The sequence below is a fragment of the Actinomadura kijaniata NBRC 14229 genome, assembly GCF_001552175.1.
GTDB classification, from domain to species: Bacteria; Actinomycetota; Actinomycetes; order Streptosporangiales; family Streptosporangiaceae; genus Spirillospora; species Spirillospora kijaniata.
The window spans coordinates 1-54,113 of sequence record NZ_BCQR01000042.1; the positions used below are offsets into that span (position 1 = coordinate 1).

The window sequence follows — 54,113 nt, forward strand, 5'->3', positions numbered from 1 at the left end:
GACCCCGGCAGGGCTCTGCACCCACACCCCCGCGGGGCTCTGCCGCACACCCCTCGGCAGGGGCGCCGCCGCCACACCCCCGGCAAGGGTCCTGCCCCACACCCCTGGTGGGAGCTCCGTCCTCTACTGCGACCGCCAGCGATAACTGTCACCTGCCAGCGGTATCTGTCACTGAGGGCAACCTGTGAATCCCCGTCGTGCTGAGCCGGCAGGCATGGGGCCTTCGTCAAAAGTACACGAATGTTTGCTTGAAGGGCGCCTCCCGGTTTCGATGATGATCTAGCGAGCATCAGTCCATTCATCGGAGCAGCCGCGCGGTCCGCAATCGGGACCACGGCCGGTATCCGCCAGAGAAGGGAGAGCCTGGCGCCGCTGCTCGGTCGACACCCCTGCTCGGTCGACACCCCAAACGCACCAAGAAGAGGGGATCGAATGAGAAGACTCTCCGCTCTATCGGCCAGTCTGCTGGCGCTGACCGGACTCACCGTGCCGATGGCGCCCGCCGCGCAGGCGGCCTCGTGCGAGGGCACATACACGATCGCGGTCGGCGGCACCTGGGACAACGACTCCAGAATCTGGACGGGCAACGTCACCCAACGGGTCGGCTACAACGCCACTCCGGCCCCCGCCTCCCCACCCACCGGCTACAACGTCCGGGAGGGCACCAACGAGCTGAACCGGCTCATCCGCAACCAGCGCAACGCGTGCCCGGGCCAGCACATCAAGGCGCTCGGCTACTCGCTGGGCGCCGCGGTGGTCCACACCTGGGTCACGGAGAACTGGCCGACCATCGACAACGTGAACGCGGTCCTGGTCGCCGACCCCAAGCGCCCGGCGGGCCCGGGTAACGCGGGGGCCGCGGCCCACCCGCTCGTCGCCCCCTTCGTCGGGTTCCCGCTCGCCCACGCCGACGATTTCTACGGCGACATCCCCACCGTGTCGATCTGCACCAACGACCTCATCTGCGACATCAGCGCGTCCTCGGGCCTGCCCGGCTACCTGTGGGGAGGGAACCACGGGGCCTACAGCTTCAACGTCGACGACTACTCCAACGACGGCAACGGCACGTGGTACAACGGCCGGTTCTTCCCCCGGTAAGGAACTGCCAACCCAACGATGCGACTGGCCCTGCATCGGCAGACCTTGAGAACCCGCAGCTCCGTCAGTGCGCGGGCTCAACCCTGCCATCACCTCGGATCCCCATCACGACCCGGGTGATCGTCGAGCCTGGTTCGAATCTGCCGATGTAGGGCCGCATCAAAGGGCCGCTGGTGGTCAACCGCGCTTGTGCCGAGACCGCGATACAGGCGGATGCGGACACAGCCGAGATCGCCACCGATCCTGACGAACGCAGCAACCCCGATCTTGGGGCGGACACCGGTGTCCGCTTCGCCACGCCGAAGCTGATCCCAGATGACAGGCATCCCTTGCAGCCCGCAGCTTGTGACACCTATCCCTTGCGAGAAGTGACAACCAACGCTGGTGGCTCAACTATCGCTCCAGGTCATCAAGGGCGTCTGGTGACAGGTATCGCTGGCGGTCACATCTACACCCCCGGTGGGGGCGCTGCCTCTACAGCCCGGTGGGGGTGCTGTCCCTACAACCCCGGCGGGGGCTCTGCTCCCACACCCCTCGACAGGGGCGCCGCCACGCCCTCGGCAGGGGTCCTGCCCCACATCCCTGGCGGGGCCTCCGCCCCCTACACCCCCGGCGGGGGCGCTGTCCCTACAACCCCTTGTGGGGCTTCGCCCCCACAGCCCCGGCAGGGACGCCGCCCGCACAACCCCGGCAGGGCTTCGCCGCACGCCCCTCGCCGGGCTTCGGCCCTACGGGTCCCGGCTCACTGTCCCCTCGATCGTGAGTGGGGGGCGGGGCTTGCGGCATTGTCTAGGAGACCAGGTTCAGGTCCTCGACGGCCCTTGCCAGTGGGGCCAGTTCGGGGTCTTCGGTGGCCTGGTCGAGGGCCTCGCGCAGTGCCCGCTCGTTCGTGGGGCGGGCCTCGGCCAGCAGTTTCGCTCCGGCCTCGGTCACGTCGGTGTAGATGCCGCGTCGGTCGGTCGGGCACAGGTAGCGCTGGAGCAGTCCACGGTCCTCCAGCCGCGTCACCAGGCGGGTGGTGGCGCTCTTGCTCAGTGCGACGGCGTGTGCGACCTGGTGCATCTGCAGGTGGCCGCCCTCGCCGTCGTGCTGGCGGCTGAGCACCTCCAGCAGGGAGTACTCGCGCACGCTCAGGGCGTGCCCGGCCTGGAGGGCGCGTTCGATGTGCGACTCGATCCGGTCGTGCAGCAGGGACAGCGCGCTCCAACCCTGCGCGAGCGCGGTCATCGCGGGATCTGTGGCGGTCACGGCCGGTCCTCTCCTCGGTGCGTCCCCAGGATACTCGTCGCCTGAAATATAGCGCGCTTGCAATCATCGTCGTATGCAACTATTGTCGACGCTTGTTATCGCTGCACGCAACACCTGAGGGGGACGCTCCCATGCCGCTGGCACTGCTGGCCCTGGCGATCGGGGCCTTCGGCATCGGCACCACCGAATTCGTGATCATGGGGCTGCTGCCCGAGGTCGCCGCCGACTTCGGCGTCTCGATCCCCACCGCCGGATGGCTGGTCTCCGGCTACGCCCTCGGCGTGGTGGCGGGAGCGCCGCTCATGACGGTCCTGGGCACCAGGATCACCCGCAAGCGCATGCTGATGCTGCTGATGGGCCTGTTCATCGCGGGCAACGCGCTGTCGGCCGTCGCCCCGACGTTCGAGGTCATGCTCGCCGGGCGGATCGTCGCCTCGTTCAACCACGGCGCGTTCTTCGGGATCGGCGCGGTCGTGGCCGCAGACCTGGTCGCCCCGCACCGCCGGGCCGCCGCGATCTCGCTCATGTTCACCGGGCTGACCGTCGCCAACGTGGTCGGCGTCCCGTTCGGCACCCTGGTCGGGCAGAACGCCGGATGGCGCGTCACGTTCGCGATCGTCGCGGGCCTCGGCGTGCTCGGCCTGCTCGGCGTCGCCAGGCTGGTGCCCGCGCAGCCGCGCGACACCAGCGTGCGGATCCGGCACGAGCTGGCCGCGTTCGGCAACGTCCAGGTCCTGCTCGCCCTCGGCATGACCGTGCTCGGCTTCGGCGGCGTGTTCGCCGCGATCACCTACATCGCGCCGATGCTGACCGAGGTCACCGGGTTCGCGCCCGGCGCGGTGTCCTGGATGCTGGTCCTGCTCGGCCTCGGCATGGTCGCCGGGAACCTGGTCGGCGGCCGCTACGCCGACCGCCACCTGATGCCGTTCCTGATCGCCACGCTCGGCGGCGTGACCGTGGCACTGGGCCTGTTCACGTTCACCGCGCACGACAAGGTCGCCGCCGCCGTGACGCTGTTCCTGGTCGGCGCGCTGGGCTTCGCGACCGTCCCGCCGCTGCAGAAGCGCATCCTGGACCAGGCGTCGGCCGCGCCCACCATGGCCTCGGCCGTGAACATCGGCGCGTTCAACCTCGGCAACGCCCTGGCGGCCTGGCTCGGCGGCGTCACCATCGCCGCGAACCTCGGCTACACCTCCCCCAACTGGGTCGGCGCGCTGCTGTCGGGATCGGCCCTGCTGCTGGCGCTGCTGGCGGCCGTCCTCGACCGCCGTCCCGCCGCGTCCCGGGCGGCCGCCCCGGAACGCGAGCCGGCCGAGGTCGGCTGAGCCTTCCGCGTCGGTCCGCCGTTCTCCGGATGATCCACCTCAGCCGGTGAGGACGCGGGCGAACGCGTCCAGGCGCGCGGTCCGGTTGGCGGGGAGCCAGACCAGCGTGAGCGACGACGGCGGCAGGCCCTCCACCGGGACGGCCGTCAGGTCCGCGCGCCGGTGGTGGCGGGCCGTGGCGGCGCACATGAGCATGGCGCCGCGGCCGACCGCCGCCATCGTCAGGCCCTCCTGCAACGTCGCCACCACCGGCCCGCGCGGGATCGGGCGGCCGTCCGGCGTCGCGGCGGGGGACTGCGCCTCCCGCCAGTAACGCGGGGCGGGGTCGGCGAGGCCGATCACCGGGCAGCCGGCCAGGTCCTCCGCCCGCACCGCGGCCCGCGCCGCGAACGGGTGCCGCGCCGACACCACCAGCGTCACCGGCTCCACCGAGAACACCGGGCCCGCCGCCAGGTCCGGCTCCTCGACGGGCGTCAGCACGATCGCCGCGTCCACCTCGGCCCGCCGCACCGCCCCGAACGGGTCCGACAGCGGCAGCTCCGTCACCTCGACCTCGCATCCGGGGTGCTCGTCCCGGAACGCCGCGACCGCGTCCAGCAGGCGTTCGCTCAACGTCCCGGCGAACCCCAGCCGCAGCACCCCGTCGACCCCGCGCGCGTCGGCCCGCGCCCGCTCGAACGCCTCGCGCAGCGCGTCGTAGGCCGGGCGCAGGTCCGCCAGGAAGCGTTCGCCCAGCGGCGTCAGCCGTACCCGCCGGCTCGTGCGCTCCACCAGCCGCCCCCCGACCCGGCTCTCCAGCGACCGCAGGAGCTGGCTCACCCGGCTCTGCGACACGTAGAGCCGGTCGGCGGCGCGGCCGAAGTGCAGCTCCTCGCTCAGCGCGAGGAAGCACTCCAGTTCGCGGATCTCCACAGCGGTCCCCTCCTGCATCGATGAGCCCAGCTGATCCAAGGATGCGGGGTTCGCCGTTGTTCCGGCGGCGCGGCCCCCGCACGCTCGGTGACCATGAAGGTGACGACGATGACCGAACGCCCGTCCTGGCCCGCCGTCGGCGCGGTGGCGACCGGGACGTTCACGGTGGTGACGACCGAGATGGTGCCGGTGGGCCTGCTGCCGGCCGTGGAGCGGGGCTTCTCCGTCTCGGCGGGCACGGCGGGGCTCACCATGACCGTTCCGGGCCTGGTCGCGGCGGTGGCCGCCCCCGCCCTGACGGTCGCCGCCGGACGCCGCGACCGCCGCACGGTGCTGCTGGCCCTGGTCGCGCTGCTCACCGCCGCCAACCTGCTGTCGGCGGTCGCGCCCGCGTTCTGGGTGCTGCTGACCGCCCGCGTGCTGGTCGGCGTCGCGATCGGCGGCGTGTGGGCGATCGCCGCCGGGGTCGCCGTCCGGCTGGTCCCCGAGCGCTCCGCCGGGACCGCCACCTCCCTGGTGTTCGGCGGCATCGCGGTCGCGTCGGTCCTCGGCGTCCCGGCGGGCACGCTGGTCGGGGAGGCGGCGGGCTGGCGGGCGGCGTTCGGGACGCTGGCCGTGCTGTCCCTGCTGGTGCTGCTGGCGTCGGCGGCGCTGCTGCCGTCGCTTCCGGCGACGCGGGGCGTGCGGCCCGGCGAGGTCCCGGCGCTGCTGCGGGAACGCGGCGTCCGCGCCGGGCTGGCCGTGACGGTCCTGCTGGTCGTCGCGCACTTCGCGGCGTTCACCTACGTGCGCCCGGCGCTGGAGGACGTCGCGCACGTCGCCCCGCACCTGGTCAGCGCCCTGCTGCTGGCCTACGGCGTCGCGGGGGTGCTCGGCAACTTCGCGGGCGGGGCGGGCGCGGCCCGCGACCCGCGCCGCACCGCCCTGGTGCTCGGGCTGGCGGTCGCCGCGTCGGTGGCGCTGCTGCCGGTCGGCGGCGTCGGTGCGCTGATCGCCTGGGGGCTGGCCTACGGCGGCGTGTCGGTGACGCTCCAGACCTGGATGACGCGGGCCGTGCCGTGGGCCCCCGAGGCGGGGGCGGCGCTGTTCGTCGCCGCGTTCAACGTCGCCATCTCCCTGGGCGCGCTGGTCGGCGGGCGCGTCGTGGACGGCGCGGGCGTCACCGCCGTGCTGTGGACCGCCGCGGCCCTGGCCGCCGGCGCGGCGGTGGCCGCCGGGATCGCGCGCAACGCCCTACGTTGACGGTGTTTACGCTCCCGCCCGGCTGAGAAGTTCTCAGATCGCAGGCGACGGAGAGAGCGGGTCATGCAGATCACTCTGGTGCAGGGCGACATCACCGAGCAGGACGTGGACGCGGTCGTCAACGCGGCCAACTCCTCGCTGTTGGGCGGGGGCGGCGTCGACGGCGCGATCCACCGCAGGGGCGGTCCGGCGATCCTGGAGGAGTGCCGCAAGCTGCGGGCCTCGCACTACGGCGGCGGGCTGCCGACCGGGCAGGCGGTGGCCACGACCGGCGGTGACCTGCGCGCCCGCTGGGTGATCCACACCGTCGGTCCGGTCTACTCCGTCACCGAGGACCGCTCGGCGCTGCTGGCGTCCTGCTACCGCGAGTCGCTGCGGGTGGCCGACGACCTGGGGCTGCGGTCGGTCGCGTTCCCGGCGGTGTCGGCGGGCATCTACGGCTGGCCGATGGACGACGCCGCGCGCATCGCCGTCATCACGGTGCGGAGCACCGCGACCCGCGTGGAGGACGTGCGGTTCGTGCTGTTCACGCCCGACGCGTACCGGGCGTTCGAGCGCGTCCTGAACGGCTAGTCCGCGGGGGGAACGATCAGGACCGGCCGCCCGGTGTGGTGCAGCACGCGCGTGGACACGCTGCCGAGCAGCACCGATCTGGCCCCCGACAGCCCCCGCGACCCGGTGACGATCAGCGTGGCGCCCAGCTCGTCGGCGACGTTCACGATGGCCGACCAGGCGGGGCCGTCGCAGCGTTCGGCGCGGGCGGTGACGTCGGTGAACCCGGCGGCGCGGGCCCGCGCGGCGCCGTCCTCGGCGACCTTGGCGGCGTGCTCCTGCTCGGTCCACTCCTCCCCGGCGGGGTCGACGGCGGGGATCGGCCCGCCCGCGGCCAGCGGGGCCCAGGCGAGCTGGCTGAGCATCGGCTCCCAGACGGTCAGCACGGTGACCGGCTCGGGCCGCAGGTGACGGGCGGCGAACTCGACGGCGGCGCGGGCGTCGTCGGAGCCGTCGTAGGCGATCATGATGGTCATACCTGCGACCTATCCAGGATCGGCGGGAGGGAACCCGGACCGGGCGAACAGTGCGCGAACTCTCACCGGTCCGGGTCCCGCCGGTCAGACGCCGACCGGCACGGGGTCCCCGCCGGGCGGACCGGCGAACGCCTGCGCCACGTCCAGCCAGCGGTCGGCGTCCTCTCCGACCGCGGTGACCGACAGGTCGGCGCGGTGCCGCCGCCGCGTGACCAGCAGGCAGAAGTCCAGCGCCGGGCCGCTCACCGACTGCGCGGCGCCCTCGGGCCCCCACGTCCACGCCTCGCCGCCGGGCGCGGTCAGCTCGATCCGGAACGGCTCGGCGGGCGGCTCCAGCCCCCGGTTGCGGAACGCGAAGTCGCGCGTCCGGACGCCCAGGTGCGCCACGTGCCGCAGGCGGCGCGTGGGGGTCCGGTCCACGCCGAGCGCGTCGGCGACGTCCTGCGCGTGCGCCCAGGTCTCCATGATCCGCGCGGTCGCCATCGACGCGGTGCCCATCGGCGGCCCGAACCAGGGCAGCTCGGCGCCGAGCGGCGCGGCGGCCAGCGCCTCGATCACCTGGCGGCGGCAGGCCCGCCAGCGGTCCAGCAGCTTGTCGGGGTGGTCCCGCGCGCCCTCGGCCGCGCCCTCGTCGACCGCTTCGGCGAGCTCGGCCTTGGCGCGTTCCACGAAGGCGGCGAACGCGGCCGGGTCGGTGGCCGCCAGGATGGCCTGGCGGTCGGTCCAGGCGAGGTGGGAGATCTGGTGGGCGATCGTCCAGCCCGCCGCGGGCGTCGGCGTGGCCCAGCCCTCGGCGGGCAGCGGGGAGACCAGCGCGTCCAGGGCGTCGCCCTCGGCCGCCAGGTCGGAGAGCAGCGTGCGTAGATCCGGCATTCCGTCAGAATCGCGTGTGCGGGGCGTTCCGTACAGACCCGGACGGGTGGGATTTCGGCGGCGCTCTAGGGTGGTCCCGTGATCCAGGACGGGAGGTCAGGGGTGGGACGAACGGAACGGCGCGCGGAACGGCGGCCGCTGAGCGTCGCGGTGGCGCAGCCGAGGTGCGTGGCCCATGACGTGGCGGCCAACGCGGTCGCCCACGCGGAGGCGGTGCGGGCGGCGGACGCGCGGGTGGTGGTGTTCCCCGAGCTGTCGCTGACCGGGTACGAGCTGGACGCCGTCCCGGTCGACCCGGGCGACGAGCGGCTGGCCCCGATCGTCGCGGCGTGCGCCGAGACCGGGACGCTCGCCCTGGTCGGCGCGCCGGTGCCGGGCCCGTACATCGGCGTCCTGGCGGTGGACGGCGAGGGCGCGCGCGTCGTCTACGGCAAGACGTACCTGCACGGCAGCGAGGCCGACCGGTTCAAGGCCGGCGAGCCCGCCGTGATCGAGGTGGACGGCTGGCGGCTGGGCCTGGCCGTGTGCCGCGACACCGGCGTCCCCGAGCACGCCGAGCGCACCGCGGCGCTCGGCATCGACGGCTACGTCGCCGGGGTCGTGCACGCCGACCACGAGGCCGGGGTCCACGGTGAACGCGCCCGCCGCGTCGTCGCCGACCACGGCGTGTGGGCCGCGACGGCGGCGTTCGCGGGCCCGACCGGCGGCGGTTTCGACCGCACCTCCGGCCGGTCGGGGATCTGGTCGGCCGAGGGCGCGCTGCTCGCCGAGGCGGGCGAGGCCCCGGACGAGGTCGTGCGGGCGGTGTTCACGCCCTAGCGGCGTCCCCGGCGACCAGCGCGCGGGCCCTGGCGTAGTCGGCCTTGCCGTTGGGCAGCCGCAGGCTCTCGCCGGTCCGCGCGAACGCCTTGGGGATCTTGTAGCGGGCCAGGTGGGCGGCGCAGCCCGCGCGCAGCTCGGCGTCGGTCGGCGCGGGCTCCGCCACCCGCAGCACCGCCACGATCTCGGTGCCCCAGCGTTCGCTGGGGCGCCCCACCACCAGCGCGTCGGCGACGCCCGGCAGGTTCCGCAGCACCGCCTCGACCTCCTCGGCGAACACCTTCTCGCCGCCGGTGTTGATCGTGGTGGCCTCCCGGCCGTGCACCTCCACGGTCCCGTCGGCCAGCAGGCGCGCCCGGTCCCCGGCGACGACGAGCCGCTCCCCGTCCACGGTCAGGAACGTCGCGGCCGTCTTGCCCGGGTCGTTCAGGTAGCCCAGCGGCAGCGCGTCCCCGCCCTTGGCGAGCCACCCCAGCTCGTCCTCGCCCGGCGCCAGCCGCCGCGTCCGGTCGGCGCTGAGCACGGCCGCCCCCGGCGCGGGCGTGAACGTCCGCCCCGCCCCGCCCCGCGTCACCGCGAACCCGCTCTCCGACGACCCGAGCACGTCGGTGATCCGCGCGTGCGGGAGGTGCTCCAGCAGCCGCGCACCGACCTCGGGGCTGATCGCGGCGGCCGAGTTCAGCAGGGTCCGCAGCGCCGGCAGATCGTGGGAGCCCCGGTCCAGCTCCGCCAGGATCGGCCGCGCGAACGCGTCCCCGACCAGCGGCATCCGGGTGACCCGCTCGCGTTCGGCGGTGCGCAGCAGGTCGGCGGCGTCCAGCCCGTCGACGCGGTCGGGGAAGACCACGCAGGCCCCGCCGCACCAGCCGCCGAGCGCCGACCAGGTGCCCGCCCCGTGCATCAGCGGCGGCCCGACCAGCACCCGGTGCCGTCCGCGCACGGCGCGCTCGACGGCCTCGTCCAGGTCGGTGATCGCGGTGCCGTCGCGCCGCCGCAGCCCGAGGGGGCCGACCATCAGGTCGCCGATCCGCCACAGCACGCCCTTGGGCAGCCCCGTCGTGCCGCCGGTGTAGAGGATGTGCAGGTCACCGGCGTCGGGCCGGACGTCCAGCGGTGCGTCCGACGCCCCGGCGAGCGCGGCCTCGTAGTCGAGCGCCCCCGGCAGCGGGTCCGCGCCGGACCCGTCGGCGACCTGGAGCAGCAGCGGGGCGCGCTCCAGCTTCGGCACGACCCGGCCGATCGCCGCCGCGAACCGCGCGTGGTACACGATCGCCGCCGGGCGCGCGTCCGCGAACAGCCGCACCAGCTCGTCGTCGACGTAGCGGTAGTTGACGTTGAATGGCGCGACCCGCGCCCGGTGCGCGCCGAGCAGCCCCTCCAGGTACTCGGGGCCGTTGTGCAGGTAGAGCGCCAGGTGGTCGTGCGGCGACTCCCAGGGCTCGACGGCCCCGCCGTGCCGCCCCAGCCCGGCGTCGTGCAGGACGCGGGCCAGGCGGCGGCCGCGTTCGGACACCTCGCGCCAGGTCATCCGGCGGTCCCGCCAGACCAGGCACTCGCGTTCGGGAACGGCCGCCGCTATGGCCTCGTGCAGGGTCGCCAGGTCGAGCTGGGGCATCGCCTCTCCTCCCAGAAGTACCGCCGGAGAGCACCGTAACCGAACCCTTACCGAATCCGGTTCGGCGGGGTGGTCCCGGCCGTTCCCGCCGGGGCGGGACAATGGCGGGATGGCCCGCACGACCAGGCCCCGGGGGGAGGTGACCCGGGGCACCACCAACCCCAACCGGCTCCGCCGCATGGACCGCTGGATCGCCGCCACCCGGGCCGGGGCGCTGCGCGCCGGGGACCGTCCCCTGGCCGTCGACCTCGGGTACGGCGCGTCGCCGATCACCGCCGTCGAGCTGTACACGCGGCTGCGCGCGGTCTCGCCCCGGCTGGAGGTCGCCGGGATCGAGATCGAGCCCGACCGGGTCGCCGCCGGGCTGGCGTTCCTGCGCGCCCACCCCGGCCACGACGGCCTGTCGTTCCTGCGCGGCGGCTTCGAGCTGCCCGTGGACCGGCCCCCGAACCTGGTCCGCGCCGCCAACGTCCTGCGCCAGTACGAGGAGCCCGCCGCCTGGCGCGCCTGGGACGACCTGTGCTCCCGGCTCGCCCCCGGCGGCGTCCTGGTCGAGGGCACCTGCGACGAGCTCGGCCGCCGCCATGTCTGGGTCGCCCTGGAACGCGGCGCGCCCACCGGACGCGGCGCCGTCCGCGCCGCACCGCGGACGATCACGTTCGCGGCGCATCTGCCGACCCTGGGCACCCCTTCCGACCTGGCCGAACGCCTTCCCAAGACGCTGATCCACCGCAACGTCCCCGGCGAACGCGTGCACGCCCTGCTCGCCGAGTTCGACCGCTGCTGGGCGGTGGCCGCGCCGCAGTCGGTGTTCGGGCCCCGCGCCCGCTGGGTCGCCGCCGTGGAACTGCTGGCCCGCTCCTACCCGGTCCTGACCCGCCCGCCGTTCGGGGGACGGGCCCGGTGGCGGCTGGGCGAGGTCACGGTGCCGTGGTCAGCGGTCGATCCACGGGCGTGACCAGCCGCACCAGCCCCCGCGCCGCGTCCAGCCGGACCCGGTCGCCGGTCCGCAGCAGCGTCGTGGCCGACTCCGCCCCGACCACGGCCGGAACGCCCAGCTCCCGCGCCACCACGGCGGCCTCGGAGAAGGGCGCCCCCACGTTCGTCACCACGGCCGCCGCGCGCGGGAACAGCGGCGTCCAGCCGACGTTCGCGACCGGCGCCACCAGGATCTCCCCGGGCCGCAGCGCGTCGCCCTCCTCGACCGCGTGCAGCACCCGCACCACGCCCTCGGCCGTCCCGCCGGTGCCCGTCGCACTCATGATCACCATGCCGTCCGCCCGGACGTTCGCGCCCTGCGGGTCCGGCGTCATCCGGTAGCGCTCGTACGCCCGCCGCCGCCCGGTCCCGCGCCGCAGCGCCGTCCCGTCGCCGCCGAGCACCTCCACGATCTCCTCGGCGGTCAGGAAGAACACCGCGTCGCCGAGCGCGGTCACCTCCCCGGCCCGCAGCACGAACGCCCGCAGCACCCCGAACACCCGCGCCACCTCCGACCGCACCGCCGCCCGCAGGTGGAACCCCTCGGCCCACGCGCCGATCCCGCGCCGCAGGGCCGTCACCCGGTGGGGATGCCGCGCCCGCAGCAGCAGCCACGCCTCCCGGACCGCCGCCCGCCGCTCCGCGAGCAGGTCGAGCGCGTCCGGCCCGGGCGCCCCCGACCACCGGGCGACCCAGCCGGGCTCCTCGGCCGGACGCGGCATCGCCACCTCGAACTCGTGCGCCGACCGGTGCCCCCACCGGCGCAGGTAGCCGTCCTCGGCCAGGTCGCCGCGCGCCGCCCGCGCCAGCCCCGTCACCGGCCCGAACACCGCGAACGGGTCCTTCCCGGCCGCCCGCAGCCCGGCGAACACCGCGTTGGCGTCGTCCGTCCCGACCAGCCGCTCCAGCCTGCGGAACACGTCCGGGGCCTCGCCGTCGTCGAGCCCGGCGGCGGCCGCGACCCGGCACGCCTCCAGGAAGTAGGGGCGGATCTCCCGGTTCCACAGCCGGACCAGCTTGCGGGGCTCCCCGGCCGCGCGGACGCGCCGCCGGAGATTGTCGCAGTGGTCCGGCGCGCTCGCCAGGAAGCCGGGGATCCGCCGCCGGTCCAGCCGCGCCCGGGCCGCGCCGACCAGGTGCGCCGGTGCGCGCGGCTCCGGGTCGAGGCTCGTGTAGAGGTGGCCGCCGAGGTTCCCGTACCGCCGCCCGGACGCCGCGCCGACCGTGTCCAGCAGCGTCCGCACCAGCGACCACGTGCACGGCGTCATCACGTCCGGAACGGCCTCCCCGATCCCGCCCCGGCTCCACGCCCGGTCGCCGGGGCGGCCGTCGCCGTCCCCGGCGGCCCGGTGCTCGTCCATCGGCCGCGCCCTGATCAGGTACGGGTGGTCGTCGGCCCAGGCCCACTCCACCCGCATCGGCCGCCCCGCCGCCTGCTCCACGCGGTCCCCGAACCGGGCCAGCTCGGCGGCCTGCCCGGGGGTCAGGACCGGCCGGGTCCGCAGCTCGGCGGGCTGCGGCCCGAACGTCCCGTCCGGCAGCGCCCGCACCGACTTGGCCGCGACCCGCCGCGCGACGATCCGCCGCGACCGCCGGTCCAGCACCAGCACGTCGGGGATGGTCCTACGCTCGACCACGGCCGCGCCCCCGCCCCACACCGCGTGCACCACCGCGTGCGCGGCGTCGCCGGGGGCGGAGGTGCACAGCGTCCCGCCCGCCTCGGCGGCCACCATCGACTGCACCACCACGCCCACCGCCGCGAACTCGTGGTCGATCCGCCGGTGGTTGCGGAAGTCGATCGCCCGCGCCGACCACAGCGACGCCCACGCGTCGCGGACCGCCGCCAGCACCGCCGCCTCGCCCCGCACGTCCAGGAGCGTCGCCAGCCGCCCGCCCTGCAGCGCCTCGGGCCGCTCGATCGGCGCGCCGCCCAGGTCCCACGCCGACGCCGCGCGCACCGCGACCGCATGGTCCTGGGCGCCCAGGTCCGCGTACGCCCAGCGGATCTGCCCGGCCAGGTCGTCCGGCAGGTCGTGCGCGGCGAACAGCGCGGCGATCCGGCGTTCGGCCTCCTCCGGATCCAGCGCGGCCACCGCCCGCAGGATCCGCGGCTGGAGCTCCGCGCCGTCGACGTACCGCCAGTACGCGCCCGAGGTCACCAGGAACCCCGTCGGCACGGGCAGCCCCGCCTCCGTCAGCCGTTCCAGCGACGCCCCCGTGGCCCCCGCCACGTCGGGCCGCACCCGTGCGCCGCCGAGCGGCACCACCCATTCCCCGGCCATGACCGTCCCCCCGAGTCAGGCTTTTACCGGGGGGGATACCCGGACGTGCCGGAGCCGACCCGCCTAGACGCGGTGCAGCTTGTACGGGGCGGCCTGGACGCGCGGCTGCACGTCGATCCGGTCGATGTTCACGTGCGACGGCCGCGTCACCGCCCACGCCACACAGTCGGCGACGTCCTCGGCCACCAGCGGCTCGGGAACGCCCTCGTACGGCTTGGCGGCCCGCTCGGCGTCGCCCTTGAACCGCACCAGCGCGAACTCGTCGGTCCGCACCAGCCCCGGCGCGATCTCGGTGACCCGGACCGGCTCGGCGACCAGCTCCAGCCGCAGCACCTCGTTCACCGCGTAGGCGGCGTGCTTGGCGGCGTTGTACCCGGCCCCGCCCTCGTAGGGGACGTGCGCGGCCAGCGAGGTGATGTTGACGATGTGGCCGTCGCCGCCCGCGACCAGCTTGGGCAGCAGCGCCTTGGTCACCCGCAGCAGGCCCAGCACGTTCGTGTCGTACATCGCCTGCCAGTCGGCCGGGTCGGCGTCGGCGACCGGCTCCAGGCCGAGCGCGCCACCCGCGTTGTTGACCAGCACGTGGACCGCGTCCAGGGACCCGGCCAGCGCGTCCACCGACTCCTGGTCGGTGACGTCCAGCACGACCGGCGCGACCTTGCCCGCGCCCGGCACGCCCTCCGCGATCTCCTTGGCCAGCGCGTCCAGCCGGTCGCGCCGCCGGGCCGCCAGCACGACGTTGAACCCCTCGGCCGCCAGGCGCCGCGCCGTGGCCGCGCCGATCCCACTGCTCGCTCCGGTAACCACCGCCGTCTTCCGCATGCGCACAGCTTTCCAGAACCGCGCGAACGGCCCGCGCACCGGGGTCAACCGCAGGTCATCGCGGGGTCAACGGGCGTGATGACCGTCACGCCCGGCCACCGCGACGGTTGATCGCCCACGTGCGGGAACACCTGACACCCTGGATAGGTTGCACTACCGGAGGTGGTGTCCGGTGTCGCGTCGTATCAGCCGGGTTGCGACGATCAGTGTTCATACTTCGCCCCTCGACCAACCGGGCACGGGCGACGCGGGCGGGATGAACGTCTACGTCGTCGAGGTCGCCAAGCGCCTCGCCGACCGGGGCGTCGAGGTCGACATCTTCACCCGGGCCACCTCGCGGGCCCTGCCGCCGGTCGTCGAGCTGGTCCCCGGCGTGCTCGTCCGCAACGTCGTGGCGGGCCCGTTCGAGGAGCTCGACAAGGCCGAGCTGCCGCGCCAGCTGTGCGGGTTCACCTCCGAGGTCCTGCGCACCGAGGCCGCCCACGACCCCGGCCACTACGACCTGCTGCACACCCACTACTGGCTCTCCGGCCAGGCGGGCTGGGCCGCCAAGCAGCGCTGGGGCGTCCCGCTCGTGCACTCCATGCACACCATGGCCAAGGTCAAGAACGCCGCGCTGGCCGAGGGCGACAGGCCCGAGCCCGCCGAACGCGTCCTCGGCGAGGAGCAGGTCGTCGAGTCCGCCGACCGGCTGGTCGCCAACACCGCCAAGGAGGCCCGCGAGCTGATCGGGCTGTACGGCGCCGACCCCGCCCGCGTCGCGACCGTCAGCCCCGGCGCGGACCTCTCGCTGTTCCAGCCCGAGTCCCTGATCGCCCGCAGCACCGGCCTGCTCCCGCACCGCACCGCCCCCGCGCGCCGCCGCCTCGGCCTGCCCCGCGACGCCTACGTCCTGCTGTTCGTGGGCCGCATCCAGCCGCTCAAGGCCCCCGACGTCCTCCTGCACGCCGCCGCCCGCATGCTGCGGGCCGACCCGTCGCTGCGGTCCCGGCTGGTCGTCGCCGTGGTCGGCGGTCCGTCCGGCTCCGGCCGCGAACGCCCCGAGGGCCTGCAACGCCTGGCCGCCGAGCTGGGCATCGCCGACGTCGTCCGCTTCGAGCCGCCCTGTCCCCAGCGCGAGCTGGCCGACTGGTACCGCGCCGCCGACGTGACGGTCGTCCCGTCGCACAACGAGTCGTTCGGCCTGGTCGCCGTGGAGTCCCAGGCGTGCGGCACCCCGGTCGTCGCGGCGGCCGTGGGCGGCCTGTGCACCGCCGTCAACGACGGCGAGTCCGGCCTGCTGATCAAGGGCCACGACCCGGCCGACTACGCCGCCGCCCTGCGCCGCCTGCACGACGAGCCCGGCCTGCACGCCCGCCTGGCCCGCGGCGCGGTCCGCCACGGCCGCGCGTTCGGCTGGGACGCCACCGTGGACCGCCTGCTGGAGGTGTATACCGGGGCGATGGACGAGAGGACCTCCCGCGTCATGGAGATATCCGCGTGAGTGCGCCGGCGGGGCGGAACGATCACAGTGATGGGGGAAGGCGGCGCCCTGGGGCGCCTCGGAGGCGTGCGGGAGGCACTGCGTGAGTGAGTACGGCGAGATCATCGAGGCGGCCCTGAAGTCCGCCGAGCTCGAATACGACGAGCCGCGTCCGGGCGCGTTCTTCGTCAAGCTGCCCGGTCAGCACAAGCTCGCCACCATGACGTGGCTGATCGTGGGCGACCACAGCCTGCACGTGGAGGCGTTCTTCTGCCGCCAGCCCGACGAGAACCACGCGGAGTTCTACCGCTTCCTCCTCGAACGCAACGGCCGGATGTACGGCGTCTCGTTCGCCCTGGACGAGACCGGCGACGTCTACCTGGTCGGCAGGCTGCCCCTCGCCGCCATCACCGCCGACGAGATCGACCGCGTCCTCGGCTGCGTGCTGACCTACTCCGACGAGAACTTCGACAAGGCCCTGGAGCGCGGCTTCAAGACCTCCATCCAGAAGGAGTGGGACTGGCGGGTGAAGCGCGGCGAGAGCCTGGCGAACCTCCAGGCGTTCGCGTCGTTCGCGGACCCGGCCAACCGCTGACCGGGGACCGGGGCCGGGACCGATAAGCTCTGGGCCATGGCGACCCTGGTATTGCTCCGGCATGGCGAAAGCGTGTGGAACGCGGAGGGCCTGTTCACCGGCTGGGTGGACGTCGACCTGTCCGCCAAGGGGGAGAGTGAGGCGACCAAGGGCGGCGACCTGCTGCTCGACGCCGACATCACTCCCGACGTGGTGCACACCTCGCTGCTGAAGCGGGCGATCCGCACCGCCAACATCGCGCTCGACGTGGCCGACCTGCTCTGGATCCCGGTCCGGCGCTCCTGGCGGCTCAACGAGCGCCACTACGGCGCGCTGCAGGGCAAGAACAAGGCCCAGACGCGCGAGGAGTTCGGCGAGGAGCAGTTCATGGTCTGGCGCCGCTCCTACGACACCCCGCCGCCGCCGATCAAGGACGACGACCCGCTGTCCCAGGTCAACGACCTGCGTTACGCGTCGCTGCCGTCCGAGCTGATCCCGCGCACCGAGTGCCTGGCCGACGTCGTGGACCGTCTGCTGCCGTACTGGTACGACTCGATCGTCCCCGACCTGGCCGCGAACAAGACCGTCCTGGTCGCCGCCCACGGCAACTCCCTGCGCGCCATGGTCAAGCACCTGGACAACGTCTCCGACGAGGACATCGTGGGCCTGAACATCCCCACGGGCATCCCGCTGGTGTACGAGCTGGACGACGACTTCGCCCCGCTGAAGCGCGGCGGCGAGTACCTCGACCCGGTCGCCGCGAAGGCCGCCATCGAGGCGGTCAAGAACCAGGGCGCCAAGAAGAAGTGACCCACCGACCGTGACCGGACGGCCCCGCACCGAGAGGCGCGGGGCCGTCCGCGTTCAGGGCCGTCGGTCGGACGCCCCGGCGGCTTCGGCGAGGGTCCGCGCCACGGCTTCGGGCGCGGTCAGGTGCGGGCAGTGGCCGCCCCCGGGAACGGTGACGAGCCGGACGTTCCCACCGGGCGGGGGAGCGGCGGAGCCGTCGGTGACGACGGCCACCGGGAGATCCAGCGCCGCGAGGGCCCGGCGGGACGTCTCGGGGGCGCGGTTCGCGGCGCGGACGGCCGCCGTCGCCCGGCGGAACGCGCCGGGGCGGCGCAGCAGCGCGGCGGCGGTCTCCACGGCCTCGTCGCGGGGGACGCCCAGGGCGGCGGCGAGGCGTTCGGGGGTGGCCCGGCGCGGGACGGCGGGCGCGCGGGTGAGGAACGGCGGGGCGACCAGCACCAGGCCGCCGATCCGTTCCGGACGGCGCCGCGCGTAACGCAGCGCCGGCGCGCAGGCGGAGGCGTGCGCCGTCAGGACCGGCCGGTCCAGCGGGGCCAGCAGCGCGTCCAGCCAGGCGTCCACGGACGTGTCGGCCGCGCCGGAACGCCCCAGGCCGGGCAGGTCCGCCGTCAGGGAGGCGCCCTCCAGGCGGCGTGTCACCCGCGTCCAGGAGTCGGTGGTCAGCGGCGCGCCCGGCAGCAGCACGTGCGCGGGGCGCGTCCGGTCGCCCGTCATCCAGGTGCGGACCCCGGCGACGTCGTGGAAGCCGTGCGGGGCGTCGGGTGCGGGGACCGCGCCGAACCGCGTCGCGACCAGATGGTCGGCCCAGTCGCGCAGCACCCGCTCGACGGGCGGCGGCGTCAGGCCGTGGAACTCGGCGAACAGGTTCGCCGGGCCGGTCGGGTAGCGCTCCTCGGACAGGAACGGCAGCGTCTCCGGATCCGCCCCGGTCAGAGCGCGCGGCAACGCCCGCAGCAGGCCCACCGGAACGTGGCCGCGCGGCGCGCGCACGCCCGTGTGCCCGGCGAGCAGCCGCAGCAGGCCGGGGAGCTCGGGGGTGTCCTCGTCCAGGACCCAGTAGCCGCCGCCCGCCGTGCCCGGGTCCTCCGGCAGCGCCGCCAGGAAGCGGGCGAAGTACTCCAGCTCGACGACGGGCACGAACGTGCGCGGCCCGCCCGGGGCCAGCGGCAGCCGCCCGTTCCACAGGTCGGCGACCACCGAGGCCAGGCCGATGTACTGGCCGGGGCCGGCGATCGTGGACGGGTTGGCGATCGTCAGCGGGAGGCCGAGTTCGGCGGCCAGGGTCCGCACGGCGGCGTCGCCCTCGCGCTTGGTGGCCTCGTAGGCGCCCAGCCGGGCCCCGTCGTCGTCGCGGGCGCTCACCCGGTAGCCGCTCAGGTGGACCAGCCGGCGCGGGGCCCGGCGTCCGGCGGTCCAGCGCGCCGCGTTGAGCGCGCCGGTGACGTTGGCGGCCCGCGCCTCGGCGAGGTCGAGCCCGAACGCGTAGCGGGCCGCGCAGTTGTAGACGTCGCGGACGTCGGGCAGCCCCTCGATCCCGAGGCCGGGCCGGGTGATGTCGGCGGTGACGACGGTGAGGCCGCCGGTGTCCACGCCCTGTCCGGCCAGCCAGGCGCGCAGCGGCCCGTCGGAGCGGCGCACGGCGGCGGCCACCGTCCGGCCCTGGCGCAGCAGTTCGGCGACGAGCGCGCGGCCGACGAAACCGGTCGCGCCGAGGACGAGCGAGTCGGGGGACATGGAGCTCCTTTAATAGACCGGTCTACATATTTTGAGGGCGAAAAGGGCCCGCCTCACGGCGGGCGGGCCGGTCAGAGCAGGGCGGAGACCGCCTTCGCGGCCCGGTCCAGCGGCGTGCGGCTCTGGTGGGCGCGGGCCAGGACCAGCGCGCCCTCGACCAGCGCCAGGATCGCCGTGGCGGTCTCGGCCGGCGCGGGGTGGCCGTCGGCGGCGAGCCCGCCCGCCAGCGCGTCCTCCCACCCGGAGTACACCTCCGAGCACGCCGCCCGCAGCTCGGGACTGATCGCGGCCATCTCCAGCGCCACGGTCGCCACCGGGCACCCCTTGCGCCAGCCGGACGCCTCCAGCCGGTCGCCCAGGATCCCCAGCAGGGCCGTCAGGCGTTCGGCGGTGCCGTCGCCCGGCAGGTCGGCCATCAGGCGGGTGATCTCCCGGCCGCCGCGCCGCACCGACTCCTCGACGAGCTGGTCCTTGCCGCCGGGGAAGTGGAAGTAGAGCGAGCCCTTCGGGGCGCCGCTGGCCGCGATCACCTGGTTGAGCCCGGCGTTGAAGTAGCCGCCGGACTCGATGAGGTCGCGCGCGGCGTCCAGCAGCCTGGCCCGGGTCTGCTCGCCCTTCTGTCCCATGCCGAGAAAAATAGACCGGTCGTCATATTTCCACAAGCCGGGACGGTGCGAGGGCCCGGTCCCGGTGGTCCGGGACCGGGCCCTCGCGGGCGGGAGGAAGGTTCAGGAGTTTTCGATGATCTCCTGCGGGCGCTGGCCCGTCACCAGGTAGACCACGTGCTCGCCCACCGTCACCGCGTGGTCGGCGAACCGCTCGAAGTAGCGCCCGGCCAGCGTGATGTCGATCGCGGGCTCGACGCCGTGCTTCCACTTCGGGGACAGCAGGATGTCGAACAGCTTGCGGTGCAGGCGGTCCATCGCGTCGTCGTCGGCGTCCAGCTCCAGGCCCATCTCGACGTCCCTGGACGCGATCACGCTGCCCGCCTTGGCGACCATGCGCTCGGCGATCTGCCCCATCTCCAGGACCGTGGACTGCAGCTCCGGCGGGACGGCGGTCTCGGGGTGGCGGCGCCGCGCGGTCTTGGCGATGTGCACCGCCAGGTCGCCCATGCGCTCCAGGTCGGCGCTCATCCGCAGCGTCGTGATCACGGTGCGCAGGTCCCCGGCGACCGGCTGCTGCCGGGCCATCAGATCGAAGACCGTCTCCTCGATCTCGGTGTCGATCTTGTTGATCTGCTCGTCGGCACTGATGACCTCCTCCGACAGCCGCAGGTCGGCGTCCAGCAGCGCGGTCACCGAACGGGCCATGGCGGAGCGGACCAGCCGGGTCATCTCCACGAGCTTGTCGGAGAGGGCGTCGAGCTCCTCATGGTAGGCGTCGCGCAATTTCGAGTGTCCCTTGGTGCGAGTGGTGACAGTGAGGTCGTTGCGGTCGAAGGGGGATCAGCCGGGCGTACTCGCCCACGCCACAGCCTGCACCATGGCCGTGAACTCGCCCGGATGGCAAGGTGAACTTTGGGCGAACTGGGTCGCGTTATGCCCGCCTGTGGTGCGGGAACATCCTGTAACGCACTTACGATCCCATGTGTGGAGGTCGAGATAGTCGCAGGTCTGACCGCCCTCGCCGGGTTGGCCGTGGGACTTGCGACGGGATTGGCGGTGCGTGTGAGCGAGCGGGCCCAGCAGGCCGTACCCACGGCGACGGTCCAGGGCGGTCTGCCGCCCGGGATCGCGTCGGTACTGAGCGTGCTGCGTTCCTCGGCCGTGGTCGTGGACGGGGAGGACCGCGTCGTCCGCGCGAGTTCGGCCGCCCGCGCGTTCGGGATGGTCGCCGGAGACCGGCTCGTCGTCGACGAGCTGCTCGCGCTGGCCCGCCTGGTCCGCCGGGACGGCGAGATCCGCGAGACCGAGATCCAGGTCGTCCCGTCGCCCGTCCGGGGCCGCACCGAGGGCCGCTGGTTCGCCGTGCGCGTCGCGCCGCTCGGCTCGCACGGCCTGGTGCTCGTGCTGGCCGAGGACCTGACCGAGATGCGCCGCGTGGAGGCCATCCGCCGCGACTTCGTCGCCAACGTCAGCCACGAGCTGAAGACCCCGGTCGGCGCGCTGTCGCTGCTGGCCGAGACCGTCGAGAACGCCGCCGACGACCCCGAGGCCGTGCGCCGCTTCGCCGGGCGCATGCAGCACGAGTCGGTCCGGCTCACCAACCTGGTGCAGGACCTGATGACCCTGTCGCGCGTGCAGGGCGACGAGCCGCTGCCCGACATGCGCGCGGTCTCCCTCGACGAGGTCGTCGCCGAGGCCCTCGACCGGGCGCAGACCAAGGCCGCCGCCCGCGACATCGAGATCGTCACCGGGGGCCAGGACGGGCTGAAGGTCCGCGGCGACGACGACCTGCTGGTCACCGCCGTGCGCAACCTGATCGACAACGCCGCCGCCTACAGCCCCGAGGGCACCCGCGTCGTGGTCGCCACCCGGCAGACCGACGACGGCCAGGTCGAGATCAACGTCACCGACCAGGGCATCGGAATCCCCGAGGGCGACCTGGAACGGATCTTCGAGCGCTTCTACCGGGTCGATCCGGCCCGGTCCCGCCAGACCGGCGGCACCGGACTCGGGCTCGCCATCGTCAAGCACGTCACCACCAAGCACGGCGGCGAGGTCACCGTCTGGAGCAAGGAGGGCTCCGGCTCGACGTTCACCATCCGGCTGCCGCTGCTGAACCCGCCGACCCCCCCGAACCCCTGACCGCGGCCCCACCCCACCCGGTTGGCCGCTCGAAGAACCGCCAGGAGGCAACACCGTGACCCGCGTGCTCGTCGTGGAAGACGAGGAGTCCTTCAGCGACGCACTGTCGTACAACCTCCGCAAGGAGGGGTTCGAGGTGGCCGTCGCGGCAACCGGCCCCGACGCGCTGGACATCTTCGACCGCAACGGGGCCGACCTCGTGCTGCTCGACCTGATGCTGCCCGGCCTGCCCGGCACCGAGGTCTGCCGGGAGCTGCGCGCCCGCTCCAACGTCCCAGTGATCATGCTGACCGCCAAGGACAGCGAGGTCGACAAGGTCGTCGGCCTGGAACTGGGCGCCGACGACTACGTCACCAAGCCGTTCTCCACCCGGGAGCTGATCGCCCGGATGCGCGCGGTGCTGCGCCGCCAGGGCGACGTCGAGGAGCTCGCCCCGGCGGTGCTGGAGGCGGGCCCGGTCCGGATGGACGTCGAGCGCCACGTCGTCAGCGTCAACGGCGGGCCCGTGCAGCTCCCGCTCAAGGAGTTCGAGCTGCTGGAGGTGCTGCTGCGCAACGCGGGCCGCGTGCTGACCCGCATGCAGCTGATCGACCGCGTCTGGGGCGCCGACTACGTCGGCGACACCAAGACCCTCGACGTCCACATCAAGCGCCTCCGCGCCAAGATCGAGGAAGCCCCGTCCACCCCGCGCCACATCGTCACGGTGCGCGGCCTGGGCTACAAGTTCGAGCCCTGACCGGCCCGCCCCGCGTCCGCGCCCGGACGCGGGGCCACCGAACGGAAACCCCGCACGGCGGGGTTCGGGTCGCCGCGCCGCCACGCCAGGTGCAGCGACACGCCGTGGACGTCCGGGGACAGCCGCCGGAAGACCACATCGTCGCGGCGGGACCCCGCGGCGACCGCCCACGGGACGATCGACACCCCGATCCCCGCGGCGACCAGGCCGACGATGGTCTGCATCTGCACGGCCTCCTGCACCACGCGCACCTCGAACCCGGCGGCGCGGGCCGCCCGCGTGATCGCCGCGTGCAGCGCCGTCCCCAGCTCGCGGGGGAACAGCACGAACCCCTCGTCCGCGAGCGCCGACAACGGCAGCGGGTCGCGGTGGGCGTGCGGGTGCGTGCGGGGGAGCGCCGCCAGCAGCCGCCCCCGGAACAGCTCGCGAGTCTCCAGCCCGTCCTGGTGGACGGGCGCGTACAGGACCCCCACGTCCAGGGTGCCCTCGGCCAGCTCCTCGGCCTGCCGGGCGCTCGGCAGCTCCCGCAGGTCCAGCTCCACTCCCGGATAGCGGTCCCGGAACCGCCGCAGGACCGGCGGCAGCAGGGTGTGGGCCGCCGACCCGACGAACCCGACCACCAGCCTCCCGCTCTCCCCGCGGCCGAGCCGCCGCGCCGCCAGCACCGCGCGGTCGGCGTGCTCCAGGCTGCGCCGGGCCTCGGCCACGAACGCCTCGCCCGCCGGAGTGATCCGCACCTCCCGGGTGGTGCGCTCGAACAGCAGGACGCCCAGCTCCTCCTCGACCCGGCGGACCTGCCTGCTGAGCTGCGGCTGGCTCAGCCCGCACCGCTGCGCCGCCCGCGCGAAGTGCAGCTCCTCGGCGAGCGCCACGAGGGAACGGAAGTGGTCGAGATTCATGGCCGATCCGCATCACGTCATGTCCACCGGGCGATGGTCGCGGCCGGGGGGCGCCCATCGTTGATCTTTTGCAGTATGCGTCATGTCGCCCTCGCGGCCGCCCTCGCCGTCCTCACCCTGTGGACGGGGCCCGCCGCGCTCGCCCACCACGGCTGGGAGGAGTTCCAGACCTCCCGGCCGCTCTACCTCTCCGGCACCGTCGCCCAGGTCCGCTGGGGCAACCCCCACCCCGAGGTCCGGGTGCGGCTGGCCGCCCCGGTCACCCTCCCCGGCTCCCTCGCCACGCGCCCCATCCCCCGGGAGCTGGAGGAGATCGGCGGCCGGGACGTGCTGCGCCGGACCACCGCCCACCCCGGCCCGGCCACGGAGGTCACGCTGATCCTCGCGCCGCTGGAGCGGCTCTCCGCCTGGGGGATGCCCGACCGGGTCCGCCCCGGCGAGCGGATCGAGGCCGTCGGCTACCCGCACCGCGAGGAGGAGACCGAGTTCCGGCCCGAACTGCTGGTCCGGCAGGACGGCCGCGCGATCCGCCAGCGTTCGGTGCCGCTGCCCGCCACCGACGGCGCCACCACGGGCGACTCCACCACGGGCGGCTCCGCCCCCCGCCCGGACGCCTCGTCCGGCGGGGCCGTGAGCCCGGTCCCGTGGATCGTCGGCGGGCTCGGCGTGCTGGCCGTCGCGGGCGGCGCGGCGTACCTGGTCCGCAGGGGCTGACCGGTGGACCTCCTGCGCTGGCTGGAGCAGACCGCGCCGGCCGAGGCGGTCCGCTCGACGCCGTGGGCGTACTCCTCGCTGGAGATCGTCCACCTGGTCGGCCTCGCGCTGCTGGTCGGCCCGGCGGTGACGTTCGACCTGCGGCTGCTGGGGGTGGGCCGCCGCCTGCTCGCGGTCCCGGCGGCCGCGCGGCTCCTGCTGCCGACGGCGCGCTGGGGCTTCGCCCTCGCGGCGGTCTCCGGGGCCGCCATGTTCGCGTCGGGGGCCGTCGAGGTCGCCGGCAGCGGCGCGGCGCCGGTCAAGTTCGCCCTGCTGGGGGTCGCGCTGGTGAACGTCCTGGCGTTCCACCGGGGCGTCTACCGGACGGTCGGCGTCTGGGGCGACACCGCGCCCGCCGCGGCGCGGGCCGCCGCCGTCGTCTCCCTCGCCGCCTGGACCGGGGTCGTCGCCTGCGGGCGGCTGATCGCCTACACCTGAGGCGGAACGGCCCGGAGAAACCGAACGGCCCGCGCGGCGGATGCCGCGCGGGCCGTTCGTCGTGCTGGTCGTTCGGCGACCCCGGTGGCTCAGTGGCCGGCCGGGGCCCCGGACGCCGGGGACGACGGGGCCGGAGTGCCGCCGTGCTCCGGCTTCTGCTCCTCACCGCGGGGGTGGTGGCCGCCCCCGTCGGTCTTCTCGGACTCGGCGGACGCGCCCGGGAGCGGGGTGCCGTTGGACACCGCGGCGTAGGAGGCGTACTCGTTCTGCTGCGGGATGACCGGGACGTTCAGCGTGATGCTGCCCGCGTTCTGGAACCGCAGCGTGACCTTGAGGGTCTCACCGCCCAGCAGCTGGCGCTTGAGGCCGGTCAGCACCACCAGCGGGGCCTTGCCCGGAGACGGCACCGGGGCCGGCTCCGCCGCGGGGGAGGCGGTGTTGGACGAGGGCGCCGACGGGGAGCCGCTCGCGGTCGGCGTGGCGCCCTGGCCGGTCGGCTCCGGCGTCGCGCCCGGGCTGCCGTTGCCGGTCGGCTTGGCCGTCGGGCTGCCGGTGGCGTTGGGGCCGCCGGTGGCGTTCGGGCTGGGCGAGTCACCCGGCTTGGCGGACTTCTTGTCCGTCGGCTTGGCCGAGCCGGACGGGGAGGCGGACGGGGAGGCGGACGCGGCGGTCGAGTCGCCCACCAGCGTGGTCAGCACGCCCTCGCCGGACGGGCGGGCGGGCGGCAACGTCACGGCGCCACCGGTGATCTTCACCTGCTCGAAGTCCGGGGCCTCGACACCGGTCAGCTGGTCCTGGCCCTTCACCTGGTTGATGAACGCGGCGTACAGCGGCAGGTTGCTGCCCGATCCGAACGACTGGCCGGGCTTGGGGCCGAGCACGAACAGGTTGCGGATCTCGATGTGCGCGTTCGCCGGCTTGTCCGCCGGCACGTAGGCGTTGACCGCCTCGGTCAGCCGGGTGGGCGCGGCGGTCTGGGGCTCCTGGCCGGCGCCGCAGCCGGAAAGCACCGGCGCGATGGCGACGGCGCCCGCGATGGCGAACGCGACCACTCGACGGCTGTTTCGGATCACGGCGTCGATTCTCCTCGCGAAAGGGTCTTGGGAAGAGGTGTGGCATTTCGGCGAGAGAAACGCCAGGGGAAGCGTAGCGAGACCTGGCGCTCACCCTGACGGCGGGGCTGGTTTTGCCCCGGTCAGCTCTCCGTCAGCTTCTTGATCTTCGCCTGGAGCTCGGGGGTCGGGCGGGCGTCGCGGACGATGTCGGTGACCGTTCCGACCGTGTCCACCAGCACCAGGGTCACGCCGGTGGGGCGGCCGGGCGCGTAGGCGCCGGCCAGCAGCCCCCGGTCGTCGCGGACGCGCTGCACGGAGCCGGCGTGCACCTCCCGCCCGAGCGTCTGGAGCTCCCGGGACATCCGCTCGCCGGTGACCCCGCCGTAGGGGTGGCCGACCAGCCAGAAGTTGAGCTGGAACGGCTGGGTCCGCGCGGCCAGGTCGGCGATGGTGCGGGCGCATCCGCAGCCCGGCGCGGCGATCCCGATCACGCCGGGGTGGATCGCCTCGCGCGCGGAGACCTCGGTGGGCCGCCCCTCCACGACCGTGACCCTGCCCTCCGGCAGCGGCCCGCCGACCTCGCCGGGCTTGCCGGTGGGATGCGGGTTCAGCAGCGCCGCCGTCGGCCGGGGCATGGGCCGGGGCCCGAACGTCGTCAGCAGCACCCCGCTGACCAGCGCGACCAGCAGCGCCCCCGCGATGATCGGGATCGCCACCCCGAACCGGGTGACCGGCCCGAACACCCGGCGCAGCCGGGCCCGCCGCCGGTCGCGGCGCAGCTCGCGGTGGTAGGCGAGCACGTCGCGGTGGAGATCGCGGGGGTCGTCGGGCACCACGACGTCGACATGGGGGAGCCCGTAGTCGTCGGGGTCGCCGTCTGGCCTCACGCCGCACCTCACCGTCCCTGCGACCGGTCCGCGCCCGTTCCGCGTCTGTTCCGCGCCCGTCCTCTGCCCGTTCCGTGCCCTCCCGGGCGCTTCGTACCCGCGCGGTCCGGCATGTTCACCTTCCAGTATGGGCCGCCCGCAGGCCGTGGTCAGGGGGTCGGCGGGAACCGCCGGCCACCCCCTAAACGATCATTGTGCGATCTTCATATCCTGCTGAAACGAGTCCCAGACGCACCATTAATCGCCTTTGTCAAGACCCCAATTAGGGGGTTGACCTGCGCATATGTCGTGAACGCCGGTGCGGTCACCGGCAGGCCCGTGCTATCCTGGGTGTAGCGGAAGGGGTACTTGTCACATGACTTTCCAGGTCGGCGACACCGTCGTCTACCCCCACCATGGGGCTGCTCGGATCGAGGCCATCGAGACTCGCACCATCAAGGGTGAGGAAAGGACCTATCTGGTCCTGAAGGTCGACAAGGGCGACCTGACTGTTCGCGTTCCGGTCGAGAACGTCGAGGACGTGGGCGTTCGCGACGTCGTCGGCCAGGAGGGCCTGGACAAGGTGTTCGAGGTGCTGCGCGCACCCTACACCGAGGAGCCGACCAACTGGTCGCGGCGCTACAAGGCCAATCTGGAGAAGCTCGCCTCCGGTGACGTCAACAAGGTCGCCGAGGTCGTCCGGGACCTTTGGCGGCGCGACAAGGAGCGCGGCCTGTCGGCGGGCGAGAAGCGCATGCTCGCCAAGGCGCGCCAGATTCTGGTGAGCGAGCTCGCCCTGGCCGAGAAGACCAACGAGGACAAGGCCGAGGCCCTCCTCGACGAGGTCCTGGCCGGCTGAGCTTGCGCGCACGGCTTCCACGGGTGGGCGTCGGAACCGACGTCCACCCGTTCGCTTCCACCGACCGTCCCCTCTGGTGCGCGGGCCTGGAATGGCCCGGCGAGGGGCCGGGGCTGGAGGGCCACTCCGACGGCGACGTGGCCGCCCACGCGGCCTGCGACGCCCTCCTGTCGGCCTGCGGCCTGGGCGACCTGGGCGCGGTCTTCGGCACCGCCGACCCGCGCTGGTCGGGCGCGTCGGGCGTCACGCTGCTGCGCGAGGTGGCCCGCCTGGTCGACGAGGCCGGTTACGAGATCGGCAACGTCGCCGTCCAGGTGATCGGCAACCGCCCGAAGATCAGCAAGCGGCGCGCCGAGGCCGAGAAGACCCTGTCGGAGGCCCTGGGCGGCGCGACCGTCACGGTCTCCGGCACCACGACCGACGGCCTCGGCCTGACCGGCCGGGGCGAGGGCCTGGCCGCGATCGCCAACGCCCTGGTCGTCGCCCGCGCCTGAGCGCACCGGCCGCCCGGTCAGTCGCCGGGCGGCGTCGGGGAGCTGCGCAGCGACTCCGACGGCGGGTTCCAGTCCCAGATCGGCAGATCGTCCGCGGTGTCGCCGACACCGCGGCGGTGACGGCCGCGCCCGCCGTGGTCGGCGTCGCCCCCGTCGGGATCCTCGGCACGGTCCACCGCCGGAACGTCGTCATCGTCGTCGTCCGCCGGCGTCGCCGGCGGCGGCACCAGGTCCGGCCGCGTCGCGATCGTCACGGGGACGAGCTCATCGGTGTCGTCGTCGGCGTCGTGATCGGCGCCATGGTCGGCCGCATGGTCGGCGGAGGCCTCCGGGACTTCGGGAGCGTCCGGGGCGTCGGGAGCGTCCGGGGCGTGGCCGTCGCGGACGAGCTCCACGTCCGTGGGCAGCGACGCGGGCGGCGGTGACGCGGGCGGCCTCCCCGGCTCGGCGCGCTCGACGATCCGCACATGGGCCCCCTCGACCGGGGCGGGGCGGATCCGGCCCGACGGGCGCGGCAGCCGCAGATGCCTGATCATGGTGAGCCAGAGCCAGACCGCCAGCACCAGCGCCGCGTGCGGCGCGACCGCCACGCCCGCCCGCAGCCGGTCCTGCGGCAGCGACGCGAACCCCCACACCGCGTGCTGCACGCTGAGCGCCGCGCCGCCCGCGAACAGCGCCACCAGCACCAGCCACCGCAGCGCCCGCGACCACCACGGGGCGTGCCGCGCCACCAGCAGCGCCAGCACCACGACCACCAGCAGCACGTCCGCCATGACCGGGTAGACGGGGGCCCAGCGTTCCCCGACCCGGCCCGCCACGGCCAGGTCGCGCAACGCGTCGTAGGTCACCGCGAACGAGCCGGCCGCCACCACGGCGACGGCCGTCCCGGTGACGGCGGTGAGGATCCGGCGCTGCGCCGGGGTGTGCCGGGAGCCCTCCTGCGGGCTCGACGGGTCAGGGGACATCGCGCACTCGTCTCGGGGGAAGGCGGCTACGGGACGTTACGGAAGGGAGCGTAACCACCTTGCCCGCGGATTACTCCTGTCGCCCGCACGGTCGTGCGTTATGGACCGATACGTCCCGTCGGAACGGTCGTCGTCCCGCAGGCCGACGTCCCGGATCGGTCAGCCGAGGCTGTCCTCTTTCGGGGATTTTCGACCGTGTCGCGCGGGTAGGCGGTTGTTCGTGCCCACTCCGCGCAGCCTTCCCGGCCGGGCGGTCGGGCCGCGGCTCGGCACCCTGGTGCGGGAGTTCGACGCCCGGCCCGCCCGCCGCCGCGCGCTGGCGTGGCTGACCCTGCTCGGCCTGGCCGGGATCGCGCTGGTCCCGGCCGCCGCGGTGTACCTGACCTCCGGGCGGCCGCTGCTGGGCGTTCCGGCGGCGCTGCTGGCGACCGGCTACCTGGGCGCGGTCGTCTGGATCCTGGCGCGCGGCGCGCTGCGGGGCCGCGACACCGTCGTCCGCCTGCACGAGGGCGGCCTGACCGTGACCGGATCCGGTCTGCGCGGCGCGTACCTGTGGGACGAGCTGACCGAGGTGACCGTCTCGGGCGTGCGCCGCTCCCACCGCGCCCGCACCCGCTGGCGCTGCGTCCTCACCGCCGTCGACGGGCGGACGCTGACGCTCGGTGACGGCCTGCCGGACGTCGGCGACCTCGCCGGAACGGTCGTCGCGGAGGTCGCGCGCCGCCTCGTCCCCCGCGTGCTGGGCGTGGTCGGGTCGGGCGGGACCGTGCGGTTCGGCCCGTTCGCGGTCGGCCCGGACGGGGTGGCCAAGGACGGGCGGCGGCTGCCCTGGCCCGCCGTCCGCGAGGTGGTGATCGGCAACGGCCTGGTCGTCGTCCGCTCCCACGACGGCACCGGCGACCTGGTCGCGATGGCCGGGGAGACCCCCAACGCCGTCGTGCTCGCCGAGGTCTGCCACCGCCGCGCCCGGTCGCCCCGCCGCATGGGATGATCTTCCCGACGGCCACGACGACCTGGGGGGACGACCATGGCGGACACGCTGAACGACAAGGCCCGCGAGCTGTTCGACGGCACCAACTTCGTCACGCTCTCGACGATCGAGCCCGACGGCCACCCGCAGTCCAGCGTGGTGTGGGCCAAGATGGACGGCGACGACGTCGTGTTCTCCACGGTCAAGGGCCGCCGCAAGCACGGCAACCTCACCCGCGACCCGCGCGTGACGCTGTGCGTGTTCGACCAGGAGAACCCCTACGCCTACGCCGAGGTCCGGGGCACCGCCACGATCGTCGACGACCCCGAGGGCGCGCTGATCCAGGAGCTGTCGCACAAGTACACCGGGCAGCCCTGGAAGGAGCACGGCCCGGCCGAACGCGTGATCGTGCGGGTGTCGCCCGCCAAGGTCTACACGCGTTAGAACACGCGTCCCGGCGCCGATCCAATAACCTGAACCCGTGAGCCTGCGCCTTTACGACACCAGCACCCGTACCGTCCGCACGTTCGAGCCCCTGGAAGAGGGCCGCGTGGGGATGTACGTGTGTGGTGCGACGCCGCAGGCCGCCCCGCACATCGGCCACCTCCGCTCCGGCGTCATCTACGACGTGCTGCTGAGGTGGCTGCGGCGGTCCGGGTACGAGGTCACGTTCGTCCGCAACGTCACCGACATCGACGACAAGATCATCAACGTGGCCGCCGAGACCGGCGTGCCGTGGTTCGCCGTCGCCGAGGGCAACCTGCGGGTCTTCACCCGGGGCTACGACACCCTGGGCTGCCTTCCGCCGACCATCGAGCCGCGCGCCACCGGGCACGTCCCGGAGATGATCGTGCTGATGCGGCGGCTGATCGAACATGGCCACGCCTACGCGGCCGGCGGCGACGTCTACTTCGACGTCCCGTCCTGGGCCGAGCGCTACGGCGCGCTGTCCAACCAGAAGATCGAGAACATGCGCGACCCGAAGGACGTGCCGAACTCCGACTGCAAGCGCAGCCCGCTCGACTTCGCGCTGTGGAAGGGCGTCAAGCCCGGCGAACCCTCCTGGGAGACCCCGTGGGGCGACGGCCGTCCCGGCTGGCACCTGGAGTGCTCGGCGATGGCCACCAAGTACCTGGGGTCGACGTTCGACATCCACGGCGGCGGCATGGACCTGATCTTCCCGCACCATGAGAACGAGATCGCCCAGTCGCAGGCGGCCGGGGACGGCTTCGCCCGGTACTGGATGCACAACGGGCTGCTCACGGTGGACGGCGAGAAGATGAGCAAGTCCGTCGGCAACGTCGTGCTGCTGACCGACCTGCTCGACCGCGCCCGCCCCGCCGAGGTCCGCTACTACCTGGCGTCGGCGCACTACCGGTCGCTGATGGACTACACCGACGCGGCCCTCGCCGAGGCGGTGACCGCCTACCAGCGGATCGAGGGCTTCGTGACCCGCGCCGCCGAGGTCGTCGGGGCCGGGACGCCCGGCGAGCCGCCGGCGGCGTTCGTCCAGGCGATGAACGACGACCTCGGCGTCCCGCAGGCGCTGGCCGTCGTGCACGAGACCGTCCGGGAGGGCAACAGCGCCCTGGCGTCCGACGACAAGGACGCCGTCGCCCGGCACCTGGCGGCGGTGCGCGCCATGACCGACGCGCTCGGCCTGGACCCGCTGTCGCCACAGTGGGCCGGGGCGGGCGAGGACGACCTCAAGCCGGTCGTGGACGCCCTGGTCCGGGTGGCCCTGGAGCAGCGGCAGGCCGCCCGCGCCCGCAAGGACTACGCCGCCGCCGACGCCATCCGCGACGGCCTGACCGCCGCCGGGATCGCCGTGGAGGACACCCCGCACGGCCCCCGCTGGGAGCTCAAGCGAGGCTGACCGGCGGCCCCCGCGGGGGCATCGATCTGGCCGGGTGGGGGATCGGCGCGTACGGTCGAGGGACCGGCCCACGTCGATCCCCCACGAGGTGGTCACCAGTGTTCGAGCGGTTCACCGACCGTGCCCGGCAGGTCATCGTGGCGGCCCAGGAGGAATCCCGGCTGCTGGCCCACGCCCACATCGGCACCGAGCACCTCCTGCTCGGGCTCTGGCGAGACCCGGACCCCGCGTTCGCCGAGGCCCTGCGTCCCGCCGAGGTCGATCTGCCGACCCTCCGCGCGAGGGTCGAGGAGCTCGTCGGCCGGGGCGAGGCGGCGCCGCCCGACCACGTCCCGTTCACGCCGCGCGCCAAACACGTCCTGGAACTCAGCCTCCGCGAGGCCAAGGCGCTGCGCCACGACTCCATCGACTCCGGGCACATCATGCTCGGCCTGCTGCGCGAGGCCAACGGCGTGGCCGCGCGGGTCCTCGGCGGGCTCGGCGCGGACCTGCCGTCCGTCCGGGACCGGATCGTCCTCGCCCTGGGCGGCGGCAGGCCCACGGCGTTCCGGCAGCCGTTCCGGACCCGCGACACCGACCGGCGCCTCACCGCGATCGAGGAACGCCTCGCCTCCGTCGAGTCCCTGCTCCACGAGGTCCTCAAACGCCTGGAGTCTCCGCGTCAGTGACGTCGCACTCCCCGGCGCCCCATAAAATCGGATGTTTGGGGGCCGTCCGCAACGGGGGCGAGCCGCAACCGTCGCGAAGGACGAACATGGCCAAACGCAAGGGCAAGGGACCCACTCCCAAGGCCGAGGACCGGCACTGGCACGCCAAGCGCCAGAAGGCGCGTGCCGCCAAGAACTCGCGCCGCACCGGCACGACCACCGCGGGGCCCGCCGCCCGCCAGGGCAAGGACGACAAGCCGGTCCGTTCGGGCCGTCCCGCCGGCGCCCGCCGCGCCAACGGCGAGGTCCCCGAGCTGGTCACCGGCCGCAACCCGGTCGTCGAGGCCCTGCGCGCCAAGGTCCCCGGCACCGCCCTCTACGTGAGCGAGGGCCGCGACGACCGCGTCCGCGAGGCCATCCAGATCGCCACCGACCGGGGCATCCCGCTGCTGGAGGCGGGCAAGCCCGAGCTGGACCGCCTCACCGACGGCGCGGTCCACCAGGGCATCGCGCTCCAGGTGAAGCCCTACCGCTACGCCCACCCCGACGACCTGGCGCGCGGCACGGCCCCCCTGATCGTCGTGCTGGACGGCATCACCGACCCGCGCAACCTGGGCGCGATCGTGCGTTCCGCCTCGGCGTTCGGCGCGGCCGGCGTGGTCATCCCCGAACGCCGCGCGGCGGGCGTCACCGCGGGCGCGTGGAAGACGTCCGCGGGCACCCTGGCGAGCCTCCCGGTGGCCCAGACCACGAACCTGTCCCGCCAGCTGAAGGCGTACCAGAAGGCGGGCTTCTTCGTGGTGGGCCTGGCCGCCGACGGCACGGCGACGGTCGCCGACGTCGAGGTGGCCACGGGCCCGATCGTCCTGGTGGTGGGCTCGGAGGGCAAGGGCCTGGGCCGCCTGGTCTCGGAGACCTGCGACCTGCTGGTCAACATCCCGATGCCGGGCCACGCCGAGTCCCTGAACGCCGGGGTGGCGGCGGGCATCGCCCTCTACGAGATCTCCCGCCTCCGCCACTCCTGACCGCCCCGATTCCGACAAGCGCCGACCCCCTGTCGTCGACTACCATGCCTTCGGGCCCGCCGGCGTAGCTCAATTGGCAGAGCACTTGTCTTGTAAACAAGGGGTTAGGGGTTCAAGTCCCCTCGCCGGCTCTCCACATCAGAGCCCCCTTCCGATCAAGGAAGGGGGCTCTTTTGGTCCTCGTACAGCAGCGAAGTACAGCTACAGCGGCTTATCCGTCCTGCTCAGCGGACCATCCGAGGTGCTCGCCGAGCTGCTTGAGCGCCGCCCGCGTGCTCTCGGACGGCACTTCGGTGTAGACCTCCATCGTGATGCTGATCTTGCTGTGCCGGAGGATCTGCATGGCCACGCGCGGGTGAACGTCCAGCGCCGCCAGGAGCTTGCCGCACGTGTGCCGGGTGTCGTGGACCCGGATCACCTTGACGCCCGCAGCGACGCACCGCGAGGCGAAGGCACGGTTGACGTTGCGCGGCTCCACCGGACGACCGGTGCGGGTCGTGAAGACGAAGCCGCCCTCGTTCCACTCCTTCCCCGCAGCATCCCGGGCGGCTTTCTGCTGCTCCTGACGGACCCGCAGCGCGGTCGCGCACAGGCCGGGCAGCGGCAGGACATCGGTCGATCCATCGGTCTTGGTCCGCTCCTTGTGGATCAGAACGCCCCGAACCCGCTGGAGCTGCCAGCCAATGGCCAATTCCTCCCGGTCGAAATCGACCTCATCCCAGAGAAGCCCGAACACCTCGCCTTTGCGCATTCCCATCACGAGGATGAGGACCCACGCGGCGTACAGCGGATCATTGACCTCCCGCGTGTATTCGAGAAAACGGCGAGCCTCCTCCACAGTCCAGGTCGACGCCTTCCGGCCCCGCTTCCGCGCGGCCGGGACCTTGGCGAGGCCCGCGACGTTGCGGGAGATGATCTCCTCGGACATCGCGTTATTGAGCGCGTTCCGCAGCGTGTTGCGCGCCAGCCTGATGGTCTGGCGGCTGGGGAAGTCCTCGCAGCACTCGCCCAGGGCGCAGCAGCGTTGCCGTCTGCGCGGGTCCTTGTGTTCCTTGGGACGCTTCGCGTCCTTGCCCTGCGCGCAGCACTGGCAGGTACCGGGGATCTTGTTGAGCCAGGTCTGAACGTCCCGGACGTTGAGCTTGTCGAGCCGCTTCTTGCCCAGGCCCGGGATGATGTAGAGCCGGGACATGGTCTCGTAGTTGTCGTAGGTGGCCGGTTCGCGGTTGGGCTCGACCACGTCCCGCAGCCAGTACGTCAGATACTCGGCGACGGCCGGCACCTTCGTGGGGATGGGACGCGTCTTGGCTTCCGCGAGGAGCTTGACGTACTTGTCGTGGACCTCTTCACGGGTCTTGCCGTAGACCCACCTGCGCTTTCTCTCCCCGGCGGGAGTGGTGACCCAGATGTAGGCCGCGTAGCGACCCCGGTAGGGGAAGATCGACCCTTCACCATTGGCACGGCTCCGACGGCGAGGCTTGCCCTTCTGCGCGGCCTCCTCCGGTTCTTCCGTCTTGGTCATCAGGCGGCCTCTTCCATGTCCATGAGCTCTGCAAGGCAGGCGGCGAGCGCTTCGGCGGGAACGAGACGGCGGCGGCCGATCCTGATCGTGCGGAGCTGGTTGGAGCGGATGAGGTTGTAGATCGTCCAGCGGCTCACGCGGAGCCGTTCGGCGGCTTCGTCGACGGTCAGGACGAGGTCGTTCATGCGGTGTCCCTTCGGTCGGTGGTCAGTGGTGGGAGGGGTGTGCCGGTGAGGGCGGCGGTGAGGAGGGCGTCGCCGGGGGAGAGGCCGTGTCCGGCGTAGCGCCAGTGCGCGACGACGAGGACCTGGTCGTCGTCCTCGAAGGGCAGGCAGCCGGTGGTGATCTCGCGTTCGCGCTGGTTGTGGGCCATGCGCGCTTCGCGGAGTGCGCCCAGGGTGGTGGAGTAGCGGCGCGACTTGGTGGAGAAGTGGCCCCGGAAGCCGAGCATGTGTGCCCACTCGGCCAGCCGCAGATCAGCCAGCTCTTCCAGGCCGCCCAGGCGCAGGCATTCGGCGATGAGCCGTCGGGCGTGGGTGGTGACCGGGAGGGCGTCCAGGTTGTCGGAGGGGTGGATGCGCCGGTCCAGGGTGCCGACGCATTCGGCGGCTTTGGTGGCGTATTTGGCGATGTAGCCCGCTACCGCCTGGTCGGTGAGATCCCCGCTGCTGGTGATCGGGCGGATGTCGATCTGCGTGCCCCAGGTCAGGGAACGGGAGGCGACGCTGGGGGCGGCCGGGGTGGGAACGGTGACGGCGCGGGCGGCGTGAGTGACGGCGTGGGCTAGGTCCTCGAAGGTGGCCCAGCCGGGCGGGGACGAGGCAGGCCCGTCGGGTCCGTCGAGGCGGATGACGGCGTGGAAGTGGACCACGCCGCGGCGTTGGTATTCGGCGACCTTGGCGAAGGAGACCGTCAGTGTCTCGCGCAGCTCGGTCAGGGTGAGCCCGGCGGTTTTGGCGATGCGTCGCCGTAGCGCCATGGTGAAGCGCCGCCACAGCTCCGGCGCGCAGGCGTTGAACAGGACCGAGCCGGTGTAGTCGTAGCAGTCGCCGCACAACGGTTGTCCCAGCGCCGGGTCGTCGGCGGCGTGCCGGGTGGTGCACGACAGCGGCCGTCCGTGCGGGCAGGTTCCGGCGTTGCGGCGCGGGTGACAGGGCATCACCGCGCCGCTCTTCTCCCGTCGCGTGTGGACCGGGCCGAACGAGGGTGCGGTGAGGGTGACGAACGCGGCCGGGTGGGTGGTGACTGTCTGGGGGACGCCTTTGCCGCCGACCAGTCCGGCGCGCACGAGTTGATAGGTGTCGGCGCGGTAGGTCTCGGCGCAGGCGGGGCAGCGCGAGGCGCGGCGGGTCTTGCAGGCCACCCGCAGCACACCGCCGGGTTCGGCGTGGGTGCTGTAGCGGTGCAGCAGCGCACCAGTCAGAGCGTCGATGTGGTCGATGTGGCCCCGTAGCCGGATCGGCTGGAGGCAGCCGCCCAGGGCGCGGGTGCGGGCGGCCCAGCGGGCGAAGTCGGTTCCGTTGAGGCGGGTGGCCATCTGTCGGACGGCGGCCGGGTTGTGCAGGGAGGCGACGGGAGCAAGGGACACGGGCAGCAGGACTCCTGTCGGTTGGTGGGCGGGGTGGCCCTGACGCGGTGCGGGGAAGGCCGCGCCAGGGCGGGGGCAGGACGGGGCGGGGTTAGAAGGCGGAGACGAAGCGGCTCAGGCCGTCGGCGATGGTCATCAGCAGGCCGAACGTCGCCTTGACCGTTCGGGCGGCTCCGTTGGGGTCGCGCAGGGCGAAGAACAGGAGCGTGGCCGCCAGGGCGTAGTAGCCGAGTTTGCGCAGCAGCATCAGGGTCCTCGTTTCAGCAGAAGCCCGCGCCCAGGCAGGCAGGGCAGGTGTTGGCGAGGGAGTCCAGGCCGGTGCCGCCGCAGTGGCAGCACGTGTAGCGCTGCACCGGCGGGAGCAACGGGCGGGGCAGCCGGACGGCAGCCCGGGTGGCGAGTTCGTAGAGGGTGATCTCTTCGGAGCCGCAGGAGTTGCAGGCGGTCCCGGTCAGGTCGGCCGGGAGGTCGCGCCAGTCCGAGGCGCGGGAGTGGCCGCAGGACCGGCACCGGTACCAGAACCGGGGCGCGGGCTTGCCGGTCATCAGGCCGCCCGCCCCGGCTCGTTCCGGCCGTCGGCGTGGAAGTGGTCGGCGTAGCTCATGAGCGCCTCGTGCTCTTCCATGCGCCGAGCGGGGATGTGGCTGATCTGGTAGACGATCCGGCCGAAACGGCGGAATGCCTGGTAGTGGCCGCCGGGGGTGGTGGAGGGCTCGACGTCCAGGAGGGCGGCCACGCGGTCGACCTCGGCCCGCTGGTGGGCGTCGGTCTCGGCGTTCTGGCTGACTCCCTGGGACATTCGGAGCGTCCAGCCGTATTCGCAGACGGGCACGTCGGGGTTGGCCTCCAGGAAGTCGGCCAGGGCACGGAGGCCGGTGATGGTCTGGTGGCGGGCGAACAGGTCGCCGGGGACGATCGGGGAGTTCTGCTCGGGCATGGCGGTCTCCTCGTCGGGTCAGGCGGGGACGTGGTCGCGGACTTGGCGCAGCAGCTCGGAGGCGAGCTGGTTGGACACCCCGAGACGAGCCCGCAGGGCGTCACGGGTGATGGGGCGTCCGTAGGTGGCCTGATGTTCGGCGGCCACACGGCGGGCGAAGGCCACCAGCGGCGCGGCCGGTTCCGGTGATCGACCCTCGGCGGCGGGGGCGTCTTGGCCGGGGACGGGCAAGGCGGTTTGCTCGCTGACATCAGGACCGGCGGGGACGGCAGCCGCCAGCCCAGGACGAGGACCGTCCTGGATCTCACGGGACGGGGACGTCGCCGAGGACGCCGGAGACGGTCGGGACGAGGCCGAGGGGTGGCCGAAGGACGGCGGCGGAGCCATCTCGCCGGAGGCGGGCGAGGCCGGTTCGGCAGGACGGACGGCCGCCGCGCGGCGTTCGAGCATGGAGACCGCGACCAGGAACGCCGCCGCCGGGGTGCCGGCCACGATCCAGCCCCAGACGGAGGGTTCGGCTTGGGCGAGGTTGGCCGCCAAGGAGAGCAGGATGCCGCCGGTCAGTACCAACGTTGGCCAGGAGGGGCCGGAGGAGTGGCGGCCGGTGTGCTTGTCGCGTTGGCGCTCGCGGGCCGCCATGACGCAGGTCAGGTCGATGCACACCGCTACGGCCCAGGCCATCCAGCCGTGTTGTCCGTGGTCGATGGCGGTGTCGCGGATGTGGGTGAAGGACCCGGCGGCCGCGATGACCGCCAGGACCAGCACCGGGGCGACATCGACCAGCCCGCCCCACAGGCGCCGACTCACGCCGCCGCCCGAACGCTCAGCGAGGCCAGCAGCGCCACCAGTTCGGCATCACAACGGTGCGCGGCGGCCCAGGTGTCGGCCTGGTCGAAGGTGGTGGCGGTGAAGGTGTCCACGCAACACGAGCAGCGGGCGAGGTAGAGGGCTCGGACGGCGTCCCAGTCGATACGCACCGAGCCGAGGACGGCCATGGCCGCCGATCGGGACGAGGACGACGACCGGCGGGACGAGGACGACGACCGGCGGGACGAGGACGACGGCGAGGACGAAACGGATGCGGAGCCGGAGACGGAACGAGGGCGAAGGGCGATCACTCGGGCGGTCACGATGCCTCCAGAGCCGGTTTCGGGCATGGGTCAGGTAGGGACGTGGCGCGATCAGGGCTCACGCCGGGCGAAGTGGGAGAGGGAAGATCAGGCGGCGGCGGCCGAGCAGCCGGGACCGGTGGTGAGGGAGGAACCGATCAGGTCGTTCCAGTCGGGGGTCAGGTGCGCGTGGTCGCGGGTGGCGGTCTCAGCGGCTTTCTCGGAGACATAGACCGAGCGAGCGCGGTACCAAGCGCCGTCTTGACCGGCGACGATGCACACACCGGGGGTCTCGGCGGGGATGGCGCGGGCGGCGTCCAGGGCGGCCGGGTCCATGTCGCCAAGCGTCATGTTGGCGGTTTCGGGGTCGTTGACGCGGTGGCAGACCCGCCCGGAGAGCTGCGCCCGCAGCGCGGTGACGCCGGGACCGAGGTCCGAGCCGATGCGCTGGCCGCACACCACCAAATGGACGGCGAACGCGCGGCCCAGTTGAGCGACCCGCAACAGTGCGGTTCCGGTACGAGCGACCTCATCCTTCTCGGACTTGTCGGCCATCAGGAACAGCTCGGCCACCTCGTCGATCAGGACGACGATCGGGACCGGGCGCAGCTCTTCAGGCAGACGCCACACGTTGCGTGCGCCGTGGGAGCGGCACTGTTCCATGCGGTCTTCCAGCTCGGCCACCAGGTCATCCAGCAGGGCGCGGCACTGCGTGCGGGTGGTGGCCAGCGCCGACAGGCGAGGGGCGTAGGGGGTGAACTCCACCCCGCCCTTGAGGTCGAACCCGACCAGGGCGACCGGTTGCGGGGCCAGGGCCTTGATGATGGCGTTGGCCAGGTTGGACTTGCCCGACTGTGTGGCCCCGGCGTTCAGCCAGTGCGGCACAACCCGGAAGTCGATCACCCAGTCTTGGCCGTTCTCCAGCTTGCCCGGACGCACCTTCAGCAGCTCCCCGGTTTCGGGAGCCACCTCCACCACCGTCAGTGGGTCACGCATGGTGGCCCACAGAGTGACGTGGCCGGGCGTGACGTCGACTACTCGCACCGAGTGCACCCGCCAGGCGTGCGCGATGCGTTCGGCCGCCTTCTCGTAGTCGGCGGGAGCCTGCCCATCGCTCAGCCGCAGCCGTACCCGCCAGCCCAGCCGGGTCGGCCGGGGCAGCCCGAGCCGCGGAGCCTTCTCGACGCCCACGCGGCGAAGCTGGCGTTTGTACTGCACGACCGTCGCGGCGTTGCGGGCGGCCGGACCGACGACCGGCAGGGCGTCCAGGGTGTACCGCCAGCGCTGCCGGGTGCGGGTCAGGCCGCAACCGGAGGCGACATGACTCCAGGTCAGGTAGACCAGCACCATCCGGGTGGGGAAGGCGACGCCGTACCAGAACGAGTCCGGGTGCCAGCGCCGCCAGGCCCACAGCCCGACCGCGACGGCGACCATGCCGCCGAGGAAGAGGTAGAAGTCCGTCATGACCGTTCCCTTCAGGCCGCGTCCGTGGAAGTACCAGCGGGCGGGACGGCCGCCAAGGTGGCCGGGACGATGTCGTCGGCGCGGTAGGCGATGCCCCAACGCAGCCGACCGTTCATCTGCCGCTCCCAGGGCATCGCGACCAGACCGACCACGCGCACCACCTGTCCAAGCGTGATGCCGGGGTCCTTGGACAGCGCCACGCTCAGCAGGTCGATTCGGCCCATCTGGTCGGCGGCCGACAGGCCCACCGTGAATACGGCGTTGCCGTCACGGTCCACCTTGACCTCTCCGGTCTCCTGGCTGACCAGCTTGGGACGGGGCGGAGCGACGCACACGAAGGTCAGGCCGGTGACGTCGACGGGGATGTTGCGCATGAGTCCTCCAACTCGTTGTCCACCCCCCTAGACACCGGGTGGATTCACTCACTTGGTTTGTCTAGGGAGGTGGACAGTAAGGTACGGCCTAACGGAGCGACTGTCTAGGGGGGTCTACAAAATTGCCGCGCTCACTCGTGAGGCCGCCAGTAGACAACGCTGGCATCGTCCGAGGCCTTGCCTCGTGGCCAGCGCGAACCGTCCGGGTCGCTGGCTTCGACCTCGCGCGTTCGGGCGATCAGCTCCCCGGGACCTTCCTTGCGCAGCACGGCCAGGAGCTCATGCCACGTCGCCAGCCCGAAGCGGTCGGCAAGCCGACTCGCCCCATCGCTGAGAAGCGCGACAGCTCCCAGACCTTCCAGCGGAACGGACCCCGTGAGCGCCTGCCCGGCCGCCTCAGGCTTGGTGCTGGCTACCCAGAAGCCGCCCGGTTGATTGCGGTACAAGGCGAGCTTCTGTACACGGCTGAGCAGCCCGGCGGCGTGCTCATCCGTCCCGAGCGGTGGCCGTTCATCCGGATCGTCCAGCTTGGCGATCACACGACCCAGCCGGTCATCGGTGACGACCAAGGGCTCATCGTCCACCTGGTCGAGCACCAGCACCGAGTCAGACAGCACCAGGTACTCCAGATGATCACCAGCCACCCGCGCCAGGGCCACCGTGGCAGACGGGGACCCGGGATGTTCGAGGTCGCAAGCGTCCTGATGAAGGGCGTTGACCCGCTCAATGGCCACGGCCAAGGCTTCGGGAAGGGAAGCCCCCGTGTTCACGGCCTCTGCGAGTAGCAGTCCACCCAGGGACCGGGCATACCAGGAGACCGAGTGCGAGCATCCCGACTCCAGACCGGCAGGAGCGCCCGCCCCGTCAACGACCAGCAGGACACCAGATGCCGCCGCCGCGAAGTCCTCGTTGTCCCGTGCAGGGTTTCCCGGCTCGGTAGCGATCAGCACGCGCATCCATGTCTCCCGTCAGGCCGCCTCGTCGTGTCGGTAGACCGGAGTCAGAAGCTCGGTACGCAGCGGCTCATGGGTCCTCGGGTCGTACTCGGTGCCGACGATCGCCGAGAAACGGCTGTCTGCCACCTTGCCCCACAGGCTGCTGATGTCGCTGGTCAGGAAGTGCACGACACCTAGCGAACCCTCGGGATGGATACCGGCGATGGCGAGGATGCTGCCGTTGCCGTCCGGACGGGGAAGCCGCCCCAGGTACCCGATGTCATACGGGCGTTGCGGCTCCTCCTCCTGTCCCGAACGGAACTCCTTGCCGGTCCGCTTGTCTCGGAGGAGCCAGCCGACATCGTCGCGCTCCCACTCCAAGACCGGGTCCTTCTCATACGCTTCCCGCATCGCAGGGGACATGCGGGGACCGCAGATCACCAGCAGTCCCGGACGGTTGAGGTCGATCTCACCGTTGAGGCCCACGTGGTCGTACCCGACCGACAGATCGAAGGTCCGCGCGAGGTCTTCCAGCCGCTTGCCGGTGGTGAGGTCGTCCAGGGCAACGTACGTCCGGTCGCTGGCCGGGTCGGGCCGCAACGGGGTCACGACGGTCACCGCGCCGTTCCCCAGGAACGCGCCTTCGGGCGCCGGTCCCGTGTGCCGGATCTGATGGATCCGCCCGCGGCTCAGCCCGGCGGCCTGCGCGATCTGCGCGTACGACATGCCCTGCGCGTGGAGGTCCTGGATCAGCCGCCGCCGCAGCCGGGCCAGCTCGGTGACCTCTTGCTGAGCCTCCGCCAGGCGTGTGGTCGCCGCGCGCAGGAGTTCGTACGGGTCATCGATCTGCGCGATGCGCTCGAACTCGCCTGGCATGCCATCCCCTCCGGTCTCTGCCCGCGAGTCTAGGACCCTAGACAAAACGGCGGGAAGCTCCATGCCGGTCGAAGAGCTCACAGCACGCAGCCGCCGGCGACGCCGGGGCATGGGAGGCCCGCTCAACGCCGACCGGATTCCTTCCTGCGCCAGGGCCGGGGGAACTCGACGCCTTCCTTGGTCAGCTCTTCGGCGTACAACGCGGCGTAAAGATCGGGATGGATGAGCGCCAGTCGGCTCAGTGCCCGCCCCCGGGCACGCCGACGAGCGAGGTTCGTGGGACCGCGCATGTACTTGTTGACCGCTTCCTGGCAGGCCTCACACGCGGCCTCGCCGCGCCGTCGGTGCGCGTTGTATCCGGCCCGGGTTCCGCACCGGGCAGGCGCCCTGACCATCAGAGCGCCTCCGCCAGTTCGGCCCAGACGCGCAGGCCCATCCGGACCGGCTCACACCCCCACGCTTTGGAGACGTGCTGGACGATGTGCAGCCCACGCCCGTCCTGCGCGAACTCATCGGCAGGCTCGTCGGCGACCCGGGGACAACCCCGAGACCCCATGTCGACCACGCTCACCCGAACGCAGTCCTGCGCAACGTCCAGCTCCAGGACGAAGGAGCCGCCGACCTCGCCGCTCTCGGTGTGCTCCACGGCGTTCGTGGCGAGTTCGCTCACCACCAGTTCCGCAGTTTCGGCCAGGAGGTTGTCGCCGAGGAGCGCCCGCGTGAGTCGGCGAGCCTCACCGACCGACCCGGGTCCGCCCGGGAAGAGCCGGGACCAGCGCGTCATCTGCATCACCACCGCGCGTCTAGGGGGCTAAACACCCCGAGGGAGACGCAGCGTATGACAGATCTAGGGGGCTATTCAATACGTTCAGTGAATAGTCTTCAAGGTGCGGCGCACGTCTGCCGCCGCCTGTTCCACCAGCTCCCGCGCGGACTCCCCAAACTCCGCAGCCCGCTCAACCTGCGCAAAGACCTCCGCGTACGCCCGCACCTCACGCTCATCGGTCAGGCCGATCTCGCGGGTGAACGTCTCCACCGTGACCGCCGCTTCATCCACCAGCGTGAACCCGTGCAGAGCCACATGCCCCAGCCCCACCCCACGCAGCCGCACATCAGGCACCACGCCCAACCGCACATGCGGCAACCCCGCTACCTCCGCCACCCGCGCAAACTGTCCCTCCATGCACTCGCCCGACCCAGGCCAAGTGCGCAAGACCCCTTCCGCCAGCACCACAACCACCTCACGCCCAGGCTCGTGCAGCACCGACCTCCACTCAGTCACCGCACCCAGCCCAGCCGCAGCCGCGTACCCATCGGTCCGCAGCAAGCGCGGCATCACCGCCGACTCCCACACCCGCACCCGCCGAGCGCCCCGAACCAGCTCCACCCCAGCACCAGGCCGAAACAGAACCCCCGCATCCAGCCGCCGAGGAGCCGACCGCTCATACGCCTCCCGAACCAACGACTCCAGCCGCTCAACCTCAGTCGCCCCGACCCCCAGCACCTCGAACAGCCGCAGCACGACAACCGGATCAGAGACCCGCCGCCCCATCTCCACCCGAGACACCGTCGGCTGCGGCACCCCCGCCAACCGAGCCAGCCCACTGCCAGACAGCCCAGCCGCAGTCCGCAGCCGCCGCAGCTCCCGCCCGACCTCCACCAGCCGCTCATCACCCATAACCGAGCGTTCTACCAGCCTCAGGCACCAGCGGCCCGACTCGCGACCAACCTCAGCGACAACAGGGACAACAGAGCCGAATGAGAACTTTCTCTACGTCTTCAAGGGCGCCGCTCCGCGCCGCCAGGCGGCCGCCCGCCCCGCCGCACCGGGCGTGCGGCCTGTCCCGTCCGGTCCCGCCCGCCGGGGCGGACACCCGCGAGCGCCGTGAGAAGAGCAGCGTGGCTCGCCTGAGAGTTGCATGAGCAATGATGCTGCACCTCGCTAAGCGCTTTCACATGACCGCATCCGGTCATGTGAAAGGCACTGCATTGCATGCAACTCTTGGCATCCTTGTAGCACATCAATTCGTGCTGGATCGATAGCCCTTCTGTCGTACGGCCTGTAACGCAAGGCTCGACTTCTGGCAGGGGCATGAGGACTTCGTGTGTAGTTCGTATAGCTGGAGCGCTACTTGAGTGACATCGAGCCTAGGCAACTTGAAATTAGCCCGATGCTAACTACGGTGGCGAACCTGTCCAGCGACCCCACCGGTGTCTCAACCTTTAGACGCTACCTTTGGCAGGTCAAGCAAGCCGTCCGTATGTGGCTGACATGCCTCGTTGATGAGGGCGGGCCGATGTGCATCATTTGTGAGCATGTCGAGGACATATTGGTTGTATACCCAGATCATCTGCGATTCCTGCAACTGAAGACGCGCGACAAAGGATCATGGAGTGCAAACAAGATTTGCTATGACGGGAATGGTATAGAGTCCTTGATTCGAGCATACAAGGAGGCCAGAAAGGCAAATTTGCATGAACAGTCAACCTTTGAACTGTGGCTTGAAGGTCCTATCGCTGAAGGTGGACCTACTGAAAAATTTGTAAACGCCCCACATGATGCACCGAAAGAGCTAAGGGAGAAGATTGTAAAACTTGGGGCAGAACCGGCCTGGATTGATGACTTTTTGAGCCGTCTCAAAATTCGGCATGGTCAACCATCTCAGGCTTATACCGATGCTGCTTGCCTTCAGGAAATGGGGGCATTGTGGCCCTCTTTGTCTATTCAGGAACTTCGGTATGTATATAAACGATTGTTGGATGCGGCAACAACAGCTCAAGCTGGTGAGGTCAAGATTGAAAGCATAAGGACTAACATTGCAACAGCTCTACCCCTGCTGAGACAAGGGGCAACAGTTTCGAAACGTAATGGGAATGATGCGCTAAGAGCGCTTTATGCACAGACACTGCAACGCGCAACGCTCATAAGCCTCACTCCTCCAGTTACTGGCGCGACAAGCGAGCAACTAATGGAGAGGATATCTGCGGGCTCCAGCGCTTCCGCGCTGGAGCTAAAAATGCTTGCCGCAGGGGCTAGCGAAGCGACGATTCGGACAGCCAAAGAGCTTCGTGCAGATGCAGAAGTCATTCGCCAAAAGCTCATTGCAAGTAGACAGGATCCAGAAGGCGAACTTGAGGAACTTGCTGAACGAGTACTAATCGTAGGGCGCGCTACAGCCTCTAAAGTTACCGTTTCCCAGGCAGTCAATCCGTCTGCTGCATATAGACCCGCTGAATTTATCGCGGCAGAACTGCTTAGCGATCCCTCTAAGCTTGGAAGTATTGATCAAAAAAAGTTGTTCAACGGTGATGGGTTCGCCATCTACGGGTACTTGAGTCACCTTTCTGATGAATGTCGCTTTGGCTGGCGGAGTACGTAGTGCCAGAAAAATCGAAGGAAAAAGTATCGCCAACTGGGTCGCGAACAAAGTACAGGCCGACGCGAGAAGGGGAGGGCAGGATCCTGCTCCTAATTGACACTTTCAGTCGGAAAAAGAATGCAGTGCGGTATCTAGAAGGGCGAGTTAAGCTAGCAAAGCTCGACTTCCTTCTTAGGTATCCACATCATCTACGCAGGTTGCTGTTGGCGCATGGTGTAAATGAGTCTCAACTAAGAGACCTGGATGCTGGCGACTCGCCGCTTGATTCGCGCATGATGAGATACCGGTATGGACCATGGGATCCTTCCTACTACGCAATACTTGGTTCTCTGATAGGTCGAGGTCTGGTAGAGGTAGTTCCGCTAGGAGGGCGCTCAGGTTTCGGCTATCGAACTTCGCAGCTAGGTGCAGAACTCGCGTCCGCCCTGAGAGACGATGAGAGCTTTTTTCAGCTCGAAAAACGCTTGCAGTTGCTGAGAAAGTATCTCGATAAGTCGGGTGCCACGCTCAAAGGATATCTGTATGAGCTTCCTGAAGTGGCTGACGCGGCCTGGAACGAGGATGTTAAATGACTGATTCACCTCAGAAAGAAAGGCAACAACTCGCAAATTCTCATCGGCTGCGGATAAATAAGGTTGAGCTTGTGGGAGGTGGTCGGCAGGTCTTCTTTGGTTCCGGACTCAACGTCATCTTCGGTGATATTACAACTGGGAAAACCACGCTCGTTCGGCTGATACGTGGACTGTTGGGCGTTATGCCTGATGGATTGGCTCCAGAGACACAACGCATTACGGGGATTCTGGGAGACGTTTTGTTGGGGGATAGCAATTGGCGTATCTACCGACCCAGAGCAGCATCTCGGAGTGCAATGATTGAAATTGCTGAGCAGATAGTAACTGATCGACGTCCACCGGTAGCGATGCGTCTTCCAGCAGCTGGTTCAGGTCAGAATTACAGCTCCTTTATGCTGGACCAGCTCTCGATACCCGTCGTTAGTGTGCCCCAGGCCCGGACACGTCCAACTGACAAGCTCACGCCGATTACCATGACAGACTGGCTTGGGTACTGCATTATTGCAGGGGACGAGCTGGACACCCAAGTCTTCGGCCACCTACACCCCTTTCGCAATATCAAGCGTCGGTGGGTGTTTGAGCTAATTTATGGATATTTTGATCCAGAGCTTGCAAGGTTGGTCGCGACTCTCGGAAGTATCGACTTGCAACTTCAGGCGCTCGATCAAGAGAGCACTGTACTAGAAAAATTCTTGGCGGAAACTCCATTTGCGGACAGTTCGGCGCTGCAACTGCGGTTGCGCGATCGACAGACTGAGCTTATGTTGCTTCGTCAAAAGAGTAGTGAAATCGCTACTTCTGTAGCTGAGGTACCTGGCGCACAAGAGTCGCGTGAGACTCTTCTGGCACTTCGTGGTCGTAGAACGGACATTGGCGATCGAGAATCGCGTCTTCAAGCACAAATTGCCGATTTGCGAGATCTGCATCGGCAGCTTAAGAGCCAATCGGCACGGATAACTAGGGCCATTGTGGCTGATGAATGGCTCGTCGACTTTGATTTTGTCGTATGTCCAAGGTGTGGCACTGATGTCGATGCTGATAGGGGAACCGAAGCAACGTGCTATCTATGCCTTCAAGAACACACAACCTCTGTGTCCCGGGACCAACTATTGGCCGAGCAAGACCGCATCGGAAGTCAAATCCTTGAAACCGAGGAGCTTATCGAAAAGCGGTCCGTAACGCATAAAATCATCAAGGACGAGATGCTGTCTCTTGACCGAGAAATTGAGGAGATGGCGGAAAGGCTTGATCGGCAGACGGCATCTTTCATCTCCGATCGGGCAACAACTCTTGAGAATCTCGCTGCAGAACAAGCTCGTCTTGAGGCAGATGTTGCTCGCCTCAATGAGTACCTTGCTCTTTTGCGAAAGTTTCAGAACACAAGCCAGCGGCGTTCAGAACTTGAAGACAGCCGTGACGAGTTGTCTGCGGAGATTGAGAGCAAGGAGCTTGGCAAGGTTGATGCAGAGGAACACGTCCGAGCGCTAGAGCAGCGGATGTTGGAGTATCTGCATGAATTGCACATACCTCAATTTGGCGACGAGTTGAGCGTTAAAATAAATAGAACCACGTTCCTGCCGATTATTGCAGGAAGAAGCTTCGAAGAGCTGTCGAGTCAAGGTCTCAAGACCCTCGTAAATATTGCCCATGCCTTGGCGCATCACACAGTCGCCATTGATAGAGACCTCCCCCTTCCTGGGTTTCTGATTATCGATGGGATATCGGCTAATTCCGGCTCTGAAGGATTCGATCGAGCGCGCGTAGCGGATGTCTATCGTCTCCTCAAGCAGGTTGGGGAAGAGTACGAGGACGAACTGCAGATCATTGCCGTTGATAATGAACCACTCAAAGATCTAGTTCTTGAGTTGCTCGACTCCACGGTCCTCGTGCTGCGACAGAATGATCGCCTGATCCGGACCCATAAGCCGGAGAGCGCTGTATGAGAAGTTTCGCGCTATGCTTCACAGCCGTACGAGCGTAAAGGGGGCCTCGCAACTCCCTGTAGGCCGCGCTCCGCTTCGTTCGCTGAAGCTTGATGCGAACGCCGGTTGAGCGTGCTCGAACCAGGGGGCGCGCCGCCCCCTAGACCCCTCGCCGGCCGAAGCACATGATCGCGCGAGGCTGCCTGTCACACATGACGATCGTTCGCGCGATCATGCACTCCGGATCGGGGCTGCGGCGGATTGAGCCTGCTAACGAAGGTGCTAGTAACGGCTCTGGATGACCTTGGACGGCTGCGCACGTAGGAACCGTCCGCATGCAGAGCAGAGGGCAGACCTGGATACGCGTGGACCCCCTCGATCTTGCTTGTAATTAGATGCTCGCTGTCGTCTTATGCTGTTCGGGATCAAGGGGAGTCAAGCTCGTGCAAGTGTCGCTTGACCCCGCGCCAGGCTACGAGGCTCACCCCACGCAAAGTCTGGAATCTTCCGACTCAAGCCAGAGAAGTTAGGCTCCGAGAAGCCATTGAGCAGGTAGTCTTCTAGACTTGTGGCATCATCGGACAAGCGCCATGCTCGTGTCTGTAAAAGACGCTAGCATTCAAGGGTTTGCGCGTTGACAAGGCGAAGCATAAAAGAGAGGGTGCATCCTCAATGAGTGATGAAGAGTCTCCAGCATCTTCGGAAGTTGAGATAGCGCTTCGGGCCGCGCATCGCGCTCTCGAAGCCATCTCCGGAGACGGGTTTGTGCCCGAAGAGCGTCTGACGACCTCAGAAGTGGCCACCCAGTTCCCTGCCATGGTTGACAGGGCATACCAAGCTCTTGCCGCTCAGCTCGGCCCACTCATTTGGTGGCATGCACCGCCGAGGGAGGGGTGGGGCACCGTCATAGCAGTTCACAACTTTGACGACGACGCCCACAGCATCGGTGAGATCGAACTTGATGGGGCTACATTCAACGGGCCCACCGGAGGTTGGCACGATAGCGCCCTGGATCGTGCCGCGCGCGCGTACAGGCGTGAAGCCGGATGGGATTTCCCTCCTGGCGACTCGGGCATCTGGTTGCTTATGCTTTCCCCAGAGTCCCGAACGAGCGCGGGGAATGATGAGACGGCACTCTATAGTGGGCACCTCGTTGGGTTTTTGATTGTCCGTGATCGTGACGAAAATGGAATCTACGAGTCTGTAGCGCATATTTGGACCGCTTCGTCTTGGCGACGTCGCGGAATTGCGCGACGTCTGCTCAATGAAGCCCGAGCACGCTTTCCTATTGCCGAAGTAGAAGGCCCCTACACAGAAGACGGGTCCGCCTTTCTTGACGCCTGCCCGATAGAAGCGGATGGCCATTAGCTGAGACCCAGATCGCTTGCTGTGTGTGGTTGTGCAACCTAAGGGTTGGGGCTGTAGCTGACGCGTGGCTTCCGATGCAGCAGTCTGACGGCCCCTGCGCCCCGGGTCGGCTTGACCTCTGATGGAGTAGTTCTGCCCTAGGTAAGGGCGGTGGCTGTACAGCAGGGGGTACAGCTACGGAGGCTTACGGCTGCTGGCGGATGCAGGCAGTGGCACATGGACTGACCTGGGACGGAGCGCTTCCGGTGGGTGGTGCCGGTTTCTTGTAAACAAGGGGTTAGGGGTTCAAGTCCCCTCGCCGGCTCTCCACGCCAGAGCCCTCTTCCCAGGTGGGAAGGGGGCTCTGGGGGTCTCTGCCTGGCTGTGTGCTTGACCTTCTTTTCTGGTCGCCAAAGAATCCGTTCTGGGCTTGGTGGTGGAAGGGGCGTTCGGCATGGGGTTCGTGGTCGAGCGGGAGCAGCGGACGATGCTCTTGCACCGGATGAACTTCGTTGGGCGTCCCTCGCCGGGTAACACGGTCTCCTGGGATTACGAGGGGCGGTTCTGGCTCGTTGACAGGCCCGATGACGGGAGTTCGGCGCATCGGCGTTCCGTTCGGTGCCCGGTGTGCGAGAAGACGTTGAACTTCACCGTGCACAGCGTTGAGGCCACCTCCGGTAGGCGGGCCCGCCGGTGGGTCTGGGCCGCCTGCGGTCTCGCCGTCGCTGTGCTCACGCCGTTCGCCCTGCTGGTCACCGGTTTCGGCACCGTCCGGTTCACCGTCGTGCTGGTGGTCGCCATCCTGGCGTTCCTGTTCGCGTACCTCTCCGCCTATGTCGCCGCACGTGAGACGGGCTTCGTGGGGCACGGGGTGAGTTGGCCGATCATCCCCAAACACGTGGCGGCCCTGCCCCAACGCGACCCGCATACCGGCCGGATCGAGTACTCCCGGGAGCCCATCCCGTTCAAGCGGGAGCGATCTGCGGACACCAGTTGAAGCGGATACGTTCCGTGTTCTTGTCGCTCCATCGCCGATGCCTGGGCTGGACCTGTTCGAAGAGTTCGGCGGCCGGTGTGCGGATTTCTCGCCGGGATTCGCGTTAGTTGTTGCGGGATCATGCTGCGTGGGCTGTTTCGGGCAGGGTTTCGAGGTAGTCGGCCAGTGCGTCGGTCAGGTGGGTCAGGGAGCGGGCACAGAACAGGATGGGCTGGTAGCCCGTGATGTCGTAGTCGGTGCGTGCCATGGTGGGGACGTCCAGTTCGTGGATCTGGTGTCCGGGCCAGTTGAGCTCGCCGTACGAGGAGAGCAGTGCTGCGCCGAACGCCTTCGGGACGCCGCTCTCGGCCAGCAGTCCGCATTCGAGGGTGAACCAGTACACGCGGCTGATCGCGTCCAGGGTCTCCGGACCGTCCGCCCGGACGGCGGCGCGGCCGATCATCCGGTAGATCTCCGCGATGGCGGGGTGCGACAGGTGGAGGCCGTGGCCGAACACGTCGTGGATGACGTCCGGCTCGGGCGTGTACAGCGGAACGGCCGGGTGCCGGACGAACTGCACCGCGTGGAAGTGGCCCCGTGCCATCGATCCGAGGAACCGCCTGGTGGGGACGACTCCTCCCGCCAGGGTGAAGCTGAACCCCGTCAGGCGTCGGAGTTCCGCTCCGACCTCCTCGTGCTGGGGGATCCGGTCGGCGGGGACCGGGGCCTGCTCGCGGGCTTCGAGGACCTCGCGGCACGCGTGGCGGCGGTGGGCCCGGGTCAGCGCGCGGTGGACCGTCCGCCAGGTGGCGTGCTCCTCCTCGGTGTACCGGACCGTGGGAGAGGGCTGCCCGACCTGGTGTCCGCGGGCGAGGGCCGCGAAGGCGCGTCGCCGCCGCAGGTAGCGCGGGTCGCTCATGCCGGGATGGCGGTCGGCCGGCCCTAGCCGACCATCGGGTGTGATCGGTGTGGCTCTCATGTCCCCTGGTCTACCCGGTGTGAATGATCTATTCCGGAGCGTGGTCAGGCGATGCCGCGGTTCCCGCGTTCGATGTCGATGAGCTCGTTGGTGAGCTTCTCCGGGTCCACCTCGCAGCCGGGGTCGTGGAGGGCGTCGTAGTCCCGGGTGCTGAGGGGGAGGCCGAGTTCGGCGAGCTGGTCGGCCAGTTGGGCGAAGGCGATGCGTTCGTCGGGCTCGCCCTGGTAGCGGGCTCGTTCGGAGGCGCACGCCTCGGCCAGGTTGCCGCCCGCCAGGGTCCAGTAGGTGAACTCGGTGTCCAGCTCGATGACGGGCGGGGGCCCTTCGGGCTCGTCGGGGTGCGTCCAGTAGCCGATCCAGCCCTTGCCGCCCTTGGCGACGAACTTGGCGTACCTGCTCATCTCCGCGATGCCGGCGTTGATGGCCTGCATCTCGGGGTCGGCGAGTTCCTTCTCGCTGAGGTAGCTGGTGTCGAGCAGCGGGCTGGGCTCTCCCGGCTCCAGGAACGTCAGGTCGAGAAGGAACTGGAGGTCGGTGCGGCCCTCCCACTGCGCCACCAGCATCGTGCGCAGGTCGTCCGGGACCGGACGGCCGTCCAGGCGCTCGCGGGAGAACTCGGCAAGCCGTTCTTCGTGCATGGGTCCGCCTCGGTGATCGGGTTCCGGGCGATCGTAGCGGCGGCCGCTGACAGCGCTCGCGTACGGTTTCCGTATGGAGATCGAGGAGCTGGTCAGTGCCTACGACTATCCGGAGGACGCGCCCTGGCTGCGGGCGAACATGATCGCCACCCTGGACGGGGCCATCCAGTACAAGGGGAACACCGGGGCCATCGGGTACGAGACCGACTGGCTGCTGATGCAGGAGCTCCGGAAGCTCGCCGATGTCGTGATCATGGGGGCCTCGACCGTCCGGGAGTACGACGAGTTCCCCTCGGCGACGCCGCTGGTCGTCGTGTCCCGGAGCCTGGACCTGGACTTCGACGGCAAGGTCTTCGCCGAGGCGCGGAGCCGGCCGATCATCGTCACGTGCGCGGCCGCGCCCGCCGAGCGGCTGCGGGTCGCTGAGGAACGCGCCGAGGTCCTCGTCTGCGGCGACCGGTCGGCGGACGTCGGGCTGATGCTGGAAACGCTGGCCGAACGCGGTTTCCGCCGCATGCTCTGCGAGGGCGGCCCGACGCTCCTCGCCGAGGTCGCCGCCGCCGGGTGGCTGCACGAGCTGTGCCTGACGATGAGCCCCATGGTCGTCGCCGGGACCGCCAAGCGCATCCTGGACGGCCCCGTCATCGACATCCAGCGCATGAAGCTGCGCCACACCGTCCAGGACGGCGACTACCTGTTCCTCAAGTACCAGGTCGAGCGGTAGGTCACAGGTTGTGGCGGGTGTGGGCCGGGGGGCGCCAGCCGAGGATGCCCTCGGTCATCCGCACCGCCGCGACCGTCTCGCGGACGTCGTGGACGCGCACGATCCGCGCCCCCTGCATGATGCAGAAGACCACGGCGGCGATCGTGCCCTCGACGCGTTCCCGCTGCGGCCGGTCGATGGTCTCGCCGATGAAGTCCTTGTTGGAGACGGCCGCGAGCATCGGGTAGCCCACCGCGGCGATCTCCGCCAGGCGGCGGGTCAGCTCCAGCGAGTGGTAGGTGTTCTTGTTCAGGTCGTGGCCGGGGTCGATGATGATCCGGTCCGCCGGGATGCCGCGGCCGAGCGCCGCCTCGACGCGGTCGCGCAGGAACGCCGCGACCTCCCCGGCGACGTCCTCGTAGGTCGGGCGCGGGTAGCGCGTGCGCGGGGCGGCGAGGCTGTGGGTGATGATGACGTGCGCGCCGGTCTCGGCGACCACGTCGGCCAGGGCGAGGTCGTGCAGGCCGGTGACGTTGTTGATGACGTCGGCCCCGGCGGCGACGGCGGCGCGGGCGACCTCGGGGTCGTAGGTCTCGACGGAGATCACGGCGCCGGTGCGGGCGCGGGCGGCCTCCACCAGGGGCAGCACCCGGTCCATCTCCTCCTGCCGCGACACCGGCGGGGTGTCGGGGGAGAAGGGGACGCCGCCGATGTCCAGCCAGTCCGCCTCGTGGGACAGCGCGTCCTCGACGGCCCGCACCGCGCTGTCCAGGGCGAACGTGCGCCCCCGGTCGTGGAAGGAGTCCGGGGTCCGGTTGATGATGGCCATCACCGCGACCTGGCGCGCGAAGTCGAAGGTCCGCCGGCCGATCGTCCGCTTCGGGCTGACGAGGTCGGGAGTGAACAGCTTCGAGCCTGCTGCTTCGGTCAAGACTGGCCTGCCTCGCGGTGATTGCCCCGGTGATCCCGGCCAGCATAACGCCCTGCTCCTAGCGCGTCTCCTCCGCGATGGCGCGCCCCGCGACACGCCCTCCGAACAGGCAGTTCCCCAGGAACGTCCCCTCCAGCGACCGGTAGCCGTGGACGCCGCCGCCCCCGAATCCCGCCACCTCGCCCGCCGCGTACAGGCCGGGGAACGGCGTCCCGTCGGCGCGCAGCGCGCGGGCGGACAGGTCGGTCTGGACGCCGCCCAGCGTCTTGCGCGTCAGGATGTGCAGCCGGACGGCGATCAGCGGCCCGGCCTTCGGGTCCAGCAGCCGGTGCGGCGCCGCGGTGCGGATCAGCCGGTCGCCCCGGTAGCGGCGGGCGTTGTGGACCGCCATGACCTGGAGGTCCTTGCTGAACGGGTTCGCCACCTGGCGGTCGCGGGCGACGATCTGCCGTTCCAGCTCGGCCGGGTCGATCAGGGGCTCCTTGACCAGGTCGTTCATCGCGGCGGCCAGCTCGGGCACGGTGGTCGCGGTGACGAAGTCCGGGCCGTGGTCCAGGAACGCCTGGACCGGCGGGGGCGCGCCCGCGCCCACCCGGTTCAGCAGTTGCGGGATGCTCCGGCCGGTCAGGTCCGGGTTCTGCTCGGAGCCCGACAGCGTGAACTCCCGCTCGATGATCTTGCGGGTGAGCACGAACCAGGAGTGCT

58 protein-coding genes and 1 tRNA gene (1 of these 59 running past the window's edge) are annotated in these 54,113 nt (G+C 70.8%); 27 read left to right on the forward strand and 32 right to left on the reverse strand.

Translation table 11 applies throughout. The features are described from left to right. The first annotated feature begins 432 nt into the window (after positions 1-432). The gene (locus AKI01S_RS14955) at positions 433-1,098 is read left to right on the forward strand and encodes a cutinase family protein (protein WP_067816834.1); all 666 of its coding nucleotides are present in this window, start codon (positions 433-435) and stop codon (positions 1,096-1,098) included. Between the two features lie 789 nt (positions 1,099-1,887). On the opposite strand, the gene AKI01S_RS14960 is transcribed toward AKI01S_RS14955, so the two are convergent. Beyond that, complete coding sequence (locus AKI01S_RS14960; RefSeq protein ID WP_067816836.1) at positions 1,888-2,346, reverse strand: MarR family winged helix-turn-helix transcriptional regulator; 459 nt, start codon at positions 2,344-2,346, stop codon at positions 1,888-1,890. A 131-nt stretch (positions 2,347-2,477) separates the two neighbouring features. Here AKI01S_RS14960 and AKI01S_RS14965 point away from each other — a divergent pair, with 131 nt between their 5' ends. Beyond that, a complete protein-coding gene (locus tag AKI01S_RS14965) occupies positions 2,478-3,671 on the forward strand; it encodes an MFS transporter (protein WP_067816838.1) in 1,194 nt (397 codons plus the stop codon). A 39-nt stretch (positions 3,672-3,710) separates the two neighbouring features. On the opposite strand, the gene AKI01S_RS14970 is transcribed toward AKI01S_RS14965, so the two are convergent. Further along, the gene (locus AKI01S_RS14970) at positions 3,711-4,583 is read right to left on the reverse strand and encodes a LysR family transcriptional regulator (protein WP_218009684.1); all 873 of its coding nucleotides are present in this window, start codon (positions 4,581-4,583) and stop codon (positions 3,711-3,713) included. Positions 4,584-4,691: 108 nt separating this feature from the next. Between AKI01S_RS14970 and AKI01S_RS14975 the strand changes: the two genes are divergently transcribed. After that, positions 4,692-5,825, forward strand: coding sequence for an MFS transporter (locus AKI01S_RS14975; RefSeq protein WP_218009685.1), 1,134 nt, complete (start codon positions 4,692-4,694; stop codon positions 5,823-5,825). 63 nt (positions 5,826-5,888) lie between these two features. Beyond that, a complete protein-coding gene (locus tag AKI01S_RS14980) occupies positions 5,889-6,398 on the forward strand; it encodes an O-acetyl-ADP-ribose deacetylase (protein ID WP_067816844.1) in 510 nt (169 codons plus the stop codon). Here the strand turns inward: AKI01S_RS14980 and AKI01S_RS14985 are convergent. Together AKI01S_RS14985 and AKI01S_RS14990 are read right to left on the reverse strand one after the other, a co-directional pair. Then, positions 6,395-6,853, reverse strand: coding sequence for a universal stress protein (locus tag AKI01S_RS14985; RefSeq protein ID WP_067816846.1), 459 nt, complete (start codon positions 6,851-6,853; stop codon positions 6,395-6,397). The two genes, AKI01S_RS14980 and AKI01S_RS14985, sit on opposite strands and share 4 nt — an antisense overlap. 84 nt (positions 6,854-6,937) lie before the next feature. Beyond that, positions 6,938-7,726 carry a TIGR03084 family metal-binding protein gene (locus tag AKI01S_RS14990; protein ID WP_067816849.1) on the reverse strand — a complete coding sequence of 263 codons (789 nt, stop codon included), beginning with the start codon at positions 7,724-7,726 and terminating at the stop codon, positions 6,938-6,940. A 102-nt stretch (positions 7,727-7,828) separates the two neighbouring features. Here AKI01S_RS14990 and AKI01S_RS14995 point away from each other — a divergent pair, with 102 nt between their 5' ends. Then, positions 7,829-8,545 carry a carbon-nitrogen hydrolase family protein gene (locus tag AKI01S_RS14995; RefSeq protein ID WP_067816851.1) on the forward strand — a complete coding sequence of 239 codons (717 nt, stop codon included), beginning with the start codon at positions 7,829-7,831 and terminating at the stop codon, positions 8,543-8,545. Here AKI01S_RS14995 and AKI01S_RS15000 read toward each other — a convergent pair. Continuing rightward, entirely contained in the window at positions 8,535-10,160 is a 1,626-nt protein-coding gene (locus AKI01S_RS15000) for an AMP-binding protein (protein ID WP_067816852.1), read from the reverse strand. The two genes, AKI01S_RS14995 and AKI01S_RS15000, sit on opposite strands and share 11 nt — an antisense overlap. 109 nt (positions 10,161-10,269) lie before the next feature. Between AKI01S_RS15000 and AKI01S_RS15005 the strand changes: the two genes are divergently transcribed. Beyond that, positions 10,270-11,118 carry a methylase gene (locus AKI01S_RS15005; protein WP_067816854.1) on the forward strand — a complete coding sequence of 283 codons (849 nt, stop codon included), beginning with the start codon at positions 10,270-10,272 and terminating at the stop codon, positions 11,116-11,118. On the opposite strand, the gene AKI01S_RS15010 is transcribed toward AKI01S_RS15005, so the two are convergent. Both AKI01S_RS15010 and AKI01S_RS15015 read right to left on the reverse strand, forming a co-directional pair. Then, on the reverse strand, positions 11,081-13,420 hold the full coding sequence (locus tag AKI01S_RS15010; RefSeq protein WP_067816856.1) for a PEP/pyruvate-binding domain-containing protein: 2,340 nt from the start codon (positions 13,418-13,420) through the stop codon (positions 11,081-11,083). The genes AKI01S_RS15005 and AKI01S_RS15010 overlap by 38 nt on opposite strands. A 63-nt stretch (positions 13,421-13,483) precedes the next feature. Continuing rightward, entirely contained in the window at positions 13,484-14,242 is a 759-nt protein-coding gene (locus AKI01S_RS15015; RefSeq protein WP_067816858.1) for an SDR family NAD(P)-dependent oxidoreductase, read from the reverse strand. A 172-nt stretch (positions 14,243-14,414) separates the two neighbouring features. Here AKI01S_RS15015 and mshA point away from each other — a divergent pair, with 172 nt between their 5' ends. The 3 genes from mshA to AKI01S_RS15030 all read left to right on the forward strand — a co-directional run bounded on the left by mshA (position 14,415) and on the right by AKI01S_RS15030 (position 17,088). Then, the gene (mshA, locus tag AKI01S_RS15020; RefSeq protein ID WP_067816860.1) at positions 14,415-15,725 is read left to right on the forward strand and encodes a D-inositol-3-phosphate glycosyltransferase; all 1,311 of its coding nucleotides are present in this window, start codon (positions 14,415-14,417) and stop codon (positions 15,723-15,725) included. Positions 15,726-15,807: 82 nt separating this feature from the next. Beyond that, positions 15,808-16,299, forward strand: a complete 492-nt coding sequence (locus AKI01S_RS15025; protein WP_067816862.1) for a type III secretion system chaperone family protein — start codon at positions 15,808-15,810, stop codon at positions 16,297-16,299. A 36-nt stretch (positions 16,300-16,335) separates the two neighbouring features. Further along, positions 16,336-17,088, forward strand: coding sequence for a phosphoglyceromutase (locus tag AKI01S_RS15030; protein ID WP_067816865.1), 753 nt, complete (start codon positions 16,336-16,338; stop codon positions 17,086-17,088). Positions 17,089-17,142: 54 nt separating this feature from the next. Here AKI01S_RS15030 and AKI01S_RS15035 read toward each other — a convergent pair whose 3' ends face one another. The 3 genes from AKI01S_RS15035 to phoU form a co-directional block, all read right to left on the reverse strand. Then, positions 17,143-18,822 carry an alpha/beta fold hydrolase gene (locus AKI01S_RS15035; protein ID WP_067816868.1) on the reverse strand — a complete coding sequence of 560 codons (1,680 nt, stop codon included), beginning with the start codon at positions 18,820-18,822 and terminating at the stop codon, positions 17,143-17,145. A gap of 71 nt (positions 18,823-18,893) precedes the next feature. Beyond that, positions 18,894-19,448 (reverse strand): TetR/AcrR family transcriptional regulator, encoded by a 555-nt coding sequence (locus AKI01S_RS15040; RefSeq protein ID WP_067816870.1) that lies wholly within the window; start codon positions 19,446-19,448, stop codon positions 18,894-18,896. Positions 19,449-19,550: 102 nt separating this feature from the next. Further along, positions 19,551-20,213 (reverse strand): phosphate signaling complex protein PhoU, encoded by a 663-nt coding sequence (phoU, locus tag AKI01S_RS15045; RefSeq protein ID WP_067816873.1) that lies wholly within the window; start codon positions 20,211-20,213, stop codon positions 19,551-19,553. Positions 20,214-20,414: 201 nt separating this feature from the next. Between phoU and AKI01S_RS15050 the strand changes: the two genes are divergently transcribed. Further along, positions 20,415-21,572, forward strand: coding sequence for a sensor histidine kinase (locus tag AKI01S_RS15050; protein ID WP_067816876.1), 1,158 nt, complete (start codon positions 20,415-20,417; stop codon positions 21,570-21,572). Positions 21,573-21,636: 64 nt separating this feature from the next. Continuing rightward, a complete protein-coding gene (locus tag AKI01S_RS15055) occupies positions 21,637-22,308 on the forward strand; it encodes a winged helix-turn-helix domain-containing protein (protein WP_501162088.1) in 672 nt (223 codons plus the stop codon). Here AKI01S_RS15055 and AKI01S_RS15060 read toward each other — a convergent pair. Next, positions 22,290-23,207 (reverse strand): LysR family transcriptional regulator, encoded by a 918-nt coding sequence (locus tag AKI01S_RS15060; RefSeq protein ID WP_067816882.1) that lies wholly within the window; start codon positions 23,205-23,207, stop codon positions 22,290-22,292. The two genes, AKI01S_RS15055 and AKI01S_RS15060, sit on opposite strands and share 19 nt — an antisense overlap. Positions 23,208-23,282: 75 nt before the next feature. Between AKI01S_RS15060 and AKI01S_RS15065 the strand changes: the two genes are divergently transcribed. After that, complete coding sequence (locus AKI01S_RS15065; RefSeq protein ID WP_067816885.1) at positions 23,283-23,921, forward strand: DUF6152 family protein; 639 nt, start codon at positions 23,283-23,285, stop codon at positions 23,919-23,921. A gap of 3 nt (positions 23,922-23,924) precedes the next feature. After that, positions 23,925-24,398 carry a hypothetical protein gene (locus AKI01S_RS15070; RefSeq protein WP_067816888.1) on the forward strand — a complete coding sequence of 158 codons (474 nt, stop codon included), beginning with the start codon at positions 23,925-23,927 and terminating at the stop codon, positions 24,396-24,398. A gap of 89 nt (positions 24,399-24,487) precedes the next feature. Here AKI01S_RS15070 and AKI01S_RS15075 read toward each other — a convergent pair whose 3' ends face one another. Continuing rightward, positions 24,488-25,471, reverse strand: coding sequence for a copper chaperone PCu(A)C (locus AKI01S_RS15075; protein WP_157419846.1), 984 nt, complete (start codon positions 25,469-25,471; stop codon positions 24,488-24,490). A 122-nt stretch (positions 25,472-25,593) separates the two neighbouring features. Next, entirely contained in the window at positions 25,594-26,340 is a 747-nt protein-coding gene (locus AKI01S_RS15080; protein WP_067816894.1) for a hypothetical protein, read from the reverse strand. A gap of 355 nt (positions 26,341-26,695) precedes the next feature. On the opposite strand from AKI01S_RS15080, the gene AKI01S_RS15085 reads away from it, so the two are divergent. Together AKI01S_RS15085 and ispF are read left to right on the forward strand one after the other, a co-directional pair. Beyond that, on the forward strand, positions 26,696-27,178 hold the full coding sequence (locus AKI01S_RS15085) for a CarD family transcriptional regulator (RefSeq protein ID WP_067816896.1): 483 nt from the start codon (positions 26,696-26,698) through the stop codon (positions 27,176-27,178). 23 nt (positions 27,179-27,201) lie between these two features. Next, complete coding sequence (gene ispF, locus AKI01S_RS15090; protein ID WP_067816898.1) at positions 27,202-27,672, forward strand: 2-C-methyl-D-erythritol 2,4-cyclodiphosphate synthase; 471 nt, start codon at positions 27,202-27,204, stop codon at positions 27,670-27,672. Positions 27,673-27,689: 17 nt separating this feature from the next. Here the strand turns inward: ispF and AKI01S_RS15095 are convergent, their stop codons facing one another. Next, on the reverse strand, positions 27,690-28,637 hold the full coding sequence (locus AKI01S_RS15095; RefSeq protein WP_067816901.1) for a DUF2637 domain-containing protein: 948 nt from the start codon (positions 28,635-28,637) through the stop codon (positions 27,690-27,692). Positions 28,638-28,857: 220 nt separating this feature from the next. Between AKI01S_RS15095 and AKI01S_RS15100 the strand changes: the two genes are divergently transcribed. The 6 genes from AKI01S_RS15100 to AKI01S_RS15125 all read left to right on the forward strand — a co-directional run bounded on the left by AKI01S_RS15100 (position 28,858) and on the right by AKI01S_RS15125 (position 33,286). Then, positions 28,858-29,628, forward strand: coding sequence for a DUF6585 family protein (locus AKI01S_RS15100; RefSeq protein ID WP_157419848.1), 771 nt, complete (start codon positions 28,858-28,860; stop codon positions 29,626-29,628). Positions 29,629-29,664: 36 nt separating this feature from the next. Then, the gene (locus tag AKI01S_RS15105; RefSeq protein WP_067816906.1) at positions 29,665-30,051 is read left to right on the forward strand and encodes a PPOX class F420-dependent oxidoreductase; all 387 of its coding nucleotides are present in this window, start codon (positions 29,665-29,667) and stop codon (positions 30,049-30,051) included. Between the two features lie 37 nt (positions 30,052-30,088). Then, positions 30,089-31,483, forward strand: a complete 1,395-nt coding sequence (cysS, locus tag AKI01S_RS15110) for a cysteine--tRNA ligase (protein ID WP_067816909.1) — start codon at positions 30,089-30,091, stop codon at positions 31,481-31,483. A 98-nt stretch (positions 31,484-31,581) separates the two neighbouring features. Beyond that, positions 31,582-32,151: a Clp protease N-terminal domain-containing protein gene (locus AKI01S_RS15115; protein ID WP_067816912.1), complete on the forward strand. Its 570-nt coding sequence runs from the start codon at positions 31,582-31,584 to the stop codon at positions 32,149-32,151. A gap of 86 nt (positions 32,152-32,237) precedes the next feature. Further along, a complete protein-coding gene (gene rlmB / locus AKI01S_RS15120) occupies positions 32,238-33,155 on the forward strand; it encodes a 23S rRNA (guanosine(2251)-2'-O)-methyltransferase RlmB (protein ID WP_083999608.1) in 918 nt (305 codons plus the stop codon). 58 nt (positions 33,156-33,213) lie between these two features. After that, positions 33,214-33,286: transfer RNA gene (locus tag AKI01S_RS15125), tRNA-Thr, on the forward strand. Positions 33,287-33,366: 80 nt separating this feature from the next. Here AKI01S_RS15125 and AKI01S_RS15130 read toward each other — a convergent pair. The 14 genes from AKI01S_RS15130 to AKI01S_RS15190 form a co-directional block, all read right to left on the reverse strand. Beyond that, positions 33,367-34,677, reverse strand: coding sequence for a site-specific integrase (locus AKI01S_RS15130; protein ID WP_067816915.1), 1,311 nt, complete (start codon positions 34,675-34,677; stop codon positions 33,367-33,369). After that, entirely contained in the window at positions 34,677-34,862 is a 186-nt protein-coding gene (locus AKI01S_RS15135) for a helix-turn-helix domain-containing protein (RefSeq protein ID WP_067816920.1), read from the reverse strand. Before AKI01S_RS15135 ends, AKI01S_RS15130 begins: the two co-directional genes overlap by 1 nt. Beyond that, positions 34,859-36,214, reverse strand: coding sequence for a replication initiator (locus AKI01S_RS15140; protein WP_067817019.1), 1,356 nt, complete (start codon positions 36,212-36,214; stop codon positions 34,859-34,861). Before AKI01S_RS15140 ends, AKI01S_RS15135 begins: the two co-directional genes overlap by 4 nt. Positions 36,215-36,356: 142 nt before the next feature. After that, on the reverse strand, positions 36,357-36,512 hold the full coding sequence (locus AKI01S_RS50520) for a hypothetical protein (RefSeq protein WP_157419849.1): 156 nt from the start codon (positions 36,510-36,512) through the stop codon (positions 36,357-36,359). A gap of 13 nt (positions 36,513-36,525) precedes the next feature. Beyond that, complete coding sequence (locus AKI01S_RS15145) at positions 36,526-36,810, reverse strand: hypothetical protein (RefSeq protein ID WP_067816922.1); 285 nt, start codon at positions 36,808-36,810, stop codon at positions 36,526-36,528. Continuing rightward, on the reverse strand, positions 36,810-37,202 hold the full coding sequence (locus AKI01S_RS15150) for a hypothetical protein (RefSeq protein WP_067816925.1): 393 nt from the start codon (positions 37,200-37,202) through the stop codon (positions 36,810-36,812). Before AKI01S_RS15150 ends, AKI01S_RS15145 begins: the two co-directional genes overlap by 1 nt. 18 nt (positions 37,203-37,220) lie before the next feature. Next, the gene (locus AKI01S_RS15155; protein ID WP_067816927.1) at positions 37,221-38,009 is read right to left on the reverse strand and encodes a DUF2637 domain-containing protein; all 789 of its coding nucleotides are present in this window, start codon (positions 38,007-38,009) and stop codon (positions 37,221-37,223) included. Then, positions 38,006-38,197, reverse strand: coding sequence for a hypothetical protein (locus AKI01S_RS15160; RefSeq protein ID WP_067816930.1), 192 nt, complete (start codon positions 38,195-38,197; stop codon positions 38,006-38,008). The genes AKI01S_RS15155 and AKI01S_RS15160 overlap by 4 nt, the downstream gene beginning before the upstream one ends. A gap of 222 nt (positions 38,198-38,419) precedes the next feature. Then, complete coding sequence (locus AKI01S_RS15165) at positions 38,420-39,775, reverse strand: FtsK/SpoIIIE domain-containing protein (RefSeq protein WP_067816933.1); 1,356 nt, start codon at positions 39,773-39,775, stop codon at positions 38,420-38,422. Positions 39,776-39,786: 11 nt separating this feature from the next. Next, positions 39,787-40,149, reverse strand: a complete 363-nt coding sequence (locus tag AKI01S_RS15170; protein WP_067816936.1) for an SCO3933 family regulatory protein — start codon at positions 40,147-40,149, stop codon at positions 39,787-39,789. A 131-nt stretch (positions 40,150-40,280) separates the two neighbouring features. After that, complete coding sequence (locus AKI01S_RS15175; RefSeq protein WP_067816940.1) at positions 40,281-41,105, reverse strand: protein phosphatase 2C domain-containing protein; 825 nt, start codon at positions 41,103-41,105, stop codon at positions 40,281-40,283. A gap of 12 nt (positions 41,106-41,117) precedes the next feature. Then, the gene (locus AKI01S_RS15180) at positions 41,118-41,960 is read right to left on the reverse strand and encodes a sigma-70 RNA polymerase sigma factor region 4 domain-containing protein (protein ID WP_067816943.1); all 843 of its coding nucleotides are present in this window, start codon (positions 41,958-41,960) and stop codon (positions 41,118-41,120) included. 394 nt (positions 41,961-42,354) lie between these two features. Continuing rightward, complete coding sequence (locus tag AKI01S_RS15185; protein ID WP_245681637.1) at positions 42,355-42,750, reverse strand: ATP-binding protein; 396 nt, start codon at positions 42,748-42,750, stop codon at positions 42,355-42,357. A gap of 78 nt (positions 42,751-42,828) precedes the next feature. After that, the gene (locus AKI01S_RS15190; RefSeq protein WP_067816946.1) at positions 42,829-43,638 is read right to left on the reverse strand and encodes a Scr1 family TA system antitoxin-like transcriptional regulator; all 810 of its coding nucleotides are present in this window, start codon (positions 43,636-43,638) and stop codon (positions 42,829-42,831) included. Between the two features lie 454 nt (positions 43,639-44,092). Between AKI01S_RS15190 and AKI01S_RS15195 the strand changes: the two genes are divergently transcribed. From AKI01S_RS15195 to AKI01S_RS15210, 5 genes are all read left to right on the forward strand, one after another. Continuing rightward, complete coding sequence (locus AKI01S_RS15195) at positions 44,093-45,340, forward strand: dsDNA nuclease domain-containing protein (protein WP_157419850.1); 1,248 nt, start codon at positions 44,093-44,095, stop codon at positions 45,338-45,340. Further along, the gene (locus AKI01S_RS50525; RefSeq protein ID WP_157419851.1) at positions 45,313-45,912 is read left to right on the forward strand and encodes a hypothetical protein; all 600 of its coding nucleotides are present in this window, start codon (positions 45,313-45,315) and stop codon (positions 45,910-45,912) included. The genes AKI01S_RS15195 and AKI01S_RS50525 overlap by 28 nt, the downstream gene beginning before the upstream one ends. Beyond that, positions 45,909-47,855 (forward strand): coiled-coil domain-containing protein, encoded by a 1,947-nt coding sequence (locus AKI01S_RS15205; RefSeq protein WP_218009686.1) that lies wholly within the window; start codon positions 45,909-45,911, stop codon positions 47,853-47,855. The genes AKI01S_RS50525 and AKI01S_RS15205 overlap by 4 nt, the downstream gene beginning before the upstream one ends. 1,065 nt (positions 47,856-48,920) lie before the next feature. Further along, positions 48,921-49,202, forward strand: a complete 282-nt coding sequence (locus tag AKI01S_RS54660) for a GNAT family N-acetyltransferase (protein WP_369688720.1) — start codon at positions 48,921-48,923, stop codon at positions 49,200-49,202. 433 nt (positions 49,203-49,635) lie between these two features. Beyond that, positions 49,636-50,178 carry a hypothetical protein gene (locus AKI01S_RS15210; protein WP_157419853.1) on the forward strand — a complete coding sequence of 181 codons (543 nt, stop codon included), beginning with the start codon at positions 49,636-49,638 and terminating at the stop codon, positions 50,176-50,178. A gap of 118 nt (positions 50,179-50,296) precedes the next feature. On the opposite strand, the gene AKI01S_RS15215 is transcribed toward AKI01S_RS15210, so the two are convergent. Beyond that, a complete protein-coding gene (locus AKI01S_RS15215) occupies positions 50,297-51,076 on the reverse strand; it encodes a phenylalanine 4-monooxygenase (RefSeq protein WP_245681633.1) in 780 nt (259 codons plus the stop codon). A gap of 104 nt (positions 51,077-51,180) precedes the next feature. Further along, positions 51,181-51,774, reverse strand: a complete 594-nt coding sequence (locus tag AKI01S_RS15220; protein WP_067816963.1) for a hypothetical protein — start codon at positions 51,772-51,774, stop codon at positions 51,181-51,183. Between the two features lie 73 nt (positions 51,775-51,847). Between AKI01S_RS15220 and AKI01S_RS15225 the strand changes: the two genes are divergently transcribed. Continuing rightward, entirely contained in the window at positions 51,848-52,498 is a 651-nt protein-coding gene (locus AKI01S_RS15225; protein ID WP_067816966.1) for a dihydrofolate reductase family protein, read from the forward strand. A gap of 1 nt (position 52,499) precedes the next feature. Here the strand turns inward: AKI01S_RS15225 and folP are convergent, their stop codons facing one another. After that, the gene (folP, locus tag AKI01S_RS15230; RefSeq protein WP_067816968.1) at positions 52,500-53,408 is read right to left on the reverse strand and encodes a dihydropteroate synthase; all 909 of its coding nucleotides are present in this window, start codon (positions 53,406-53,408) and stop codon (positions 52,500-52,502) included. A gap of 58 nt (positions 53,409-53,466) precedes the next feature. Next, a protein-coding gene (locus AKI01S_RS15235; RefSeq protein WP_067816971.1) for an FAD-binding dehydrogenase crosses the window boundary here: on the reverse strand, positions 53,467-54,113 show its 3' end. Its footprint extends 1,021 nt past the window's final position; 647 of the gene's 1,668 nt are visible here — the last part of the coding sequence; its start codon lies beyond the right edge, outside the window — the gene reads right to left on this strand; its stop codon occupies positions 53,467-53,469.

Excerpts from the sequence above, each read along its gene's own strand:
- AKI01S_RS15215 (WP_245681633.1), bottom strand. The coding sequence starts at position 51,076 with ATGAGCGACCCGCGCTACCTGCGGCGGCGACGCGCCTTCGCGGCCCTC.
- AKI01S_RS15060 (WP_067816882.1), bottom strand. The coding sequence starts at position 23,207 with ATGAATCTCGACCACTTCCGTTCCCTCGTGGCGCTCGCCGAGGAGCTG.
- AKI01S_RS15015 (WP_067816858.1), bottom strand. The coding sequence starts at position 14,242 with ATGCGGAAGACGGCGGTGGTTACCGGAGCGAGCAGTGGGATCGGCGCG.
- AKI01S_RS15105 (WP_067816906.1), top strand. The coding sequence starts at position 29,665 with ATGGCGGACACGCTGAACGACAAGGCCCGCGAGCTGTTCGACGGCACC.
- AKI01S_RS15150 (WP_067816925.1), bottom strand. The coding sequence starts at position 37,202 with ATGCCCGAGCAGAACTCCCCGATCGTCCCCGGCGACCTGTTCGCCCGC.
- AKI01S_RS15130 (WP_067816915.1), bottom strand. The coding sequence starts at position 34,677 with ATGACCAAGACGGAAGAACCGGAGGAGGCCGCGCAGAAGGGCAAGCCT.
- AKI01S_RS54660 (WP_369688720.1), top strand. The coding sequence starts at position 48,921 with ATGCTTTCCCCAGAGTCCCGAACGAGCGCGGGGAATGATGAGACGGCA.
- AKI01S_RS15040 (WP_067816870.1), bottom strand. The coding sequence starts at position 19,448 with ATGGGACAGAAGGGCGAGCAGACCCGGGCCAGGCTGCTGGACGCCGCG.
- AKI01S_RS50525 (WP_157419851.1), top strand. The coding sequence starts at position 45,313 with ATGTCGCTTTGGCTGGCGGAGTACGTAGTGCCAGAAAAATCGAAGGAA.
- rlmB (WP_083999608.1), top strand. The coding sequence starts at position 32,238 with ATGGCCAAACGCAAGGGCAAGGGACCCACTCCCAAGGCCGAGGACCGG.
- AKI01S_RS15175 (WP_067816940.1), bottom strand. The coding sequence starts at position 41,105 with ATGCGCGTGCTGATCGCTACCGAGCCGGGAAACCCTGCACGGGACAAC.
- AKI01S_RS15160 (WP_067816930.1), bottom strand. The coding sequence starts at position 38,197 with ATGGCCGTCCTCGGCTCGGTGCGTATCGACTGGGACGCCGTCCGAGCC.
- AKI01S_RS14985 (WP_067816846.1), bottom strand. The coding sequence starts at position 6,853 with ATGACCATCATGATCGCCTACGACGGCTCCGACGACGCCCGCGCCGCC.
- AKI01S_RS15065 (WP_067816885.1), top strand. The coding sequence starts at position 23,283 with ATGCGTCATGTCGCCCTCGCGGCCGCCCTCGCCGTCCTCACCCTGTGG.
- AKI01S_RS14990 (WP_067816849.1), bottom strand. The coding sequence starts at position 7,726 with ATGCCGGATCTACGCACGCTGCTCTCCGACCTGGCGGCCGAGGGCGAC.
- AKI01S_RS15225 (WP_067816966.1), top strand. The coding sequence starts at position 51,848 with ATGGAGATCGAGGAGCTGGTCAGTGCCTACGACTATCCGGAGGACGCG.
- AKI01S_RS15005 (WP_067816854.1), top strand. The coding sequence starts at position 10,270 with ATGGCCCGCACGACCAGGCCCCGGGGGGAGGTGACCCGGGGCACCACC.
- AKI01S_RS14980 (WP_067816844.1), top strand. The coding sequence starts at position 5,889 with ATGCAGATCACTCTGGTGCAGGGCGACATCACCGAGCAGGACGTGGAC.
- AKI01S_RS15170 (WP_067816936.1), bottom strand. The coding sequence starts at position 40,149 with ATGCGCAACATCCCCGTCGACGTCACCGGCCTGACCTTCGTGTGCGTC.
- AKI01S_RS15140 (WP_067817019.1), bottom strand. The coding sequence starts at position 36,214 with ATGGCCACCCGCCTCAACGGAACCGACTTCGCCCGCTGGGCCGCCCGC.
- AKI01S_RS15165 (WP_067816933.1), bottom strand. The coding sequence starts at position 39,775 with ATGACGGACTTCTACCTCTTCCTCGGCGGCATGGTCGCCGTCGCGGTC.
- AKI01S_RS15185 (WP_245681637.1), bottom strand. The coding sequence starts at position 42,750 with ATGCAGATGACGCGCTGGTCCCGGCTCTTCCCGGGCGGACCCGGGTCG.
- AKI01S_RS15085 (WP_067816896.1), top strand. The coding sequence starts at position 26,696 with ATGACTTTCCAGGTCGGCGACACCGTCGTCTACCCCCACCATGGGGCT.
- AKI01S_RS50520 (WP_157419849.1), bottom strand. The coding sequence starts at position 36,512 with ATGCTGCTGCGCAAACTCGGCTACTACGCCCTGGCGGCCACGCTCCTG.
- AKI01S_RS15035 (WP_067816868.1), bottom strand. The coding sequence starts at position 18,822 with ATGTCCCCCGACTCGCTCGTCCTCGGCGCGACCGGTTTCGTCGGCCGC.
- AKI01S_RS15220 (WP_067816963.1), bottom strand. The coding sequence starts at position 51,774 with ATGCACGAAGAACGGCTTGCCGAGTTCTCCCGCGAGCGCCTGGACGGC.
- AKI01S_RS15190 (WP_067816946.1), bottom strand. The coding sequence starts at position 43,638 with ATGGGTGATGAGCGGCTGGTGGAGGTCGGGCGGGAGCTGCGGCGGCTG.
- AKI01S_RS15210 (WP_157419853.1), top strand. The coding sequence starts at position 49,636 with ATGGGGTTCGTGGTCGAGCGGGAGCAGCGGACGATGCTCTTGCACCGG.
- AKI01S_RS15095 (WP_067816901.1), bottom strand. The coding sequence starts at position 28,637 with ATGTCCCCTGACCCGTCGAGCCCGCAGGAGGGCTCCCGGCACACCCCG.
- AKI01S_RS15000 (WP_067816852.1), bottom strand. The coding sequence starts at position 10,160 with ATGCCCCAGCTCGACCTGGCGACCCTGCACGAGGCCATAGCGGCGGCC.
- AKI01S_RS15010 (WP_067816856.1), bottom strand. The coding sequence starts at position 13,420 with ATGGCCGGGGAATGGGTGGTGCCGCTCGGCGGCGCACGGGTGCGGCCC.
- AKI01S_RS15145 (WP_067816922.1), bottom strand. The coding sequence starts at position 36,810 with ATGACCGGCAAGCCCGCGCCCCGGTTCTGGTACCGGTGCCGGTCCTGC.
- AKI01S_RS15205 (WP_218009686.1), top strand. The coding sequence starts at position 45,909 with ATGACTGATTCACCTCAGAAAGAAAGGCAACAACTCGCAAATTCTCAT.
- AKI01S_RS15030 (WP_067816865.1), top strand. The coding sequence starts at position 16,336 with ATGGCGACCCTGGTATTGCTCCGGCATGGCGAAAGCGTGTGGAACGCG.
- AKI01S_RS14975 (WP_218009685.1), top strand. The coding sequence starts at position 4,692 with ATGACCGAACGCCCGTCCTGGCCCGCCGTCGGCGCGGTGGCGACCGGG.
- AKI01S_RS14955 (WP_067816834.1), top strand. The coding sequence starts at position 433 with ATGAGAAGACTCTCCGCTCTATCGGCCAGTCTGCTGGCGCTGACCGGA.
- AKI01S_RS15135 (WP_067816920.1), bottom strand. The coding sequence starts at position 34,862 with ATGAACGACCTCGTCCTGACCGTCGACGAAGCCGCCGAACGGCTCCGC.
- AKI01S_RS14965 (WP_067816838.1), top strand. The coding sequence starts at position 2,478 with ATGCCGCTGGCACTGCTGGCCCTGGCGATCGGGGCCTTCGGCATCGGC.
- AKI01S_RS15180 (WP_067816943.1), bottom strand. The coding sequence starts at position 41,960 with ATGCCAGGCGAGTTCGAGCGCATCGCGCAGATCGATGACCCGTACGAA.